At 55.4% G+C, this 43425-nt stretch carries 27 protein-coding genes (1 of these 27 running past the window's edge); 13 read left to right on the forward strand and 14 right to left on the reverse strand.

The features are described from left to right. From B5D61_RS07200 to B5D61_RS07220, 5 genes are all read left to right on the forward strand, one after another. Positions 1-1380: the 3' portion of a DUF1501 domain-containing protein gene (locus B5D61_RS07200; protein WP_078812661.1), read on the forward strand. 75 nt of this gene lie to the left of the window's left edge; only the last 1380 of its 1455 coding nucleotides appear in the window; its start codon lies beyond the left edge, outside the window; the stop codon is at positions 1378-1380. 174 nt (positions 1381-1554) lie between these two features. Beyond that, complete coding sequence (locus B5D61_RS07205) at positions 1555-2325, forward strand: PRC-barrel domain-containing protein (protein WP_078812940.1); 771 nt, start codon at positions 1555-1557, stop codon at positions 2323-2325. A 132-nt stretch (positions 2326-2457) separates the two neighbouring features. Continuing rightward, positions 2458-4026 carry a glucose-6-phosphate isomerase gene (locus tag B5D61_RS07210; RefSeq protein ID WP_078812662.1) on the forward strand — a complete coding sequence of 523 codons (1569 nt, stop codon included), beginning with the start codon at positions 2458-2460 and terminating at the stop codon, positions 4024-4026. Between the two features lie 66 nt (positions 4027-4092). Further along, the gene (locus tag B5D61_RS07215) at positions 4093-4443 is read left to right on the forward strand and encodes a hypothetical protein (RefSeq protein WP_078812663.1); all 351 of its coding nucleotides are present in this window, start codon (positions 4093-4095) and stop codon (positions 4441-4443) included. A gap of 54 nt (positions 4444-4497) precedes the next feature. Continuing rightward, positions 4498-5751, forward strand: coding sequence for a NupC/NupG family nucleoside CNT transporter (locus B5D61_RS07220; RefSeq protein ID WP_078812664.1), 1254 nt, complete (start codon positions 4498-4500; stop codon positions 5749-5751). A gap of 14 nt (positions 5752-5765) precedes the next feature. Here B5D61_RS07220 and B5D61_RS07225 read toward each other — a convergent pair whose 3' ends face one another. The 5 genes from B5D61_RS07225 to pdxH form a co-directional block, all read right to left on the reverse strand. After that, complete coding sequence (locus B5D61_RS07225; protein ID WP_078812665.1) at positions 5766-7070, reverse strand: DUF58 domain-containing protein; 1305 nt, start codon at positions 7068-7070, stop codon at positions 5766-5768. Between the two features lie 24 nt (positions 7071-7094). Continuing rightward, the gene (locus tag B5D61_RS07230; RefSeq protein WP_078812666.1) at positions 7095-8141 is read right to left on the reverse strand and encodes an AAA family ATPase; all 1047 of its coding nucleotides are present in this window, start codon (positions 8139-8141) and stop codon (positions 7095-7097) included. A 208-nt stretch (positions 8142-8349) separates the two neighbouring features. Next, positions 8350-8889 (reverse strand): glutathione peroxidase, encoded by a 540-nt coding sequence (locus tag B5D61_RS07235; protein ID WP_078812667.1) that lies wholly within the window; start codon positions 8887-8889, stop codon positions 8350-8352. A gap of 36 nt (positions 8890-8925) precedes the next feature. Next, positions 8926-13089, reverse strand: a complete 4164-nt coding sequence (locus B5D61_RS07240; RefSeq protein WP_078812668.1) for a PEP-CTERM sorting domain-containing protein — start codon at positions 13087-13089, stop codon at positions 8926-8928. A 73-nt stretch (positions 13090-13162) separates the two neighbouring features. Continuing rightward, a complete protein-coding gene (pdxH, locus tag B5D61_RS07245; protein WP_078812669.1) occupies positions 13163-13816 on the reverse strand; it encodes a pyridoxamine 5'-phosphate oxidase in 654 nt (217 codons plus the stop codon). A gap of 76 nt (positions 13817-13892) precedes the next feature. Here pdxH and hpt point away from each other — a divergent pair, with 76 nt between their 5' ends. Genes hpt through B5D61_RS07260 form a run of 3 tightly spaced genes read left to right on the forward strand, consistent with a single transcriptional unit; the run spans position 13893 to position 15543 of the window. Further along, positions 13893-14435, forward strand: coding sequence for a hypoxanthine phosphoribosyltransferase (gene hpt / locus B5D61_RS07250; protein WP_176159272.1), 543 nt, complete (start codon positions 13893-13895; stop codon positions 14433-14435). Further along, the gene (locus B5D61_RS07255; protein WP_078812671.1) at positions 14432-14677 is read left to right on the forward strand and encodes a MoaD/ThiS family protein; all 246 of its coding nucleotides are present in this window, start codon (positions 14432-14434) and stop codon (positions 14675-14677) included. Before hpt ends, B5D61_RS07255 begins: the two co-directional genes overlap by 4 nt. 50 nt (positions 14678-14727) lie before the next feature. Further along, positions 14728-15543 (forward strand): class I SAM-dependent methyltransferase, encoded by an 816-nt coding sequence (locus tag B5D61_RS07260; RefSeq protein ID WP_078812672.1) that lies wholly within the window; start codon positions 14728-14730, stop codon positions 15541-15543. A gap of 59 nt (positions 15544-15602) precedes the next feature. Here B5D61_RS07260 and B5D61_RS07265 read toward each other — a convergent pair whose 3' ends face one another. From B5D61_RS07265 to B5D61_RS07275, 3 genes are all read right to left on the reverse strand, one after another. Then, positions 15603-16112 (reverse strand): hypothetical protein, encoded by a 510-nt coding sequence (locus B5D61_RS07265; protein ID WP_078812673.1) that lies wholly within the window; start codon positions 16110-16112, stop codon positions 15603-15605. 291 nt (positions 16113-16403) lie between these two features. After that, entirely contained in the window at positions 16404-17417 is a 1014-nt protein-coding gene (floA, locus tag B5D61_RS07270) for a flotillin-like protein FloA (protein WP_078812674.1), read from the reverse strand. Positions 17418-17426: 9 nt separating this feature from the next. Next, positions 17427-17936, reverse strand: coding sequence for an NfeD family protein (locus tag B5D61_RS07275; RefSeq protein WP_078812675.1), 510 nt, complete (start codon positions 17934-17936; stop codon positions 17427-17429). A gap of 124 nt (positions 17937-18060) precedes the next feature. Between B5D61_RS07275 and metF the strand changes: the two genes are divergently transcribed. Together metF and B5D61_RS07285 are read left to right on the forward strand one after the other, a co-directional pair. Beyond that, a complete protein-coding gene (metF, locus tag B5D61_RS07280) occupies positions 18061-18981 on the forward strand; it encodes a methylenetetrahydrofolate reductase [NAD(P)H] (protein ID WP_078812676.1) in 921 nt (306 codons plus the stop codon). Continuing rightward, positions 18978-19910, forward strand: a complete 933-nt coding sequence (locus tag B5D61_RS07285) for an ROK family protein (protein ID WP_078812677.1) — start codon at positions 18978-18980, stop codon at positions 19908-19910. The genes metF and B5D61_RS07285 overlap by 4 nt, the downstream gene beginning before the upstream one ends. 33 nt (positions 19911-19943) lie before the next feature. On the opposite strand, the gene vccD is transcribed toward B5D61_RS07285, so the two are convergent. From vccD to B5D61_RS07315, 6 genes are all read right to left on the reverse strand, one after another. Next, on the reverse strand, positions 19944-20588 hold the full coding sequence (gene vccD, locus B5D61_RS07290) for a Verru_Chthon cassette protein D (RefSeq protein WP_078812678.1): 645 nt from the start codon (positions 20586-20588) through the stop codon (positions 19944-19946). Between the two features lie 22 nt (positions 20589-20610). Further along, entirely contained in the window at positions 20611-21690 is a 1080-nt protein-coding gene (gene vccC, locus B5D61_RS07295; RefSeq protein WP_078812679.1) for a Verru_Chthon cassette protein C, read from the reverse strand. A 14-nt stretch (positions 21691-21704) separates the two neighbouring features. Continuing rightward, positions 21705-22247, reverse strand: coding sequence for a Verru_Chthon cassette protein B (gene vccB, locus B5D61_RS07300; RefSeq protein WP_078812680.1), 543 nt, complete (start codon positions 22245-22247; stop codon positions 21705-21707). A gap of 34 nt (positions 22248-22281) precedes the next feature. Continuing rightward, positions 22282-26823, reverse strand: a complete 4542-nt coding sequence (gene vccA / locus B5D61_RS07305; RefSeq protein WP_078812681.1) for a Verru_Chthon cassette protein A — start codon at positions 26821-26823, stop codon at positions 22282-22284. 24 nt (positions 26824-26847) lie between these two features. After that, entirely contained in the window at positions 26848-35175 is an 8328-nt protein-coding gene (locus tag B5D61_RS07310) for an autotransporter-associated beta strand repeat-containing protein (protein WP_176159275.1), read from the reverse strand. A gap of 301 nt (positions 35176-35476) precedes the next feature. Beyond that, a complete protein-coding gene (locus B5D61_RS07315; protein WP_078812683.1) occupies positions 35477-35920 on the reverse strand; it encodes a pyridoxamine 5'-phosphate oxidase family protein in 444 nt (147 codons plus the stop codon). Positions 35921-36182: 262 nt separating this feature from the next. Between B5D61_RS07315 and B5D61_RS07320 the strand changes: the two genes are divergently transcribed. The 3 genes from B5D61_RS07320 (at position 36183) to B5D61_RS07335 (ending at position 43296) form a co-directional block, all read left to right on the forward strand. Next, positions 36183-38561, forward strand: a complete 2379-nt coding sequence (locus B5D61_RS07320) for a Tex family protein (protein ID WP_245846502.1) — start codon at positions 36183-36185, stop codon at positions 38559-38561. Positions 38562-38786: 225 nt separating this feature from the next. Further along, positions 38787-39848, forward strand: coding sequence for a hypothetical protein (locus tag B5D61_RS07325; RefSeq protein ID WP_078812684.1), 1062 nt, complete (start codon positions 38787-38789; stop codon positions 39846-39848). A gap of 355 nt (positions 39849-40203) precedes the next feature. Beyond that, complete coding sequence (locus B5D61_RS07335; RefSeq protein ID WP_078812686.1) at positions 40204-43296, forward strand: c-type cytochrome; 3093 nt, start codon at positions 40204-40206, stop codon at positions 43294-43296. Positions 43297-43425 lie beyond the last annotated feature (129 nt).

Raw genomic sequence — 43425 nt, forward strand, 5'->3', positions numbered from 1 at the left:
GGTGCTGCACTTTACTCGCTGTTAGGCTCATCCTTGCAGCGTTCAGCCTTAGCGGGACAAGGGATGGTGATGCCGCAGTTTGCACCGAAGGCCAAACGGGTGATCTACCTGCACATGGTCGGTGGTCCTTCGCAGATGGACTTGTTTGATTACAAGCCTGTCATGAAGGATTGGTATGACAAGGACCTCCCTGCCAGCATCCGCAATGGCCAGCGGCTCACCACCATGACGAGTGGTCAGGCAAGGTTTCCGATTGCTCCATCGAAGTTCAACTTCGCTCAGTATGGTCAGTGCGGCATGTGGATGAACTCGGACTTGTTGCCACACTTGTCTCGTCATGCCGATGACATCTGCTGGATGCGTTCTTTACACACGGAGGCCATCAATCACGAGCCTGCCATCTGCGCCATGCAGACGGGGAACCAAATCACTGGGCGCCCCTGCCTGGGTTCATGGGCTTCGTATGGACTTGGCTCCATGAACTCGAATCTGCCTACCTTTGTGGTGCTCATCGCGACGCCGACGAATCGTGAGCAGGAGCAGGCCATCTCCTCTCGCCTTTGGTCCAGTGGTTATTTGCCGGGAGAGCATGCAGGCGTTTCGTTCCGCAGTAAGGGCGATCCCATCCTTTTCATCAATAACCCGCCAGGGGTGCCTAGCAGCGTGCGGAAGCGCACCATTGAGGGGATGAATGCTCTGAATGAGCTGAACTATCAGCAGGTCGGGGATCCTGAGACTCACACACGTATTCAGCAGTATGAAATGGCTTTCCGCATGCAGGCCAGCGTGCCTGAGCTGACGGATATCTCCAAGGAACCCGAGCACATCTTCAAGCTTTACGGAGATGAAGCTAAAAAGCCCGGCACTTTTGCCAATAGCGTTCTGATGGCCCGTCGCCTCGCAGAGCGTGGGGTCCGCTTTACCCAGATCTATCTGAACAACTGGGATCATCATAGCAACGTGGCGGGTCGTATGCCCAGCCAGTGCAAGGACATTGATCAGCCCTGCCATGCCTTGATCGAAGACCTCAAGCAGCGGGGGATGTTTGAAGATACACTCATCATTTGGGGCGGGGAATTTGGCCGCACCATCTATAGCCAGGGCGGACTGACGAAAGAGAACTATGGTCGAGATCACCATCCCCGCTGTTTTACCATGTGGATGGCGGGTGGTGGTGCGAAAGGTGGAGCAATCTATGGTGAGACGGACGAGTTTAGCTACAACATCGTTAAAGACCCGCTCCACATCCGTGACTTCCACGCCACGGTCTTGCACCTGCTTGGTTACGACAGTGACCGCTTCACCTACAAGTTCCAAGGACTCGACCAGAAGTTGACGGGAGTAGAGCCTGCCAAGGTGGTGCGTGAACTGATTGCCTGATGATTTCATGAGTGCGCGTTCTCCCTTTCTTGGGAGAACGACGTGATACATCCACAACAGTGGTGAAGAGCGAACCCTTCTTGTAGCGGAGGACACCATCTGCTCATGATTCACGAGGTCGGGGATGACGGTGCTTCTTGGCTAACCAACCCCAAACTGAAAGGAAGAACCATCATGTTGCATCTGGCAAAAAACATCAAAGGGTATCGATTGGACAGTCTGAATGGCGAGATCGGTAAGGCGCGCGAGTTTTACTTTGATGATCGCTACTGGACCGTTCGCTACCTCGTGGCCGATACCGGAGGCTGGCTGACTGGCAGACAGGTTTTAATCTCCCCCTATGCCCTCGTGGGGGCTCTGGCAGATGAGGAGAGAATCGAAGTCAATCTTACCAAGCAGCAGATCGAAGACAGCCCCTCGTTGGATTCGGACAAGCCTGTTTCTCGTCAATTTGAGGAGAGCTACTATGGCTACTACGGTTGGCCTGTTTATTGGGCGGGCATGGACGCCTGGGGGTATTCCCCCTACCTACTTCGTGATCCAGAGGAATGGGTGCGCTCACCCGCCAAAGAAAAGGCCTGGGACCCGCATCTGCGTAGCAGTCGCGAAGTCACCGGGTATCCCATCGAGGCGAAGGATGGTGAAATCGGTCATGTGGAGGATTTCCTCATTGATGATGTCGAGTGGACGATCCGCTACCTCGTCGTCGATACACGAAACTGGTGGCCAGGGAAAAAAGTCCTCATCGCTCCTGACTGGATTGAACGCGTGAGTTGGACGGACCATCAGGTGACCGTGAATCTGACCCGTGAAGCGATCAAGAATTCACCCGAATTTTACGAGGACGCCTTGCCTAGCCGTACGGACGAGGCTGCCCTTCACCGTCACTATGACCGTCCAGGCTACTGGGATCGCCAGCCCTCAGTTCCCTCCCAGATTGTGTGAGCCCCATCTGGCTAAAGGGGCACCGCAGGTCCCTACGGTGATTTATCTCATGGAAAGCATGCAAGCTTTTCATGCCCCTGATGCGCACATCACAGTTGCACCCTGGCAGCGTCCATGCTCCTTAGGCGCTCCATGAGCACCACAAGCAGCCACTGGGATCGCTTCCAGAAATTCTTCGTCCGTTACCCACAGATCGGTTTCTCCATCGACATCAGTCGCATGTCCTTCGAGGAGAGTTTGTTTGAGACGCAAGCTCCTGCGATTGAAAAAGCCTTCGCGGCCATGAAGGAATTGGAGGCGGGGGCCATCGCTAACCCCGATGAAGGCCGCATGGTAGGACATTACTGGCTGCGCAATTCTTCGCTCGCTCCAGCCGAGCTTAGGGCGGAGATTGATGGCACCCTGGACGCCACGCTGGACTTTGCCGCCGACGTTCACGCAGGCAAGATCTTGGCGGCCAACGGGCAGAAATTTACCCGTGTTCTCGTCGTCGGTATCGGCGGGTCTGCTCTCGGACCTCAACTGGTTGCCCAGGCCATCACACCGGCCAATCCTCCGTTGGCCATTGATTTCTTCGACAATACCGATCCTGATGGCATGGACCGCATCGTCGCTCAGATGGGCGATGAAATCGCGACGACATTGACGTTGGTGATCTCGAAGTCGGGCGGCACCAAGGAGACCCGTAATGGCATGCTGGAAGCAGAGGCTGCTTACAAGGCCAAAGGGCTTGAGTTTGCCAAGCACGCCGTCGCAGTCACGGGATTGGGTAGTGAATTGGATAAGCACGCCATTGCCCAAGGGTGGCTGACCCGCTTCCCTATGTGGGACTGGGTCGGTGGACGCACCAGTGTAATGAGTGCCGTAGGCACCATCGCCGCAGCCCTTCAGGGGGTGGACGTTCGTCAATTCCTGGCTGGCGCTGCTGCCATGGATGAAGAAACCCGGACTCGTCCGGCTCGTGAAAACGCTGCGATGTTGCTCGCCCTCATGTGGTTCAGTGCCGGCAAGGGCAAGGGAGCCAAGGATATGGTGGTGCTGCCTTACAAAGACCGCCTGGTCTTGTTCAGCAAATACCTTCAGCAGCTCGTCATGGAATCGCTCGGGAAAGAGCACGACCTCGACGGCAATGTGGTCAATCAGGGGATCGCGGTTTATGGTAACAAAGGCTCCACCGATCAGCACGCCTATGTGCAGCAGCTTCGTGATGGCGTGAATAACTTCTTTGTGACCTTCATTCAGGTGGCAAAGGCGAGGGACACCGCCGGTTTTGAAGTGGAGCCCGGCTTCACCAGCGGAGATTATCTCCAGGGCTTCCTGCGGGGCACCCGTGCCGCTTTGGCGGAAAAAGGTCGTGAATCCATTACCCTCAGCGTGGAGGAAGTCAGTGCCTTCACCCTCGGTTTGCTGATTGGTCTCTTTGAACGTGCCGTGGGCTACTACGCGACGCTCGTGAACGTGAACGCCTACCATCAGCCAGGTGTGGAGGCTGGTAAGAAAGCGGCTACCACTTTCCTGAAGCAGATGGGTGAGGTCCTCTCTGCCCTCTCGGGAGCTGGGCTGACGGCCGATGAATTGGGAGCAAAATTGAACGTGGATGCCGAGGATGCTTGGCACATGGCCAGCCACTTGGCTGCCAACGGTAAAGCAAAGATTGTTCCTGGGGAGACGCCGGCGGCCGACCGATTCAGTGCAGTTTAAAGGATTCCGCTATTGCCAAGCGGAAAGCGGCGTTTTATCCAGTAGGGAGTCCGCCAACTCCCCCCTATGGACGATCGCTTTCCGCTTCAATATCAGATCATCTGCATCGTCTTAACGGCGCTGTTTGTATGGTCCTTCGTCATTTCGCGGGAGCCCCGGCAATGGCGGCGCCTCTATCAGTCCCACTTTTGCAAAGCGGAAGACTTTTCAGTCAATAAGAACAAGGCGATCGACGAGCGCCTGAAAAAGATCGGCATCATCGTCTCCATGTTTTTTCTGGTGGCTGATGTCGGTTTTTTCCTCTGGGGCGCTTCGCACCAGGATCGCATGAAAAATGAGTCGATGAGCCAGGACGAGCGCTTAAAGCTGGAAGAGCTCAAGAAGATCCGCAACGCGACGCAATCCATCGCCCGCTAACAAAAGCTTTGCTCTCCCGGCGCGATTTCTGCGAGACTGGCTGCGCACAATCCAATGTCCGCAGCCACTGCTTTCCTGGGTCTCGTCGTTTTTATCCTTCTCGCATGGATTTTATCCTCCCAACGGCGGCTATTTCCCTGGCGGACAGTCATCGCGGGATTGGGGCTGCAATTTCTCTTGGGATGGTTGATTTTAGGCACCCAAGCCGGGGCATGGTTTTTCAATCAGCTTGATGGAGTCTTCAAAAAGCTTCTGAGCTTTGCCAATGAAGGGGTGAGTTTGGTGTTCGGACCCCTTGCCAATACGGAGGTTTTGGCTCGGTCGTGGGGACCGGAAAACACCTTCGTGTTTGTGGTCACAGTGACGGGCACGATCATTCTCGTTTCAGCCATTTCCTCGGCGCTGTATCATTATGGCATCCTCCAGAGGGTGGTTCGTTTAATGGCCTGGGGGATGCGGCGACTGATGGGCACCAGTGGCAGTGAAAGCCTCGCTTCCGCGGCCAACGTGTTCATGGGGCAAAGTGAAGCCCCCTTAGTGATCAAGCCCTATCTAGCCAGCATGACCCGGAGTGAACTCATGGCGCTGATGACGGGGGGCATGGCGACGATTGCTGGTGGCGTCATGGCGGCCTATGTATCTTTTGGAATTTCGGCGGGTCACTTGCTCACCGCTTCCTTCATGAGTGCTCCCGCTGCGCTGATGATGGCCAAGATTCTTTTGCCGGAAACGCAAGTCAGTGAGACCGCTCACGGGGCAGATCGCTCGCCACCACGCGAGTCAGTGAATGGCATTGATGCCATTTGCATCGGGGCAGGGGATGGCATGAAGCTGGCGATCAATGTGATGGCCATGCTCATTGCTTTTGTCTCCATGGTGGCTTTGGCGAATTATTTGTTATCCTTGGGACTTGGGGTCGTCGGAATCACTGATGCACACCCCCTTCAAACCGTGCTCGGTTGGATCAATGCGCCTTTCGCTTGGCTCATGGGCATCCCTTGGAAAGATTGTCAGGTGGTCGGCTCGATTCTCGGGGAGCGCATCGTCTTGAATGAGTTTGTCAGTTATCTCAACCTGAGCCAGCTCAGCCAAAAGGGCGTGGCCTTGGATGTACGCAGCCAGACGATAGCGACCTATGCTCTCTGTGGATTTGCGAATTTCTCCAGCATCGCCATTCAGATCGGCGGTATCAGTGCCTTAGTGCCGAGTCGCCGTGAGGAATTGGCAAAGCTGGGGGGAAAGTCGATGATCGGTGGTTTGCTAGCCTGTTATTCCACCGCATGTGTGGCGGCAATCATCATGCCTTAAGGGTTGGGATTCGATCAAATGCGACCAGATGCTTTGAGATCAAGATACTGATTCGCCAATGCGATAGGCAGATTTTGAGCCGTTTCATCCACGGTGAAAATGCGATTGGCGCGCAAGGAGTGCAATAGGTGGTTTCGCTGCTCATTGTAATGGCAAAGCGCACCATAGGCTGCGGCATCCTGCAGGTTGGCGATGGGTTTGTCCGCGCGAGTTTCTAGCTCAGCCTCGCGGAGCGTGGCCACCAGCACGAGATGCCGTTTTTGCAGAAGCTTCACCGCTTTGGTCAGGTGGCTGGTGTCTTCCGTGCGCAGATTGGTGAGCAAGATAATCAGTGCCCGGCGTTTTTGCAGGGCCATCACTCGTTCGGCGGCTTCGATGAAGTCGCTCGGTTCGGTGGTGGTCTCGTAGTCGTAAAGATGGTTCAGCAACTTCGGCATGGCCGGAGCTCCTTTGACAGGTTTGAGCCAGCGCTGTGCGCCCCCAAAACCCGTGACGCCCACTTCATCCCCCTGACGGAGCGCAATGAAGGCGATCAGCAGCATGGCATTGAGACAATGATCGAATTGGGTGAGCTCACCATCCTGAGCCCGCATACGCCGCCCGCAGTCCGGCACGAGGATCACGCTCTGGTTCTTCTGCTCTTCGTAGTCGCGGCTGACCAGAGACTGCCGTCGGGAGGTCGCTTTCCAATCCACGCGCGAGAGGACATCGCCGTCCTGATACTCACGCAGTTGATGGAAATCCAACGTCGCACCGGTGCGCTTGCGCTTCACGATGCCCATTTGCTCTTCGCGATTTGCTGTGGCCAGCAGGGCAAACCGCACCACGGGCTCATAGTTCGGATAACACCGTGTTTCGCTCACCGGTCCTGGACGATACTGCCGCTGCCAAAAGCCCAGTCCGGACTCGACCAGCACATGGGCGGGTGTGAACTGATGCTGACCGCGTTTGGTGAAATGAGCATTGTAAACGAGATCTGTATGCTGCTGAGGAGGCAGCTTGCCAGACCACGGCAGCCCCTCCGCAGTGGCGACATCCGGAAGCCCATCATGCACCGATACCTTGAGCGGGCGCTGGAGCGTGTGTCTCAGCGTGAGCGTCACCTGAGAGCTGACGCCCAGGGCAAAGCGGCCTGGTAGCGTTCGTTCCAGGCTCAGCTTACGCGAGTGTGGCAGCGTGAAAAAGTCAGCCGTTGCTAGAATGCCCAGCAGCCCTCCACACACCATCCATGCCATCTGCAACTGCGGCCAAATCGACGCCAATAGACCGAGGACGGTCCAGGCAGAAAGCAGGCGCAGCGTAAAGAGAGTGGGGCGCATGGGGCTCGCGGAGAGACGTGGCGTTTACATGCGTGGTGCTTCCACACCTCGAATCACCGACTCCAGCACTTGATCCACGGTTTGACCCGAGATCGCCACCTCTGGCGTGAGGGTCACACGATGGCGTAGGACGGGTAGAGACGCCCGTTTGACATCGCCCGGCGTGATGTAGTTTCGTCCTTCCAGGAGAGCATAGGACTTGGCCACTCGCACGAGACTGATGGCACCGCGTGTGCCAGCCCCCAGAGCGATGGCTCCATGGTTACGGGTCGCCCGTGTCAGGTTCACCGCATAGTTGACGACGCTTTCCACGGCTTCCACCGCAGCCGCTTCACGCTGAGCCTGGAGGATGTCTTCGGTCGAGCAGACGGGCGGCACATCATTCGGATTCAGCCCGCGTCCCCCGGCGGCTGAGGAGACCGCACGCACGATCTGAGCCTCTTGTTGAGCATTGGGATAATCAATCAAGACCTTGAGCAGGAAACGGTCGAGCTGAGCCTCGGGCAGGGGATAGGTGCCCTCCTGCTCGATCGGATTCTGCGTCGCAAAGGTCATAAACGGAGGCTGCAAGGCATGCGTTTCTCCATCAATGGTCACCTGTGCCTCCTGCATCACCTCCAGCAAGGCCGATTGGGTCTTGGCGGGCGCACGGTTGATCTCATCCGCCAGCAGAAGCTGGGTGAAAACCGGCCCGTAACGCACGCGGAAGCTCTGGCTACCAAGATCATAGAGGGTATGTCCCGTCACATCCGAGGGCATCAGATCCGGCGTGAACTGAATGCGACGAAAACCTGCCCCAAAGGTCCGACTCAACGCCAGCACGAGGTGGGTTTTCCCCAGCCCTGGTTTACCCTCCAGCAACACGTGCCCACCCGCCAGCAGGGCGGCAAGGACCTGATGAATCACCTCGGTCTGCCCCACGAAGACCTGCTCCACTGCCGCGCGGATCTGATTCAGGAGTTGAGTCGAGCGCGGTAACTGAGGTGTCGCTGGTGGCGTAGGCGGCTCATAAGAAGGTGAAGGCACAAGGGGCGGCGGCGCGTAACCTGAATCCGGAGCGAAATCGTTCATGGGAAGAAAGCGGAGACAAAAAGCTGAACTGACAGAGCCAGTGGCAGTGAACCTAAGGACAACAAAGACGCTGTCCAAAGGAGAATCTCCAAGAGACATAAAAACTGAAGTCTAGTGCTCAAAAATTCCATCATCCACAGCCCCGTTTCCATTCTATTTTAAGTGCCTGATCAAATGACTCGAATGAGCGCTCTTCGGATGCTAATTGCTACTTCGCTAGGGCGTCCTTGATGGCGCTCAATACTGCCGCATCATCCGGCTTGGTTTTGGGTTCAAAGCGAGCCAAAATCTTGCCATCACGACCCACGAGGAATTTCCCGAAATTCCACTTCACATCTCCGGGGAAGGGGGAGGTTGGGCCACTGAGCTCTTGATACAGGGGATGCTTGTTCGGGCCTTTGACGGTGATTTTGTCAAACATCGGGAAGGTGACGTGATACTTGAGGGAGCAAAATTCTTTGATGTCCGCATTGGTTCCGGGTTCCTGACCGCCAAAGTCATTGCAAGGGAAGCCGAGCACCGCGAGCCCTTCTTTCTCGAACTCTTCGTGCAGGGCTTGGAGTTCGGTGTATTGCTTGGTGTTGCCGCACTTGGAGGCGACGTTCACAATGAGCATCACCTTGCCTTCATAGGGCTTCAATGAGGTGTCTTGACCTTCGATATCCTTGAGAGGGACCTCGTAAAGAGAACCGGCAGACGCGGTGGAGGCGATGGCGATGAGCGCCAATAGGCTGGAGTGAAGTTTCATGGGCTTGACAGGAACGCTGATTCCAGCCCAGGAGTTTCACACAAGCGGATTCCGATCTGCGTTAAGCCGACGCCGACGAAGGAAGAGCGAGGCTAAACCGACCCCCAGCAGCATGATTCGCCCTGGCTCAGGAACGGCCACGATGACCACCGCATAGAGGCCACTCGTATCGAATTCATAATGCCAGGCCAGATTCCCTGATAGCGTCAGTTCGGGAGCCACGACTTGACTGAAATTCACACTCGGAGTGCCGCCAGTTAGACCACTCCAGTCGATCAACAACCAGCGATCCCCCTCCGCAAAACTCGACGCGGGGTTGAGGGAACTGCCGCTGCCGAGACCGATCTCCAGGGTGCCTGAGAGTGAAATATCGCCTGCAGTGGCTTGGGTGATGGTTAGGCGATCTGCAGATGAAGCAATGCCTGTGTTATCTCCGGCATTGGTGAAGAGATCAAACGAGAGTGTGCCTGTAGACTGGATGCCGCCAGTTGTGCTGCCGAGATCCAAGGTGAGACCACTGGCACCCGTGCTGTCGATCAAGCCAGCTTTAAGGGTGCCTTGGTTGGTCACTCCTGCGCTGCCTTCAGGGGCTAGGCGACCATTGCCTGCGAGAAGACCCGAATTGTCGATTTGGACACTCCCCACGCCAGTCGCTGAGCCTGTGGCATTGGTTACCAGCATGGTGCCTTCCTGAACTGTGGTGACTCCGCTGTAAGTGCTGGCTTGAGTCAAGGCCAGGGTGCCGGTGCCTGTTTTGGAGAAAGCATCACTCCCGACCCCGGTGCCATTCACCAGGCTTGAATTGACGGTAGCCGTGCGACCTGCGGTGACATGGAAGGACCGTGAACCAGTGCCATTCAGGGTAAGTTCGACCCCGCTGATGGAGAGGTCCGTGGATGCATCGTAGTTTTGTAGCGTGCCGCTATTCCAGTTGAAAGTGGAGGTGCCTTTAGGTGCCGAACCGCGCTGGATGGTGCTTGCTTGAACGGTGCCACCACTGAGGTTGAAGATGCCGTTGGAGAAACCATTGCCCGTGCTGCTACGATGAGACAGGGTGATCGTGTTGGCTTTGACGGTCCCGGTTCCGGCTAGGGTCAAGGTGCCTGTGGCCGTGTAGGCACTGTTGCTCGAGTTGTTGGAAAGATCCCCCAAGATGATCGTCGTGGCGTCGAGGATACCGGCACCCACCGTTAGGCTTGCCGTAGTGTTGGAAGCTTGGGTGTCTCGGTTATCATTCTGGCCGATGGTGAGTGTGCTGATCAAGGCGTCGAGACTTCCGGCGCTCACATCCATAGAAGCGTTGGTATGTGCTGACCCGCTTTGCCCTCGACCGATCAACAGCGTTGCTCGACCCGTGCCATTGGTGGCTCTGAGCGTCAGGGTGCCATTGGCGATGCCGTCTTGAAAGGTGAACTCGGTCGTGCTCTTGAAGTCGCCCACAGTGATGGTGCTGGCGTTGATTTGATTGTCTTGGCCCAGATAAACGCGACCCACATTGGGGCCTGATGTGGATCCCGAGACGACGCTGGCGATGCCGAAGGATTTTGCCGTGATCGTGTTGTTGAGGTTAGCAAGATAGACCTCAACAGTGTTGCTGGCGAAGTTGCCTTGTGAACCCCACTGGATGTCCGCCGTGCTGCTATTGAAGATGAAGTCGCTGAGTCCCGAGAGGTCAAGAACAGTGCTTGTGTTCGCGATCCCGGCTCCGATGACCCAGTTCGGGCTGTTGCTAACGGTCAGGCTTCCATCTGCTCCCAAGACCGTCGCCGTGACATTGTTCGCCACATTCAAAGCGCGGATCGTATCGCTGTGATCTTGAAGATCCAAGGTGGCACTGTTGGTGAAGTTGATCGTTGCCCCATCGGAGATGGCGTCGTTAACACTCGTGCGCAGAATGCCTTCTTCAAGATTGATGCTGCCCGTGTGAGTGCTGCCAGTTCCTCCGAGCAGCAGCGTTCCCGTCCCTTGTTTAACAAAGGCGACGCTTGGTGCTGTGGTGCCATTGATGATCGGGCTGTTGAGCGTGATGGTTCGATCTGTGGCGACGTTGAAGATGCGAGTGCCAGCGCCTTCGAGCGTCAGTGTCACGTCACTGATGATTAGGTCCGTGCTGGCGTCATAGGTTTCGATGCTGCCCGAACTCCATTTGAGCAGGCGACTGACGGCCGTGCTGCCGGCTCCGCCGCGGATGGTCTGAGTGCGTAGGGTGCCGCTGTTGAAATTGAAGATGCCTGTGACCGTGCCAAAATCATTGGCATCTTGTTTGTCCGCGAAGATCAATGTGCCTGCAATGATGGTGCCGCCATTGAGTTCCAAGACACCGGTGGGGCTGGCACCGCTACCGACACTCGTGTTGGCGCTGCTCAGGCGTTGCCCCAAAATGATGGTGGTGGCATCCAGAGTGCCCGCCCCCATGGTGAAGCGACCCAAGGCCGAGCGGAAGCGGTCATTGTTGACGGCGAGAGTCAAGGTGCCCACCAGCGCATCCAGCGTGCCTCCTGTGCTATCAAAGTAACTCTGATCCACAATGACCCCATTGGAGTCATGCTTGCTGATCAGGATGTCCATACGCTGCGCCGCATTGGTTCCCCTCAGGGTGACGGTCCCGTCCGCGATCCCATCGGAAAAACGCACAAATCCTTGGTTCTTGAAGATGGCACCGATATTGAAGGTGGCGGCGGTGATGCTATTGGTTTGGCCAAGCAGAAGTGTGCCACTGTTCTCATGGTTGCCACCGCCACCGTTGAGGTTACTCACATCCACCGAACTGGCGAGGATGGTATTGTTTTTCGCCAGCGTCAGAGTGCCACTGCTGACGGTCTGAGCACCGTCGTTAGTGGAGAATTGGCCTCCCACCGAGAGGACTCGTCCAGGGCCGTTAAAGATGAATTCATGCAAGCCCGAGAGGTCAAGCGAAGCGGTGGTGCTGACGGCCGTGCCACCGATGGTGAGATTCGTGGCTCCCACGGTTAATGTGCTGCCACTGGCACCAATGACACTGCCCGTGAGGCCATTGGCAACGGTGAGGGTGCTCACCGTTTGATCAAAGCCATTGAGGTCGAGAATGCCCGTGCCCATAAAGGCTACAGTTGTTGCGGTAGAGAGGGCGTTGTCGTTGCCGATTTGTAGCACGCCGGTGGCGATCTCCGTGATGCCTGTATGCGTGCTTCCGGTGCCCGTCATGGTGAGCGTGTTATCGTTAGCTTTCAGCACACGTCCTGCACCCGTGATGGGCACATTAAAAGTGACCGCGTCGCTCCGATCAAAGCGCAGTGTCGCACCGCTGCTTATGTCTGCCCCGCTGGCCGTGGCCACAGCGCCATTGGTGCTGCCATCACCGATCTGCAGGGTGCCTGCCCGCACTTCAAGCGTGCCTGTGAAAGCTGTATTGGCACCGCTGACGACCAAGGTGCCGCTACCGAGTTGGCGAAGGATGCCTTTGTTTGGATCTGCAACACCGCCGCTCACCAGGTTTTGACTCAAGGTCACGACATCACTGCGATTGAAGGCCAGTACTGATTGGGCTCCGGTGGAGGCGCCGGTAGTCGCGAAGGTTACATTGCCACTGCCCAAGGTGCCTGTGGTTCCGCCAGTGCCGATCTGTAAGACACTGGTGCTGCCACTGGTGGTGTGGGCGGTGATCCGGGTGCCGCCCGTCCAGGAATTGGTGGCATTCAGGATGACGGCACCGTTGTTAAATTTGAGGAACTCGAGGTTACCCCCAAGGACCTGCGCATTGATGGTCAGGACTGCTGCGGCACTGGCGTTGTTGTTGCCAAATCCAGGGTTACTACCGGACAACGTGATGGTGTAATTGCCAGCCCCAGGCTCAATGATGTAAGCCGTGGTTTGGCTGCTTTTATCAATGCGCGTCAGCGTGATGTTTTCCCCCAGCGTCAAGGTCCCCCCGGTTCCATTGTTGGTGTAGCCACTGGTTCCGCCCAGGTTGGCATTGTTGGCTCCGTTCACCCATGAGGCATTGGTGGACGCCCCCGCACTGGCGGTCCAGTTGGCAGTGGCGGATGTGCCCCCCGAGATCCACGTGCCACTGCCGTTTTGGTTGGACAGGGTGCCAGGATCGGCGTCCCAATAAAACGTCGCTGCGTGAGAACTCAGCACCAAGGCCCCAACGCCCAAAAGGCATAGGAATCTGAATGCAATGAATCGAAAGCGTGTGACTGGATGGGGGGAAACCGTCATCCGGCCAGGAAACGAATTTGCACGACCTCTGCAACTGCGAAGGCGTTATATAAAGACTCCACTTAGAACCCGTTCACGGACTCAAGCGCTCAATCTTCCAGCCAGCCTCGGCACGCGTGTAGCGCAATCTATCGTGCAGGCGGCTCACACGTCCTTGCCAGAACTCAATCTCCTGGGCCAGTAGAGTGTAACCGCCCCAGTTTGGAGGGCAGGGGATCGGGCCGTCGCCAAATTGAGCACGGAGCTCCACTTCACGGGATTCGAGCCACTCACGGCCAGGGATGACGCGGCTTTGCTCCGAGACCCAGGCACCGATCTGATGGCCAGCGGGACGTGAAGTGAAGTAGCTCTCTGCATCCTCTCGGGGCAGTTTGGTGATGCTGCCTCGCACGTTCACCTGATGATGGCGATCCGTCCATAGGAAGGTTAGAGCAGCGCGGGGGTCTGCGGCAATGTCCCGGCCTTTGCGGCTATCGTAGTTGGTGAAGAAATGGAAGCCACGTTCATCCAGCCCCTTCAGCAGCACCACACGGCTGTTCGGCGCGCCATCGGAACCGACTGTGGAGAGCGTCATCGCGTTCGGTTCCGGCAGTTTGTGAGCGAGTGCATCCTGCAGCCAGAGATTGAAAAGTACATGGGGATCGGTGGGCGCGGTGTCTTCGGTCAGGGCATCCAGATCGTAGCTCACCCGCAGGTCTCGCAGATTGGTCGGTGGAAAGTCGAGCATGGTTGTCACAAGAAACGTGCTTCAAGCCATTGCGGCAATCCGATGTTTGCGCCTTTATGAGGTATTCTTGTTCCCTATGTCTGCCATTACCGGAGTCTTGAGCGATCTGCACCGCGTCCTGCTCAGCGCGGAATCCATCCGCGCCCGCGTTACCGAGATGGCGCATGAGATCGAGCGGGATTACTCGGGCAAGGTCATCACCGTGGTGGTGCTCATGGATGGCGCTCTTTTCTTCGTGTCAGATCTTCTGCGTCAGATTGATCTGCCCATCCGTCTCGTCACCCTCGGCGCCAGCAGTTATCACGGTGGTATGGAGTCCAGCGGGCAGGTGAAAATCAACTGGCCTGCCGGGGTGGAGTTCGCTGGGCAAGACATTCTATTGTTGGACGACATCCTGGATACCGGGCTCACTCTGAAGGCCTTGCGCGAGCGCCTGCTCAGCGAGAAGCCTGCGTCTCTGCGAACCGCGGTGCTTTTGGATAAAAAGCGGCCGCGTGAGCATGATGTGCCGCTGGACTACTGCGGCTTTGAAATCGCGGACGAATTCGTCGTCGGCTACGGCATGGATTATCAAGGCCGTTTTCGTAATATCCCCTGCATCGGCATTCTGAAGCCATGACCGTGCGCCTGTTGTTTTTTTCCGTGCTGCGAGACATCACCGGGACCGACGAAATAACCTGGGCCATCGAGCCTGGAGCTGATGTGACGAAATTATTGCACGCCCTCTACGAGCGCTGGCCAGCCCTGCGGGAATGGGACTCGAGTCTCCTGGTGGCAATGGATCAAACTTATGTAAAACGGACTCAACCTTTGCATGAAAACTGCGAGGTGGCCGTAATGCCACCTGTGCAGGGCGGTTGATCCTGCGTTGACTTACGTAGCAACCGTGCGAAACAGGCGCATCACACCACATGAAGGACATCGTAGACAATCGCCGTCACATCACCCTGGGTAAGAAACTGAGCCTCGCTGCGCTTATCCTCAAGGAAAACGGACCCGTGTGGTGTGGTGCCTTCGCCACCTACTACGCCGCTAGTGCTTTGGGCTCCAAAGCCTTCAAGCTGATGGATCATATCCGCCGCAAGGACGGTGTGCCAGGCATGAATAGTCGTGCGCTGAACAAAGCCATCTGGGAAGCCTGGGACTGGCAAGCCGGCGGTGAAGAATGGACGCCGAACGAAGCCTGGAAGACCGCCATCATTGAGCATATCCTCCGTGGCTATCTCCCACAGGGCGGGCATTTCCTGGAGATCGGCCCTGGTGGTGGCCGCTGGACGGGCGAACTCATCCAGCGTGCGGATAGCCTGCTCGGCGTGGATATCTCCGCCTCCTGCGTGGAGGTCTGCACCGAAAAATTTGCTGGCACGGGCAAGGCGAAGTTCATCGTCGGCTCCGGTCACGATTTGGCCGGTGTGGCGGATCGCAGCCTGGATGCCCTGTGGAGCTTCGATGTGTTTGTGCACATCAACCAGGCCGAAGTGGAGCGTTATGCGGATGAGTTTAAGCGCGTCTTCAAACCCGGCGCTGTCGGCATCATCCATCACGGCACCCTGGGCGGCAGTCTGGGCGGCTGGCGCAGTAACCTCACCCATGAAGCTATGCTCGAACTATTGAAAAAACGCGGCTTCGAGATCGTGGCTTCCTTCAAAGAATTCACTCACGATGGAGTGACTCACCAGACCGGCCTCTATGAAGACGCTGTGACCGTGTTCCGCCTGCCTGCTTAACGATGGGGAGCCAGGCAGGAGGGCGAGGCGGGCTGCGTGATAGAACTCGCAACTGCCTCTTACTGCTTTTCAGTGATACTTAGCCAAATCTTCCGGGCCACTTTGAGATCTGATTCTTGATCGAAGTAGATCGCCATGAGAATATGGCCGCTCTTACCCACAACGAAACTGTAAAGAGCCCATCGAGGCGGCTGCCCCTCTTCTGCACTTTCGCGAATTAAGTACGCGTATCGAAGCGTCGTGGAATCCGTGTGCTCAAAAGTCTGAACGATTCGTTCCGAGGGACCTTTTTTGAGCCAAGCTAGCGTGGACGCGGGAGTCTCACCAGCTTTCATGCCATAAACGGTGGTCCAGCACGTGAGGCCTTTTCTCCACAAAACGAGATCAGTCCCAAAATCTCCCTCCTCATACCGTTTGGCGAATTCATTTGGCAGGGTGACCCACCACGCTTCTGTCATCTGATACTCACTTGAGACCTGCGGGAAATGGGGCGGAATTTCGCCTTCTTTAGGTGGGGAGTCCTTGTTTTCTGAAGTGCCTGCCAACAGGCTTAAAAGGCGACGAAACATAGAGAAGCGATGTTGTCGTTTTACGATGAATCTTGATCATTGCGGGAGCAGATGCTTTTACATCATTCCGAGTTTTTTGAGCAGCATCTTCTTTTGCGTATGACGGTCATGAAAAGTATGTCGCGAATCTTCCAAACAGCTATGAGGTGATGTGATGCTCGTCTTCCCTTGATGGGGTGAACAGCCTCTTAGCCCGTAAAACTAGGCCTGTTATGAATTATACTATTTGAGCGCCGCTGACGTTCAGGAGAGGCGCTTAAATGGTCAAGTCAGAGGGGAAAACGGTTGCCGTCACTGCCCAGCCCCATTTTCCTGCCCAGCAATCTTGGCCCGCATATCCGTATCGGCAGTGATGTTTTTGTAGCGGGCAAAGTCCATGATGCCGAGGTTACCGTTGCGGAAAGCTTCGGCAATGGCCATGGGGATTTCGGCTTCGGATTCCACCACTTTGGCGCGCATTTCTTGTGTGCGAGCCGACATTTCCTGCTCGACGGCGACGGCGGCGGCACGGCGCACTTCGGCATTGGCTTGGGCGATCTTTTTATCGGTTTCGGCCTGCTCAGCCTGAAGTTTGGCACCGACGTTTTCACCCACGTCGATGTCGGCGATGTCGATGGAGAGGATCTCGAAAGCAGTACCAGCATCCACGCCTTTGTGAAGGACGAGCTTAGAGATGCTATCGGGGTTTTCCAGAACGGCTTTATAAGAGGGGGAGGAACCGATGCTGCTGACGATGCCTTCGCCGACACGAGCGATGACGGTTTCCTCGGTGGCACCGCCGATGAATCGGTCCAGATTGGTGCGGACAGTGACTCGGGCGCGGACACGGAGGGAGATGCCGTCTTTCGCCACAGCATCAATCTTACCTCCCCGGCCCATGTCAGGATGCGGGCAGTCGATCACCTTGGGGTTGATACTGGTGCGGACGGCTTCGAGAACGGTCTTGGATGTGCCTTTACAGGCGAGGTCAATGGCGCAGGCACGCTTGAAGTCGAGCGGGATACCGGCCTTATCTGCTGCGATCAGGGAGAGGACGACGTGGGTGACCTCTCCGCCAGCAAGGTAGTGGGCTTCAAGCTGGTCTGTGGTGATGTTGATGCCGGCCTTGGCAGCCGTGATGCGGGTATCCACGATGAGGGCATTGGGCACGCCGCGCAGATACATCGCCAGGAGGTTAACGATGCTGACGGGCGCATTGGCGATGCGAGCGCGGAGCCAGATGTTAAAGAACTTCGCAATGATGAGGAAAACGATGAGGCCAACGATGATGGCGCCGCCGACGAGGAGTAGCTGTAGGTTTGGCATAAGCGGTGTCTAGGACGTGGGTTGGGTGGTGGGAATAAGGCGAACAATCAGATTGCCAGGCTCTGAACCGGTGACGCGGAGGCGTGAGCCCTGGGGGGCAAAGCCATCCTCGCAACGCACCTCGCGGCGCATGCCCTGAAAGTCTGCTCGGCCGAGGGGGCGCAATTCCGTGAGTGCGACGCCCTCTGTACCCGCAGGCAGGAACTGAGGCTGATCTGGCGGCGGCACGCTGGCTTGAAGGGTAAACGTGCGATGCCAGAACTTCACGGCAAAGTAACGCAACCAGACGAGCTGAAGGACAATGCTGCCGACGATGATGGCGCAAGCCGTGGTGGCACGTAGCCAGCCGGGCCAAGTAGCAAAGTCGTCGGCCAACATGATGAGGGCAACACTGGCCAAGACGCAGAGAGCTCCGAGGATACCCGCCACCATGCCGGGGACGAAGGTCTCCAAGATCATCAGAAGCACGCCGAGGACAGCGAGAATGGCGACGGTGATGGCCATGAGTAGGTGGATCATGGAGGCTGTAGGCGGTAGCGTCAAGACACAGTGGCAGGTGAAAGGATTGGGCTTATGAAGATTCTATGACTTGCTCAGGCGCTTCTCCTGCCTTGTATGGGGCGACTCCCACTTCCCCAACTCAATGCACATTGCCGATATCCTTGCCGCTCAGCGCCCGACGCTTTCGTTTGAGTTTTTCCCCGCAAAGACGGCTGAGGCCTCTGAGGCGCTTTTTGAAACCATCACGGACCTGGAATCCTTCAAGCCATCCTTTGTCAGCGTAACCTATGGCGCAGGTGGTAGCACACGCGAGTTGACTCATGACCTCGTGGTGAGGATCAAAAAGGAGACGACGCTGGACCCGGTGCCACATCTGACGTGCGTGTGCCACAGTGAGGCGGATATCGCCGCTATCCTGGAGCGCTATGCAGAAGCTGGAGTGAGCAACATACTAGCTTTGGGTGGTGATCCTCCACGGAATTTGGAAGGATATAACCGGAAGAACGATGCTTTTCAGCACGCGGCGGATCTGGTGAGCTTCATTACGAAGTTCAATAACTCTCACTCACATCCTGACCGGCGGGGCTTTGGTATCGGTGTGGCTGGTTTTCCAGAGGGCCACCCAAGCACTCCGAATCGAATGTTGGAAATGGATTATCTGAAAGCCAAAGTGGATGCAGGGGCAGATTACATCTGCACGCAGCTCTTTTTCGACAATCACGACTTCCTCGATTTCCGCGATCGCTGCCGTATTGCAGGTATTCATGTGCCGATCATCGCGGGCATTATGCCAATCACCAGCGCCGGCGGAATGCGCCGGATGGCGGAGCTAGCTGCCGGTGCCCGCTATCCTGCAAAGCTGATGCGGGCGATTCAGCGCTGCAATGGTGATGAAGAAGCCGTGCAGCGTGTGGGCGTCCACTACGCCACCGAGCAGTGCCGTGACCTGCTGGAGCATGGCGTGGACGGCATCCACTTTTATACTTTGAATAAGTCCCAAGCCACCCGGGAAATCTATGCGAGCCTGGGCATTCGGGACTCGATTGCTGTGCGTAACTCATGAGTGAACAATCTCCTTTAATCGTCGCCATCGAGGGTGGTGGCACGAAGTTTGTCTGTGGGATCGGTAGTGACCCCCATCATCTGTTAGCGACGACGCGTATCGAGACGACGACGCCCCAGGAGACGCTGGAGAATGTCAGTCACTGGATTTCCAAGATGAAGGTGGAGCATGGGCCAATCGCAGCCATTGGAATCGGCACGTTTGGTCCTGTGGACTTGAATAAGGAGAGTGATACCTACGGTTACATTACCACGACTCCGAAACCGCATTGGCATCAGACCGATGTGGTGGGCTTTTTCAGGAACCGATTCAAAGTGCCGGTGGGCTTTGATACCGATGTGAATGCAGCTGTCCTCGCCGAATATCTCTGGGGAGCAGGGCAGGGGAAAGACCCACTGATTTATATCACTGTCGGCACAGGGGTTGGCGGCGGTGTGTTGGTCAATGGCCAATTGCTCCACGGTCTGCTTCATCCTGAGATCGGTCACCTCATCGTTCCGCCTCCTCACAACAGTTTGGCGATTCAACGCGAGGGCCAGTGCCCTTACCACAAAAGCTGTGTGGAAGGCTATGTTTGTGGTCCCTCCATCGCGAAACGTTGGGGAGTCAAAGCCGATGCATTGCCTCCCGATCATCCTGCATGGGAAGAGGTGGCGGACGTTATGGGCTATGCCCTGATGAATCTCACGCTGACACTCTCTCCCAAGCGGATCATTCTAGGGGGGGGGGTGATGCAGCAACCCCATCTCATCCCTCTGGTTCAAGGAAAACTGATGCACCACTTGAATGGCTATGTAGCCGCTCCTGAGTTGAGTGAGGACATCCAGAAGTTTTTGACCTCACCCGGCCTGGGCGGGCGTTCAGGTTTGCTCGGTTCCCTGGCTCTAGGGCGGATGGCCTTGGGGGAAAAAAACGTTCCTACCTCCTGAGAGAATCTCAGATCTAGTCATGAGCTGACCATCTCATTGTGGGCGGTAGCTCTTGGCATTGCCATTGACCGGATCAATCTGAATGGTGTAATAGTTCTGCGGGGGCGACGAGGCATCTGCGACGGTGGCGCGTGTAGAGCATAGTGTCGCATAGGCATCACGGAGAGGCAGATTGATGCTGGTGGAGCCGTTGGGATAGAAGACGATTTTCTTGTAAGTGGCAGAACGGGATTTGAAGGGCTCCCTCTCTGCGGGGAGACTTTCACTGGAGCCCTTCTCGGAGGACGAAGCAATCAGTGGGGAAATGGCGCTGTCTGAAATCATGACGCCTTGATTGAAGTATAACGGGCTTTCGATGGCATTAAGAACGTTGTCGGTTTCATCAAAGAAAAACAACTGAGCTGCATGGAAACCTTTTACACCATTATCATCGGCATAGTTAAAGAAGCGCATTTCGACGGGTCGGTTTTCCGTAAGCGCAAGCTGCTGAGCCATGGAAACGCGGAAGAGCAAACTCTGGCCGCTCTGGGTCAGCCGATTTGATTCCATGACGCTGATGAGCGGGGGCGTCAGCAGAGCGAGGAGTAGAGATAAGATCACCACGACGACCATGACCTCCAGAAGAGTGAATGCGGCAGCGAGCATCTGCCGTGATGGAATTTGCGGTTTCATTTTCATGGTAATGGTTAGGGGGGCAAAGTTATCGATACATCTGATTCCACTTGGAGTTTCGCATGGGCACTGCGGCGGTGAAGACTCGGTAGTTGAGCTTTTGCTTGGCCAGATTGGCTTCTAAGGCTGCCAGATCTTGAGCGAAGTCGTCGCAGGATTCAAAGCTACCGTCAGGAATCAGATCAGGAACTGCATCGCCGTGACGATCTGCAAGTTTTTGTGCCGAAGCTTCATCAATCGCGACTAGTGTGACAACGATCACGGGAGGGAGAAGGTGCTGCGTACCTTGAGGATTTTGCACACTTTCGCCGGAGATCGTGGTGGAGTCATAGGCATAATTCGGGGCGATCCAGGTTTTATCGGAATTGCGTTCCCGAGCATCTTCCGCTGTGACCTGTGGAGAGATGATCAAAGCAACGATGTTCTCCGCTATGGGGCGAAGTTGTGAAGGACGCTCCACCGTTTCATCTGCTTCAACCGTGTCCGAAGTAATGTTAGAAAACCATCCGCCTGGATTGACGGAGTAGATCTCATTCATCTCGGAAAATGGGCGATACTCCCATAGACGGAAACGCACTCGTTCTGTGCTGACATGCTGAGGCCGATACGTCTCGTCACTGCCATGTTTGATGAAATAACCACGACCGCAGAGCAGGCGCTGGAGGCCTTCGTAGCCTGGCCGTGCGGTTATCCCCATGGGAGCTTGGAGGAAAACTGCATGGTTTTTCATCAACTCAGGGGACTCGCTGCCGAGAAGGTCTGCCGCTCGGCCTGTAACGAATTGCAGCTCTGAATGGCGGACGTATTTTCTCGGAGCCTCGTCTTTCGACGAAGGAACAGTAGGATTGGGACCCGTGTTATACTCATAGGTTAGGTAAGTATTGAGCGTCGCTTGCCGAAGAGCTTGCGTGATGGTCTCGAAAGCGGTGCGGGCTTCACGAAACTGCTCCAGACGAGCACTGCTAGCGGACCAGGTGCGCTGCATCTGACCGATGAACCGCGCTGACATAAGCATGATGATGGTCAATACCACCATCGACACGAGTAGCTCCACCAGGGTGAAACCAACACGCGGAATGAGTGGGGGAATAAATCGGGGTGTCTTCATAAGAGGTTGTTAGGTTAGCCATCAATCTTAGCCAGGATGATGGTATGAGTGCGGACGCGCCGCTCGGATACGGAGCTGAAATCAAAATTAGTGGTGGGATTAGCGACGATGCAGATCTGCATCCGTCTCAGATAATCGCTCGGCTGATTGGTCGCTGTGGAACCTGAGGGGAGACGGAAATCCATCGGAGTGTCAGGCATTCGAACGGAAGCTGCGTAGGCAACGTCCATTTCGGCTCCTGGATTGTCTTTGATCTCTTGTTGTGAGAGCTCAATGCCTTGATCATTGAAATAACGAACGGGACCGTAACCGCTCCAGTTCAGTTGCCCCCAGGATGCCGTCAGCAGTTCTCCTGATAGCTTTTGATTGATTCGCGATTCTGCGGAGATCTCAGCGGCGCTGCGAGAGAGTTGTAATCCCTGGGGCAAAAGCCCAAGCATCGTGACAAACCCGAGCGCTGCGATGCCTAGCGACATCATGACTTCCACCAAAGAGAACCCCTTTCTTTTGAGAGGAGGAAGAAATGGGGGGTGAGGTCTTAAAGATATAAGATTCATGACTTCTGAGTGAGGTGAAGAGTTTTAGATGGGATTAGGGGTCAAAGCGTTTTTGAGCGATGACGCGGAACTTATGCATGTCCTCAAGAGGTGGTTTGGCCATAAGGTTCCCCGTGGCGAAATCGAGCCCTTGAGCAGAATCCAATTGGGGATCTTGAAGATCCAGGTAGCGCTCGATGATCACCGACCCGCGGTATTCTGCCCCGATTTGGTCCTTCTCAGAATCAAAGGAGTCAGAGGCAGATGACCTTGCCTTCTGAATGACCTGGGATCGCACGAAGACCTGATAGGTATTTGAACGTGTTGTTAGGCGTGGGTAGAGGTTGGTGTAGGGGCGCTCACGCAGGTTTTCTCCCGTGACGGCATGATCCTCCCAGAACTTGTGGATGCCATTTGGATTACCGGTTTTGATGAGGTCGGTGACGTTATTGGGCCACTGATCCGGCACCTGGGTGTCGCTGGCATCAGCCTTTTTCGGCAGTAGATACATCTCGCAGATCTGTGCTGGTGAAATGAAAGCGAAGCCTGATTGGAAGCGCTCATCGAAGAGTTTGAGCGTGGCATCGATATCGATTTTGCGATGCCAGAACTTCTTCCCTGAGACGCCATTGCCCTCCCCCCAGAACCAAGTCTCGGCCCCTTGATCATCAGGCCGACTTCCGGGACGGCGAAGATAGATATTGGCATCATCATGGGAGACTGCAGTGAGAACCTCGCTCTTCATGAGAGCATGCATGGCCGTAGCGCGATGGATATGCCGGAACGGCACCATGTTGTAGTTCATGTTGATTTTTCCGGCGGTGGAGGCGGGAGCGCTGATGGCATACGGCTCTACGACAGGCATCCAGAAGAAGTCCATCAAGAGATAGTCGGCAGGATCATTGCCTTGAATCGATAATCCCCTGCTACTTCTGCCGTAACCTTTGAGATAGGTAGGAGCTCCAATGTGAGCTCGCTGGCCCCGTTTGGTACTCCAGCTTTGCGGCCGGAAGAGAAGCGTGCGCCATGGCTCGCGCCGTTTACCGATCGGGCTTGTGCCTGAGGCATGAACTCCCGTGGGGAGTGAGCCAAACATGCCTGGAGAAGCCACTTGCCGATTGGGAGAAAAGTAAGAGGAGCCTCCTTGCCAGGATTCCCAGGAGCGGGAGAAGTACGGCACCAGTTGCTCATCATTGTCTGGATTGATGATGCTGTAGCTATTGCCTTCATCTGGTTTGTTGATGTAGGCACCATCCGTTTGGTTGGCAATACCACGGTCAAAATCGCCATACTTCTGAAGCCCGGCACCGGTGGCGGCTGTGTAGGGATGGTCAGGGAGGAATGAGCTGTAATAGTTGGCATCTTTGACCAGACGCCAGCCCTTTTTATCTTCTCCCTGGTCTAGCCCGGGACCTTCACTCCAGTGCCGTAACACGATGTTATGAGCCATGCGCTGCTGAGCGTAGAGACGATGCTTAACAAACTCTGTGTCAGGGACATTATACTGTCCCATGGTGAGGCGAGGATCTCCGTGGCGCAGCACCATGGATTGTATGGTATCGTCATCAATTGCCAGATTTCCACGCCGGAAAACGCCGTTTCGGTAGTTTCCGATCTCATTGCCAATGTAGCGAAAACGTCCGCCCATTCGAGAAGCTGGATCAGCGGCAATTTTAGTGATCTTGCCATCCACATCGCGGCCTAGAGCTCCATCCGAGTGAAAGGCCCACCAGTAAGGTGCGGGTACTGGTTGATCTACCCGCCACGTGCCATTGTTTTCACGAGTCCACGCCGTGTCCGAGTTCTTGGTGGCCAGGATCGGTGATGGGATTTTAGCACCGGGGAATTTGAAAGTAAACGTCTGAAGAACAGTCGGCCTAGCTGTATTGGTCACGATCTTCACGATCAGATTCCCGCCTTTGAAATCGATCTTGCCCAAATCACCGCCGGGCACGTCAAAGAAATCGCTCACCAGATTGTACTGATTGCATTCCTGTAGGATAGACGACCGATTATCGTAATACGAATAATCCACCTTGCCTGAACGATAAGGGTAATCGCTGGAATTAGCGGGAATGTTTGTATCGGCATGCAGGATGCTGCCAGCGGTGTAACCATTGACCCCGGCTGCTACGGCGGGCAGCTTGCGCTCCTGGAGGAAAGCTCGATAGGAGGTGGTGCCGCCACGGCGATACACGCCATTGGCCGCACTCATGTGTTTGAATGGGCGTACTAGAATGGGTCTGCCATTATTCATGGGAAACATGAGTTTGTCTCCGATTCTCAAATCGCTGGTGTCCACCTCAATGGCGATGTTGGGATTGATGCGTGCCCAACCTGCGGAGGGGGAGAACCATTCCAGAAGAATGGTGGCCTGGACACGTTTCATACCATCCTCGAGTGGCGTGTCTTTATTGAGGGTCCAGTTCCAATTCATCGGGTTGTAACCAGGATGTTCTTCATCATCTCCTGCATGTCCTTCGAGTAGATGCTTGGTCGGATACTTGGTTTTATAAAAGCCCTTTTTGGGATCCCGATTTTCTTCACTCAGAGGGGGAAAATTCGAGTACCATCGGTTGCTTTCTCCCCATCCGTTTCCGCGCCAGGTGGGTGGCGTGTAATCGACTTCGGGAGGTGGTACAGTGGGGACAATCTTAGTGGCCGAGATGCCGCCAGCCTGCTCTGTTCCCTGCGCGGTAGCGATGAAATGGAGACCTGCTTCACTGATCGTGAAAAAGCGGCCCATACCGCGATAGTATTCGCCGCGGCCTTTTGAAACAATCGTCGGAGTGACTTCACCATGACCGGGATAGCTACCGCCTTGTGCACTCCGCATTGGTGTAAATGTCTTTCCAGCCAGACCTCCATCGCCAGCATAAGCGATTTCGCGGGAATTAGGCAAACCTGGAATGGTGGGGCTATCTCCAACCGAGGCTTCGATGATATTGTCATCACAGAGGTTCGTTGAGCGGATGTAATCAAAGATCTCAACGAGGATTTGTTGTCTGTTATCTCCGTATTTGTATTCGAAGGTGGCGTTTTGTGATGTGGCAAAACCGGGGATTGGACGGCTCGTGAGGTCCATCAGATAGTCGAATAACTGCTTGTTACGCACAATGTTAGTCAGCTCCCTTTGATCGGTGCTATCCCTGCGTGTGAAGTAATAAGGCTTGCCTGCGAGGGTTGAACAGTAAGCGATGGTTCGATCAAAGACGGTGCGATACTGAGGGGTATTGATCGCGTGCAAGGGCCACATCGCGATTTTAGGCCGTCCGAAGGGATTGAGTTCCGGCGATCGGCTGCGCGGCGTTAGGAATGGGCGTAATCTCTCGACCACCTCTGGACGACTCATGCCTGACCAAGCACCGCTAGTTTCGAGATCGATCTCGTCTCGCTCGCCGTTTTGCCCAACCTGGGGGCGAAGAAGAAATTCATCCACAGAGGCGAAGAGTCGCTCGTTGAGCGCATGTTGTACTTCTTTGAAGTCCGTCGGGGAAAAGCTCCTGCCCGCAGGCACCAGCACGGACCCCGCTTTGGATCCGCCTGGAAGGATTTTAGGAATGAGATCGTAAATAGCTTCTTTGAAGTCGAGCGCTTTTTTGAACTGAGCCGTGTCGCTACGTGGCGGATTCATGTTTTCATTGGGAAACAAGACAGTGCTCATGGAAACCATGGCGGGGTGTCCAGGATAACGCTGGTATTCGTAAGCCATGGGCTGGAATCGTGCCCAGTCACCATCCCGGTCATGGAAGAGCCTTGGAGTATCCCAATAAGTACCTTCGGCAGCCGTGTTGATGTTAATCTTGCAGGATTCATCATCCGTCCAGAAAGCGACACGAGACACAATCGGATTTTGACTGCTGGCTACGATCCCGCTCGGTCCCACAAACTTGTTGGCCTCGTCGAGATAGCCAATGGTGCCATCGCGGAGGACATAAAGCCATTCGACAGGCATGGGCAGACGCTGTTGATCTGGCTCATCCGCACCGGGTAAAACCACCCCATTGAGAACATTCCCAGAAGATCCATTGAGGTGTTGGGAATAGGAAAAGCCCTCCACGGATTTGTCGGCTTGCGTACAATAAGCTCGTGGGTCGATGATTGGAAAGAACCAACGCGGCGGTGCCTCTGGATTGGTAATGTCTCGCCTAGCCACAGGCTCGTTCATGTCCACATATTGATCGGTGCGTTCATTCCAGTCCGCTGGTGGCGTGTCGTTGATGATCTCCGCTTCAGTTTTGGCGACCATGTTACGGTCCGAGTAAAGTTTGTTACCTTTAAGCAGACTGCCGTTCTCTTCATATTGCCGCACCATTCCTGGCTGAGACGCCCAGGTTTCAAAGCCTGCGACATCTGCATCCTGGTGCGTTGCGGTTTGGATCTGGCCGATGACCATGCTGATCGCTGAGTCGGCGTGCAAACGTGCGGATGCTCCTCTAGCAGAAGCGGCGGTGGACTTGAGTTCTGTTTGACTGATGCTCAAGAGAGCGACCATCAGAATCAAGCAGAGCGAGATGGATGTGAGCACGAGCACCAAAGCGAGTCCTCGTCGCTGGGGTCTTCTCGTGTGTGATGAAGGTAGGGCAGGGTTATTCATGCGTATTCTTCATTGGGGTTAAGTTTAGTAGCGTGGCGTTTGCATTGCCGATCTGCGCCTTCTTTGTAGAAGCAAGACCAGCGAGAAAATGAGAAGAAGAGCTCGGCTCGGTTCCGGCACTACGACGACGATGCCGTGAGACGCGAAGAGACTCATGTTATAGAACCAACCAGCAGCGAGATCTGGGAGATAAAGATCTCCGATCATTCCACCAGACCGTTGAAGGCTTCCTTCTTCGAAATCATTCTGGGTGAGACTTGTCCAATCGAGAAGATTGAAGACATCTCCAAACTGAGGCGTGTAACCTCCACCATTGTCGAAGTGGATGTATCCGCCTGCATCTAGAGCGAGATTGCCTGTGATCGTCAGGCGGTCATGGTTACCTCCAGTGTAGGCGTCATAGATGTCTCCTTGGGAGGCTAACCATGAGTTAAAGACCCCGCTGCCAGATCCCATGTTGGCGACCATGTTATCGGCATCATTGTAGTCAGCGCCGCCACCTGATCCCATCTGTAGGAAGATCCGATCCACATCGCCACCTGCGGTAAGGTCCAAATCGCCATTGATGATGATCGTTCCGATTTGATCTCCCGCAGTTGAGACGAGATAGGGACTACTGGACAGACCAGGACGTACGATGCCATTGCCTTCAACGATAAGCGACTGGCCTGAGCCCGTTTGAAATGTGCCTGTGCCGCTGATCACCGCTTCAGTGATATAGCTGCCACCGCTGGAAAGCTGGGTGGTGTCAAAAATGGCTCCGTTTTCTGTTTCGATCCAGTTCGATGAAGAGATCGCTGCATTCCCATGAAGGACTAACGTGCTATCGGTTCCGACGGTTGTCTTACCCGTATAGCTATGGCCATCAGACGTGAGTGTCACACTGCCACCCCCTTCAATTCTAACGTGAAGTGTGTCGCCAAACTCCGCTTCGGAGAGGATGCCTGTAAAGATGATACCTCGTTCACCCGAACCTGAGTCCGTATTGGAGGCGGATGTCAGTGTGACTTCACGAATGTTGTCGGTGTCATCCTGGTGTTGCAGAGTGATGTTCCCGGCGAAGATTGAATTACCTGTGGTAAACAAGCCGCCGATGGAGGTGATGCCTTGACCATTCGTATCGTTAATATCGATGTCATTGAAGATGGTCAGGTCAGCCTCACCTGCCATGAGTCCTAAATTGGCATTTTGGGTCTCTTGTTCCCAATAAACCGGATCTGTTTCTTCGCCATTCACCGTCGAGATGTCTTGGGAAATCATGAAGAAGCTGTCCCCTGCATGACTGCCCCCTTCGACAGTAACACTGGTGCCATAAAGCATTTCCGTTTCCTCATCGAAGTCTCCTGCCCGAACAAGAGTCATCGTGTTACGGTCACTGTCGATGCTAACGATTTCGTAAATGCCGTTACGCTCCGGATTACCATGTTCATCTTTAACCAAGATGCGTTTGCCGATGTCCGAGCTTGTGAGAGTCACTCCGTCAACGTCAGTGCTTACGCCTACGAAAGCACCGTTTCCTGAACCGCCCAAACCATCGCTATCGGCTTCAAATGCTCCCTGGATACGGGTGACTAGGCCGGAGGAAGTGGCTAAGAAAACATTTTCATCCAGGACGCGGCGAGTATCACCGAGTTCCACCACTGTGGAGGCCAAAGCACCTTCATTGAAAACGGAAAGCAGCCCTTCTCGGATAATGGTCCCACCATCAATAGCTTGGCCGGAGAAAGCTTCGAATCCATAGACATTGGAAGCGTAAAGCTCGACGGTGCCGCTGCCGATCTTGGTGACAGAGCTTCCCCATTCCAAGTCGTCAATCTTACCTCCAAACCGGAAGGTGGACGTGCCATCGGAACGGGTAAAAAAGCTATTGTTGGCTTCTAAAGCGGACGTGTCGGCAAACCCGTAGGTGCCGCTTGTCGCGCGGGTGCCAATGATTGTCACTCCCTCATAGGCGCTATCTGGGTTCATCCACACGAAATTCTCCACAGCGTCCGCGCTACCGTCTAAGAGCAACTCTACTCGTGCATCCAGACGATTGATGGTAGAGAAGGAGCCTCCCGTGGAAATCTGATTCCCGCTGAGACCAAAAGCCGTGTTCGTGCCGCCAACGAGAGAGCCATTGACAATCGCTACCTCGAAAGAATCGAAGGTGTTATCCCCTGACAATCTCTGCGTGCCTGTTCCCACCTTGACAAGAGTGCCGACTCCCAAGATCGTTCCGGCGAAGTCGGCATCGGTGGTGCCGTCTCCGCCCACACTCAAGATAGAACTGTCAATATTCACCAGGGCACCACTGCCCCCTTCCAGGGAGCCGATCGTGGTTTCAAAGCCGGTGCCAGCTTCATCCCAATAGATGCTCAACGCTGCACCGTCTTCCACGATGAAGCGGGAGTTGGGTGATAGCGAGTTATTACTACCAGCATAAAGAATGCCTCCCTGGATGGTTGTGGTTCCTCGATAGCTGCTGAAAGAGTCAATGATGTCGTTGCCGCCGGTGGAAGCACCGAAGACCGTATGGCCGGCACCTGTCTTCACCACATTCAACAAGCCTTGTCGGGCTAAAGTGCTGCCATAACCCACACCTTCATCCAGACCCACGCCGACATCTTGGAATAAGGACTCGATTCGAGTTTCATCTGCGTGAAAGGTAATGGTGATGTCGGTCTCAGAGGCGTTTTGAATCTTAGCCGTGGGTGCGTTGCCCGTGCCGCCGATGAACAAAAAGTTCTGCGTGAATGTCTTGTCGAGCCCCGCCAATTGCAGGTGGCCACGATTACCAAAACGGACGGTGTTATCATTGAGGGCTAAGGTGTTTCCCAGGCGAACAAAAGCTTGGCGATCCACGTCATCGACGCCGCCGCCGGTGCCGTTGTTGCTGATGATCAGGTCACCTGTCCAGTCGGTGTTATCTCCGTTGAGGCCGAAGATGGTATATATCACGAGGTCATCCATCTCACCGGAAATGCTACCATTGATGGTATTGCCGTTGCCTCCTTGTGAGATGTTGGTTTTGATTTCGCCCGTTCCTGAGATGTCTCCATTGAAATTGATGAAGACCGTTTCAGAGTTCTCAGGCGCACCGTAGTTGCGTGTGTCGTTACGCACCTGCGACGAATTGTCCGTAATTGTGGAGTCACGGGCATCATCTTGGTAGTAGAACTCGACATCGTCGTTCAGGATTAGATTGCCGTTGAATGCAGCCACGTTTTCATGGGTCAGATAAGCCCCTCCGAGGCGTTTTACTTGACTTCCCAAACCGTTTTCGTTGCGGACGATGATGTCGTGTTCGATGGAAGGGATGGTTTGAAAACCGGTCTCATTCCGGATGTAAATACCAGCCGTGCTGTTGCCCCCGGGTGTTTCACCCAAAGAAGACCCATCGTGGCCTAACAAAATCGGCAAAGTGCCCGTGCCAAAGACATCCCCCGCACTGTAAGCCTGGGCAGTGCCTTCATTGATGATCAATTGCCCGGTCCATTCAGGACTGCTGTCCCGGAAGTAAAGGGCACCTGCACCCACCTTCTGGATGCTCCCGTCACCGGTGATGTAACCGCCGTCATCATTGAAGTAGATGCCACGGCGTGCCACATTCATGGTGATGGCCCCCTCGATGGTACCGGCTTGTCCCAAGGCGTCGAGATGAACGACTCCGCGCAGATAGTAGTTGCGATCACGAGGCGTGGTCGAGTCACTGATCAGGGAGGTGGAGAGTGTACTACCTGCTTCGAAGGTGAACCACTCCTCAATGATGGCGTTGTCATTGGAGTTGGTTGCGAAGGTTCCGCCCGCGAGATCCAAGGTCGCTCCGCTGCGGATGATGGTCCCATCCAGAAAAGCATTGCTGGTGCCGAAAATATGTAGTGTGACATCTCCCAGCCCTTGGCCATCCCAGCGCAGTGTGCCTTCGCGCACATCGAGTTGGCCCGTGAAGGTGTTGTTCACCGTCCCCGTCAGAGAAAGGGTGCCCGTTCCGGTTTTGATCAGCGCCCCCGTGGCTAGCGGAGTAGCATAGCCTGCGGTAGGATTCGGCTCAGAGGTCAAAATGCCGCCATAGCTCAGAGTGGCTCCGTCATCCACGGAGATGCCGCCGCCATTGCCCCCGATCATGATGCCGCGGTTCGCATCCAGGGTTAGATCCGCCGTGGCTCTTAGGGTGCCGCCGTTGAAACGCAGATGCGCTTCTTGAGTGGAGGTTGGTGCCACCCCCAGTCGATCATCACTGTCGATCGTGACCGTGCCGCCATTGAGATGCGTGGCACCGGTGTAGCTATTGCTACCGGAGAGGACCAGTTCACCACGACCTGTTTTAACCAAGGCTGTGCCGCTGTTATCCACGATGTCCGAAGCCACCGTGAGGGTATCGGCACCATAATGATGAATGATCAGATCCTGTCCTGCACCTGCCCGAAGAGACCCTCCCGTGAGCGTCTTCGTTGAGCCCGTGGTCGCCACGGCTGAACTGACCATGAGCCCCCCACTTTCGATGGTGAGACCACTTGCATCAATGGTGAGTGTGCTGCTGCCATCATGGTCAAAGTGCAGGGTATTGATATTGGCACCGGCCGTCGTGGTGCCGCTGAATCCCGCTGCACCTTCACTGACATCCGTCCCAGCATTCCAGCTCCCGGCATCATCTACATTCTCACGGTTCGCGGAATCAAAGGCGGAGACATTTCCGGCACTATCCACCATCGCAAAGTCCAGCGCATTGATGCTGCGGGTGCTGGAATCAAAACTGTCACCATAGGTGGCCCAGGCAATGGCCGTATCTGCGGCAGGTCCACCACTACCGGTGAAGGTGATCACCGAGGTTCCGCCCTGGTTATTTTCGACAAAGTTCAAGGTACCTCCCGACTGCCGATCCAACGCCACATCAGCACTTCCAATGTTCAGTGTCGTGGTCCGGCCCACGTCGGAGGTCACGATCACATTGGAGCTGCCTGCACCCACAATCGTTTTCGCCGAGCCTGTGGGAAACGTCGTTGCGCCACCCACGGCGGTGCCAGTGAAATTTTCCGTTTTATCAGAAGTGGACCCCACCCCATCCATTTCCAGACTGCCACCGCTGAAGGTCAGCATGGCTCCATTGTCAAAACGAGTCCCGGTGGAGCTACCGTAATTCGTGAGTCGGAGGAGACCTCCAGCCAGGTTCACTTGCTCAACATCTCCATTGCTGCTGCTGTTATCCCCCCGCAGGTTCACAATGCCGCTACCAATTTTGGTGAAGGAGGTATGCACGTCCCCATCCGTGTCATCCAGACGGAAATCCACGTTCACGATGCCTTCTCCCAGCGCAAAAACAGCGAGGTCACGCGTATGAGAGCGGGTGGAGTCTGAGGCCCCGTAGGAGATGACGCTGGCACCGTTACCGAAGGTCACCGTCCCACTGCTGTGACTGCCCGCCAGCACGATGTTCCCCAAGTCATTGTAGTTATCACTGCCGCCGTTGCCGCCAATGTCCACGCGGTCAATGTTCAGCTTCTGGCCATCTTTCGTCAGCACCAGATGAATGTTTGCTACATTGCCTGATGAGCTGCCGCTGAAACGCATGCCACTTTGACCGTTGGTCGGTGAGATGACGGCAGCGGCTTCATCTGTCCAGAAGTTGCCCTCCCCCTCATACCGCAGCAGCCCTTGCTCCACGAGGATCCGCCCGGCTGCATTCCATTGCTGGCGCACATTCACGACCAATTGGTCATTCCCTGTGACTTGAAAGCGTAACAAATGATTTTCATTCGTGTCCGCCACCGGGACCGAAGAGGGGCCATTCATGGTGTCTTGAAAGACGCCGTTGATATTAATGATGCCGGCGCTGCTGCTTTCCGTGGAGATGATGCGGGCGTCACTTAGATTCACGTCCTCAGCCAAGGTGTGATTCAGATCCGCGCCATAGATGGTGCCATTGAGTGAAAGGGTATCACCCGTCGCGACATTCACATAAGGGGTGTAAATGAGCTGCCCCAGTTCACTGACGTTATCCACGATGATATCGCCGTTCCAGGTATTGTGCCCAGAGTTGCTACGCAGGACCGTGCCAGAGACGCCGCGGTTGGTGATTAGAAGATCGGTGTCGCTGGAGATGCTGAGGCCGTGCTCCATGTAGAGCGCTCCATTTCCCACGGCGGTGACCTGATGAGAGCCTCCCAGGGCCTGATCATGGCGAATGACCATGGTTCCCTCCGCAATGGTCGTTAGACCGGTATAGGTGTTGGCGTTGTCCAGATAGATGGCCTGGGCTCCCCCTTTGGTCAGGCCGCCGGTCCCTCGGATCTCCGTCCGAAGGAGAGCGCTGTTACCACTTTCATTGACGATGATCGCCTCTCGCGAGCCGAAGTCCATAGCTCCACCAATGATGTATTGGTTGCTCCCTGGGGAGGTCCCGTCGGCATCTCGTCCAAATAGCAACATGCCCGAGCCGGTGGTGGAGATGGCGGGCAGACCATCACCCGCGGCTTTATCTCCCAGGTAGATCACCGCATTGGGGTCTAAGACGAGGGTGGAGCCCAATTCGTTCGTATTGAGGCCATTGGTGGGAGTGTTGGTGCCAAATCGCAGGGAGTTGATGGCGATGCTTTCAGTCACCCGAATTGGACGAACGTCATACCAATCCACCTGAGGATCTGGATCCACTGCACGCTGCACGTTGTAGTTGATCATCACGTTATGTCCGGTGCCATCGATCGTGTTTCGATTGAGCGTATGAGCCACCCCGTTCTCTACCAGATTTTGGGACAGCAGGTACTCCGTATCAAAATCCAGCGGACGCAGCAGTGTGGGGTTATCACTGTCAAAAGTCATGAAGTGATTGGAAATGTCATTCACCCCGCCATAGGCACCGAGGACCAATGTGCGGGTGGTGGTGCCATTGCTGCCCCCGGCTCCGATCTGCTGCGTGCTAGCGCCTGCGTCCGCAATGTGCAGTTGCGCGGTGGTGCCCAGACTTCCGGGCAGATTATCGAGAACCTGAATCTGTGCGACGCTACCGCTCGTTCGCTGGAAAGTGCTGAAATTGAGGGTGGTCGTCTGCGGTGAGCCTTCCGCCAGATCAAAATTGATGCGTCCGGTGCCCTCTTTGAAAACGAGATTGGCCATGGTTTCGGAGACTGCGGAAGAGCTGTTGCCGATGATTCGGAAGCGGCTCAAACTACCCATTTCCAAATCGGCTGCGTCGTTGACACGGTCATTGTTAACCGCAGCAGAATTGTCCAGATAGAAGCTGCCGTCTCGATCAATGACCACAGCCGTGGTGCCCGACAATCTTCCATTGGCATCAGTGAGCTGGATGCTTCCCAGGTTAGTGCTACGTCCACGTTCAATATGGGTTTCGCCTAGATAGGTATTGTCATTGTGTAAGATCATCGCCCCGGTATTCAGCCGGGTAAGACCGCCTGTGCCGGAGATGACTCCGGTGAAGTGATGTTGCTCTTGAGAGCCCGGGTCGTTCAAATCAATGATGTTCGTGGAGAAGTCTCCGGTGAGTGTGATATTGCCGGTGAATGTCTGATCATTGTTCCCCAGGTCGTTAATGAACCAGGAGTAGCCATTCATATTGAGATCGAAATCCTGTGTGGCTTCGGTGTTCACAAGATAAAAACGTGTGAAGGCGCGCATGCCTGGTCCAGGAGATCCAGTTCCCAGTTCAATCGTCTGCGCATCTACATAATTCTCCACTCCTCCCTGCTGACCATCGAACCGTAATTCCCCGGAAATGATGTTGACTGTCCCCGCGTTGTTCAAGCGGCCATTACTACTGGTCCCGTTCGTTCCCACGAAATACACCCGTGAGGTGCCTTCAATGGTGATGTCATTCCCCTGAGCATCCCAGCTATCGTAAAACTGAATGTTTCGCTCTGCGAAGATCTTCAGATCCTCATTGAGGATCACTTTCATGGTGAGACGGTCACTGCTGCTAGGATTCTGCGAAGGCCCGCCAGTGAGGCTTCCAATGCCGTGGTCCAGGATTGCTCCAGCTCCGCCGTTGTCGAAAGTCAAAGTCTCACCCTGGAGGTAAAACGCATGACTGGCATTCGTATCGCCCAGTCTAAGCACCCCTAAAGTCACCGGTACATCGAGGGTAATGGTTCGCGTGGAGCTGATGTTATGAACCACGTCTGCAATATGCCCGACACCATTGGGGACGGTTCCGTCAACCCAGCGAGAAGTATCACTCCAATTGGCGCTACTATTTGAGTTCCAATCTCCAGTGACCTGGGCTGTCGCAGAACCTGAACCTAACAATAAGCTGACCGCAGTAGCGACAAAGCACGGAAAAAAACGGTGCCAATGTCGGTTTCGTGGAAGAAGGTGTGAATGGGTTCGTAGTAAGCCGGATTCGCTGGAAGGAGGATTCATAAGGGTGTCGGCGTTTAGAATGACGCGATCCATGTGGATTTAAGGATGCATTCATTGTTGTCCGGCTCCCTGTTTCTGGGCTATTGGCCGCTAGGCTTGGTAAATACTCGGGTCTAAGTTTGCGTGTCTTTAGGGTTGGGGTTTGTTTCTTAATAAAGATAGTTCGTATTAATCGACTGTGATTGAGAGAAATCAGTCGAGATTAACCTTTTGAAAAAAGCAAAAGGGTTTCGGAGTGTAGAGGCACATTACCCAGTGAGTAATGAGGCTTTGAGCTTGGTTTAATAAGACTGGAGCCCAATCACTGCCCCACTAGCACTTCGTGATACTCCAGAGCCCATTCCTTCATGTAGCGGACGCGCGTGGGGGTGAACTTGTAAATGATGAGTTCGGGGTTGTTGATGTCGCGCAGGTAGGTGCGGAGGAGGGCGTTGCTATTCCAGATGTCCTCCAGCAGGGCGCGGTCGGTGAGGATCTCGGCGGTGGCGGTGATGCGGACTTGGTTGTGGTCGTCATCGGTGTAGCAGAGTTCGGCCTTCGGGTTGGCGGCGAGCTCGGCGGTTTTGCCATAACGGCGGAGATTGGCGACATAGACGACGAAGCCCTCGGTGCGCACCGGAGAGACGGGCCGGACGCGGGGCTGATCCCCCTCCACCGTGGCAAGGACGGGGAACTTGGCGGCTTTCAGGGTGGCCTGAGCCAGGGAAGGGAGGTCGGCGGGATCAAAGGGGGCGGGTGCGGGCATGGGCAGTAAAACGGTGTTCAGTATGATGTCTTCAGTTTTCAGTAAATGGAGATCAGGGGTAAAAAGCCAGCCTGACCACTGACCACAGCTCGCGCACAGCGCAGTTGGGTTTGTCAAGCTTGGGACGCGAACAAAAGTTTCGGGCTGAGGTGCCTCTGGGGTTGCCCTGGATACCCCTTTCGCTAACTCAATGAGGTGTCAGGGCGGTGTGCTCCCAACCCTCCAGACTTTTGATTTTTGACCCACTGACCTTTTTTCAACCATGTCTGCTGCCAACGAACTGAACATCAATATCGAGCATGTCGAACGCGTCGCCAAGGAGCTAGGCCTGAAGGCCATCCAGGTGGGGGCGACGGCGAAGCTCTTCGCCGATGGTGCGACGGTGCCCTTCATCGCTCGCTACCGTAAAGAGGCGACGGGCTCTATGGATGAGGTTCAGATCCAGAATGTGAAGGATCGCATGGAGCAACTGGTGGCGCTGGATGACCGACGAGCGGCGATTGTGAAGTCTCTGGAGGAGCGCAAGCTGATGACGGATGTGCTGCGGGCAAAAATCGAGAAAGCCGAGACGATGAACGTGCTGGAGGATATCTTTGCGCCGTTCCGTCCGAAGCGCCGCACGCGGGCGACGATTGCGAAGGAGAAGGGCCTAGAGCCGCTGGCGGACTTCATCGAGGCGAATCTATTCACTCATGGCGTGGATCTGACCTCCGAGGCGGCCAAGCTGGTGAATCCAGATCACGAAAACGAAGAGCTTCGCGTGAAGGATGTGAATGAGGCGCTGGCCGGTGCTCGTGACATCATTGCGGAGCGTATCAGTGACAATGCGGAGGCTCGCGCTGCTCTGAGAAAGCTGTTTGCCGAGCAGAGCACGGTGTCCTCCAAGGTGATGTATGGTAAGGAAAACGAGGCGGATGCGCAGAAATTCCGGGACTACTTTGATTGGTCTGAGCCGCTGAAGGCCATCCCCTCCCACCGCATGCTGGCCATCCGCCGAGGTGAAAAAGAAGGCTTCCTGCTGATGCGGGTGAACCCACCGGAAGACACCGCGGTGCAGGTGGTGAGCAATCTCTTTGTCAAAGGCGGCAATGCGTGCACAGATCAGATGAAGCTGGCTTGTGCGGATAGCTACAAGCGCCTGCTCAGCAGCAGCATGGAGACGGAGTTTCGCCTGGAGTCCAAGAAAAAGGCCGATGCCGAAGCGGTGCGTGTTTTCGCGGATAACCTGCGTGAACTCCTGCTGGCTGCGCCTCTCGGACAGAAGCGTGTGTTAGGGATCGACCCAGGCTTCCGCACAGGGTGTAAGGTGGTGGTGCTGGATGCGCAAGGTCAGCTCCTTTTCAATGATGTGATCTATTTGTTAGGTGAAGGCAACAGCCTGATGCAGGCGAAGACGCTGATCCTCAATCTGGTGGATCGTTTCAAGATCGAAGCCATCGCCATCGGTAACGGCACGGCCAGCCGTGAGACGGAAAACTTCATCAACAAGATCGGTGTGCCGAAGGCCATCCCCGTCATCATGGTGAATGAGAGCGGAGCCTCCATTTACAGCGCCAGTGAAGTGGCGCGTGAGGAGTTCCCGAACCATGACGTCACTGTGCGTGGTGCGGTGTCCATCGGACGCCGTCTCATGGACCCGCTCGCCGAGTTGGTGAAGATTGACGCCAAGTCCATTGGAGTCGGTCAGTATCAGCATGACGTGGATCAGAACCTTCTGAAGAACAGCCTGGACAACGTGGTGATCAGCGCGGTGAACGGTGTCGGTGTGGAACTGAATACGGCGAGCAAGCAGTTGCTCAGCTATGTGTCCGGCCTCAACAGCACCCATGCGGCAAACATCGTGGCTTTCCGCAACGAGAACGGCCCCTTCAAGACGCGCAAGGATCTGCTGAAGGTGCCTCGTCTGGGCGACAAGGCCTTCGAGCAAGCTGCAGGCTTCCTGCGTATCCGAAACGCCACGCATCCGCTCGATGCCAGCGCGGTCCACCCTGAGCGTTATCCCCTGGTGGAGAAAATGGCGGCGGATCTTGGCTGCACCGTGGCAGACCTGATGCAGAAGGCGGACCTACGCCAGAAGATCGATCTGAAAAAGTATGTCAGCGAGGAAGTTGGTCTGCCGACCCTGCAAGACATCATGAACGAATTGGCTAAGCCGGGACGTGACCCACGTAAGCAGTTCGAGGTCTTCAACTTCGCAGAAGGTGTCAACGATATGAAGGACCTGACCGTGGGCATGAAGCTGCCGGGCATCGTCACCAACGTGACCGCCTTCGGGGCCTTCGTGGACATCGGCGTGCATCAGGATGGCCTCGTCCACGTCAGCCAGCTCAGCGATACCTTTGTGCGTGATCCCGCTGAAGTCGTGAAGGTGGCTCAGAAGGTCATGGTTACCGTCACGGAGGTGGACATCCAGCGCAAGCGCATCGCCCTCAGCATGAAGTCGAAACCGGACTTCGAGAAAAAGACCGGCGGAGGTGGTCCTCGTCCCGCAGCGCAGGGAGGCCCAGGCGGCGGTCAGCGCAGCGGCGGCTTCGGCGGAGGAGATCGCAATCGCAGCAGTGGAGGTGGTATGGGCAATCCCTTTGGAGGCGGCGGCGGTGGTGACTGGTTCACCGCAGCGACGCAGAAGGGGAAGAAGTAAGCCTACTCTGACAGCGAGAGAGAGAGATCTCAAGCGATCAGCACAGCGAAGGCGCTGTGCTGATCTCGCTTCATGGATCGGGAGAAGTCATCTTAAATCTTGGTCCACTCGTGTCGCTTAGGCTTTCGGCTGCCAAGTGAATGCAGCGGAATGATTCTAGGCGTTTGCTTGAACAATGAGATTGAAGGGATCAGTTGTTCTTCACTAGAATGAACAGGCGAAGTGATGTTGACCTATGACCCGATCCTCTTAGCCAATGTTGGCACCCCATTCATCTTGGGCAGTATGGCTCATTTGGCAGGAGGAAACATGCTGCTGGGAGGATTAGATGGCAACTTGATCGCCAGATGGTTTGGTACATCAAAGATCAGAAGTGTCTGCATCTCCATGGCCGCTAACTACTTTTCGGCTTGGTGTGGCGGTATCCCTCTTTGCTATTTTTTGGCCAACCAAGACGGGATCACCATCGTCAATATCAAGACGTGGTTTTTGGGGTTCGTCATCCTCGCGTTCCTTCTGACGTTGCTCCTCGAACTGCCTTTTATCTGGCTGATTCTACGACCAACAAGGGCCTCTTTCTGGCGTGTGTTGAGGGCAACGATTCTGATTCAAACCATCAGTTATCCACTTCTGTTTGGATGGTATTGGCTCGTTAGCGACAAGTCCATGCTTACCCGTCTGGAGACAGTGCCTGCATCAAAACTGGATTTACCCACAGATTGTTCATTGTTTTACGTTTCGTCAGACGGTCGCCAAGTGATTCAATGCGCTCTAGATGGCAGCCAAGGTCAAGTCGTGGCTGAAGTCGCTATTCTGGAAAAAGATGGATCTTTGAGGGTTCAAACGAAGCCTTCAGGGGGCTATCAACTGATGTATCAAAGCAGACGTGAAGGTCACGACAAGATACTCATAGGCGACTTTAGCTCATCCCTTCCAGGGAAGTCTCCACCGAGTGAAGGTGGCGGACTCTTATGGGGAGAGATCCCTTCTCTGTCTCCAAACAACAAGTGGCGATATTTGACTGGGTTTTGGGCCAGCTATGGACTGCAACGTTGGCAAAAAGGTTTCAAAACCGAGATGTATGGGATGGAGTTGCCTTTCGCCTCGTGGTACATCCGTAATGCGGTTCACATCCAGGATGATTTAGTGTGTTTCCGATTGGGTGACGATCAAATCTGCGCCTTGAGATTTGATCGACGCCAGATCGCTTTAATCACACGTGGGCGGGCCTTGTTGGTCGTTAGGAGGCCGCAAGACCTACTCCCAAGCGAGTCCAAAACCCAATGAATTCAGAAACCTGTCTTGATTCCAACGGAGGAAGCGACTGCCCTTTTCGCAGGGGGCAAGCTTATCGGGTGCGATGCGACTTCAGAGCCTTGAGGGATCGCTTCCGCGAGGGCGAAATCTTGGTCTATGAGTCTCTGGCTTATTCTCGCTATGATGGGATCATGGGCTATTTCTTCCGGCAGGAAGGCAGGCCAGAGATACGGATTTGGGATCTGGAAGACGAGAAGCCCATCTCTGTCTGGCGAGACTTCTTCGAGGAAGTTCCGAGCGTTTGAGAACGCGCGACTCCGAAATAAAGGAACACGCTGTAAGGGACGAATGACGGAACACGTACTTTGATGCCTTTTTCTTGACCATGACGGCTCGTTTCTTTCCTCTTCTCACGCTTTGTTCTTTGGCTGCGACGCTTCACGCGGAACCGCAATGGATTTGGTCATCGAAAAAAGCCGAGGCTCAGGAAAAAGCGACCTTCAAGCAGAGTTTTGATCTCAAGCTGACCCCGAAATCCGCCACCCTTAGTCTGACCTGTGACAATGGCGCGACCGTTTTCATCAACGGCAAAAAGGCGGTGGTGAATGAGGATTGGCAGAAACCGGTAAAGGTCGATGTGATCAAGCTTTTGGAGTTGGGAGCCACCAACGTCATTGAAGTGCAGGCCACGAATCGTGGAGGCAGCGCGGGTATGATTGCCAAGCTCGAACTGGAAAAACAGCAGGGCGGTGTGGAGGTCATCGAGACCAACGACCAGTGGCAGGCAGCGGCCACGGGCACGAATGACTGGAAGCCGGCGGTGGTTCTCGGAGCTTATGGCGTCGGCCCCTGGGGAAAGGTGTTTGATGGGAAGATCGGTTTTTCCAAAGGTGAAGGCACGGTGGTGGCGGCTGAGGACGTGACCGTGCCAAAAGGCTTTAAGGTGGAACTCCTCTACACCGTGCCCAAGGAAGAGCAGGGGTCCTGGGTGGCTCTGACGACCGATGACAAAGGCCGCCTGATCGCTTGTGATCAATACGGCAGCCTCTATCGCATGAGCGTTCCTGCCATTGGCAAGACGGAGTTGCTCAAGCCCGAGAAACTAAACATCGAATTCGGCAAGGCTCACGGGCTTCTGTATGCCTTTCATAGCCTCTATGTGATGGTGAATGAAAACGGTAAAGACAATGGTCTGTATCGCCTTCAAGACACCGATGGTGATGATCAATACGATAAGAAAGAGCGATTGGTCACCATGGCCGGTGGTGGGGAGCATGGCCTGCACAGCATGACCGTCAGCCCCGATGGTAAGCGCATCTATTTCAATGGCGGCAATCATACCGAGCTGCCTAACGAACTATCCAAAAGCCGTCCCGCTAAACTTTGGGACGAAGATCACATCCTGCCGCGCATGTGGGATGCCAATGGACATGCTCGGGGCAAGATGGCACCGGGAGGATTCATCTGCAGCATGACCCCTGAGGGCAAAGATGTGGAGCTCTTCTGCTATGGCTTCCGCAATGAATTCGACATCGCTTTCGATCTCAGCGGCGAGCTCTTCACCTACGATGCTGATATGGAGTGGGACATCGGTTCCCCCTGGTATCGCCCCACGCGTGTGAATCATTGTGTCAGTGGTGCCGACTACGGCTGGCGCAGCGGCAGCGGGAAGTGGCCGCGATACTATCCCGATAGCTTGCCGACGACTTTGGACATCGGTCCTGGAAGTCCCACGGGCGTGGTCAGCGGTCAAGGCGCCAAATTCCCCGCCAAGTATCAGCGCGCGGTCTTCATCAACGACTGGACCTATGGCACCATGTGGGCCATCCACCTGCACCCAAAAGGCGCCAGCTTCCTGGCCGAGCGTGAGGAGTTTGTCTTTGGCAAACCACTGCCTCTGACCGATGTCATCATTCACCCTCAAGATGGTGCCATGTATTTCGCCATCGGAGGACGCCGCACTCAGTCGGGTGTGTATCGTGTCACGTATGTGGGTGATGAATCCACAGCTCCTGTGCAGGCGCTGCCTCTGGATGAAGAGACCCGCATGCGCCATGTCCTGGAATCCATGCATGCCGATGGCCAGGAGCCTGCGAAGATCCTCGCCGCTGCTTGGCCTTACCTCAGCCATAGCGATCGCCATGTGCGTTATGCCGCCCGTGTCGCCATCGAGCGTCTGCCGCAGGAGCTCTGGAAAGACAAAGCTCTGGGCGAAACTCAGCCCATGGCGTTGATCGAGGGCCTTGTGGCTTTGGCTCGTGTCAATGGCACGAAGTCCGAAGCTCCTGCCGCGAAACCTGCCGCCGGTTCATCTTCTCCTGGCATCAGTGATGTCACTCCCGATAAGGTCGAACTCCAGCAGCAGATGCTGGGGGCCTTGAGTCGTCTGCAAGGGGCCGATCTCAGCCTGGATCAGCACTTGGCCGCCCTGCGTGCTTTGGAACTCATCTTGATCCGTCTTGGCAAACCCGCCCCCGAGGTCTGTGCCTCCATCGTGGAGAACCTGGAGCCGCATTACCCGAGCGAAAGCGACGCCGTGAATCGCGAACTCTGCCAGATCCTCATCGCTCTGGACTCTATTAAGGCTCCGGCGGAAACCCTGGCTCTCATGGCCACCGCCAAGGATGACTTCAAGGAAGTCGCCAGCGATGCCGTTCTCAGTCGCAATGATGGTTATGCCAATGCCGCTCGTGCCGCAGCAGGCAGTCGCCCGAATGCCCAGCAGATCGCCTACATGTTCGCGCTGCGGAATGCCAAAGTCGGTTGGACTCCCGAACTGCGGAAGACCTTCTTCTCCTGGTTCCCTCGTGCCCGCACTTGGAAGGGCGGCAACAGCTTCAAGGGCTTCATTGAAAACATCCGCAAGGACTCCCTGGCCACCTTCGTGCCTGAGGTCGAGTTGGCTGACATGGAGGCTCTGAGCAGCAAGGTGGAAGGGAGTGACATCCCCAACTACGTCGCCCCGAAAGGCCCCGGTAAAGCCTGGACCGTGGACGAAGTCGTCACCCTCGTTGGCAGTGGCTTGAAAGGTCGCGACTTCAAGAATGGCGAGGCCATGTATCGCAGCGTCATGTGTGCCACCTGCCATCGCTTCAATGGCGACGGCGGCAGCATCGGCCCCGACCTCACCGGCAGCGGCAACCGCTACACCATCCGCGACCTCATGGAAAACATCGTGGAGCCGAGCAAGGTCATCTCCGATCAATACGACAGCCACGAGATCGTCAAGAAAGACGGCACCACCATCCTCGGCCGCATCGTCGTGGAGGAAAACGGCAAGGTCTTCGTCATGGCCAACCCCTTCGCTCCGAACGACCAACTCGCGATCAACGAGAGCGAAATCGCTCGCAAGGAAACCCGCAAAGTCTCCATGATGCCCCCCGGCCTCATCAATGCCTTGAACCAGGACGAACTCCTCGACCTCATCGCCTACCTGCTAAGCGGCGGCAATGACCAGGACAAGGTGTTCGCGAAGTGATGCTCAAGGCGTGACGGCATCCTGCCGTCATATGAGGCCAGGATGGCCTAGAGGATACGTTGATTGTCAATGCGTTATGAGAGCTTTTATGAAAGACACACGTTAGACACACTGCTCATTCATTGAATC

It is taken from the genome of Prosthecobacter debontii, assembly GCF_900167535.1.
In the GTDB taxonomy this organism is placed as follows: Bacteria; Verrucomicrobiota; Verrucomicrobiia; order Verrucomicrobiales; family Verrucomicrobiaceae; genus Prosthecobacter; species Prosthecobacter debontii.

Bases quoted from the DNA above. Each gene is read 5' to 3' on its own strand.
- vccC (WP_078812679.1), bottom strand. From the start codon at position 21,690: ATGAAGACACCCCGATTTATTCCCCCACTCATTCCGCGTGTTGGTTTC.
- metF (WP_078812676.1), top strand. From the start codon at position 18,061: ATGCACATTGCCGATATCCTTGCCGCTCAGCGCCCGACGCTTTCGTTT.
- B5D61_RS07205 (WP_078812940.1), top strand. From the start codon at position 1,555: ATGTTGCATCTGGCAAAAAACATCAAAGGGTATCGATTGGACAGTCTG.
- B5D61_RS07215 (WP_078812663.1), top strand. From the start codon at position 4,093: ATGGACGATCGCTTTCCGCTTCAATATCAGATCATCTGCATCGTCTTA.
- B5D61_RS07325 (WP_078812684.1), top strand. From the start codon at position 38,787: ATGTTGACCTATGACCCGATCCTCTTAGCCAATGTTGGCACCCCATTC.
- B5D61_RS07285 (WP_078812677.1), top strand. From the start codon at position 18,978: ATGAGTGAACAATCTCCTTTAATCGTCGCCATCGAGGGTGGTGGCACG.
- pdxH (WP_078812669.1), bottom strand. From the start codon at position 13,816: ATGCTCGACTTTCCACCGACCAATCTGCGAGACCTGCGGGTGAGCTAC.
- B5D61_RS07265 (WP_078812673.1), bottom strand. From the start codon at position 16,112: ATGTTTCGTCGCCTTTTAAGCCTGTTGGCAGGCACTTCAGAAAACAAG.
- B5D61_RS07210 (WP_078812662.1), top strand. From the start codon at position 2,458: ATGAGCACCACAAGCAGCCACTGGGATCGCTTCCAGAAATTCTTCGTC.
- hpt (WP_176159272.1), top strand. From the start codon at position 13,893: ATGTCTGCCATTACCGGAGTCTTGAGCGATCTGCACCGCGTCCTGCTC.
- B5D61_RS07315 (WP_078812683.1), bottom strand. From the start codon at position 35,920: ATGCCCGCACCCGCCCCCTTTGATCCCGCCGACCTCCCTTCCCTGGCT.
- B5D61_RS07260 (WP_078812672.1), top strand. From the start codon at position 14,728: ATGAAGGACATCGTAGACAATCGCCGTCACATCACCCTGGGTAAGAAA.
- B5D61_RS07335 (WP_078812686.1), top strand. From the start codon at position 40,204: ATGACGGCTCGTTTCTTTCCTCTTCTCACGCTTTGTTCTTTGGCTGCG.
- vccA (WP_078812681.1), bottom strand. From the start codon at position 26,823: ATGAATAACCCTGCCCTACCTTCATCACACACGAGAAGACCCCAGCGA.
- vccD (WP_078812678.1), bottom strand. From the start codon at position 20,588: ATGAAAATGAAACCGCAAATTCCATCACGGCAGATGCTCGCTGCCGCA.
- floA (WP_078812674.1), bottom strand. From the start codon at position 17,417: ATGCCAAACCTACAGCTACTCCTCGTCGGCGGCGCCATCATCGTTGGC.
- B5D61_RS07320 (WP_245846502.1), top strand. From the start codon at position 36,183: ATGTCTGCTGCCAACGAACTGAACATCAATATCGAGCATGTCGAACGC.
- B5D61_RS07235 (WP_078812667.1), bottom strand. From the start codon at position 8,889: ATGAAACTTCACTCCAGCCTATTGGCGCTCATCGCCATCGCCTCCACC.
- B5D61_RS07230 (WP_078812666.1), bottom strand. From the start codon at position 8,141: ATGAACGATTTCGCTCCGGATTCAGGTTACGCGCCGCCGCCCCTTGTG.
- B5D61_RS07275 (WP_078812675.1), bottom strand. From the start codon at position 17,936: ATGATCCACCTACTCATGGCCATCACCGTCGCCATTCTCGCTGTCCTC.
- vccB (WP_078812680.1), bottom strand. From the start codon at position 22,247: ATGAATCTTATATCTTTAAGACCTCACCCCCCATTTCTTCCTCCTCTC.
- B5D61_RS07240 (WP_078812668.1), bottom strand. From the start codon at position 13,089: ATGACGGTTTCCCCCCATCCAGTCACACGCTTTCGATTCATTGCATTC.
- B5D61_RS07255 (WP_078812671.1), top strand. From the start codon at position 14,432: ATGACCGTGCGCCTGTTGTTTTTTTCCGTGCTGCGAGACATCACCGGG.
- B5D61_RS07310 (WP_176159275.1), bottom strand. From the start codon at position 35,175: ATGAATCCTCCTTCCAGCGAATCCGGCTTACTACGAACCCATTCACAC.
- B5D61_RS07220 (WP_078812664.1), top strand. From the start codon at position 4,498: ATGTCCGCAGCCACTGCTTTCCTGGGTCTCGTCGTTTTTATCCTTCTC.
- B5D61_RS07225 (WP_078812665.1), bottom strand. From the start codon at position 7,070: ATGCGCCCCACTCTCTTTACGCTGCGCCTGCTTTCTGCCTGGACCGTC.